This is a genomic window from Candidatus Allofournierella excrementigallinarum (genome assembly GCF_944388085.1).
Taxonomy (GTDB): Bacteria; Bacillota; Clostridia; order Oscillospirales; family Ruminococcaceae; genus Allofournierella_A; species Allofournierella_A excrementigallinarum.
On the sequence record NZ_CALXHK010000012.1, the window covers coordinates 1 to 52,276 of the forward strand.

The 52,276-nt window shown below is 59.1% G+C and carries 45 protein-coding genes and 1 pseudogene; 3 read left to right on the plus strand and 43 right to left on the minus strand.

The features are described from left to right. Window positions 1–165 precede the first annotated feature (165 nt). Both ACH2AT_RS03590 and ACH2AT_RS03595 read left to right on the plus strand, forming a co-directional pair. Window positions 166–360 (plus strand): hypothetical protein, encoded by a 195-nt coding sequence (locus tag ACH2AT_RS03590; RefSeq protein ID WP_394963707.1) that lies wholly within the window; start codon window positions 166–168, stop codon window positions 358–360. Window positions 361–422: 62 nt separating this feature from the next. Continuing rightward, a complete protein-coding gene (locus ACH2AT_RS03595) occupies window positions 423–1,112 on the plus strand; it encodes a sigma-70 family RNA polymerase sigma factor (RefSeq protein ID WP_394963708.1) in 690 nt (229 codons plus the stop codon). A gap of 53 nt (window positions 1,113–1,165) precedes the next feature. Here ACH2AT_RS03595 and ACH2AT_RS03600 read toward each other — a convergent pair. From ACH2AT_RS03600 to ACH2AT_RS03680, 17 genes and pseudogenes are all read right to left on the minus strand, one after another. Then, window positions 1,166–2,125 (minus strand): annotated as a pseudogene (locus ACH2AT_RS03600) (D-2-hydroxyacid dehydrogenase). Window positions 2,126–2,235: 110 nt separating this feature from the next. After that, the gene (locus ACH2AT_RS03605) at window positions 2,236–3,627 is read right to left on the minus strand and encodes a hypothetical protein (protein ID WP_394963710.1); all 1,392 of its coding nucleotides are present in this window, start codon (window positions 3,625–3,627) and stop codon (window positions 2,236–2,238) included. Further along, window positions 3,614–4,174 (minus strand): sigma-70 family RNA polymerase sigma factor, encoded by a 561-nt coding sequence (locus tag ACH2AT_RS03610; protein WP_394963712.1) that lies wholly within the window; start codon window positions 4,172–4,174, stop codon window positions 3,614–3,616. Before ACH2AT_RS03610 ends, ACH2AT_RS03605 begins: the two co-directional genes overlap by 14 nt. A gap of 99 nt (window positions 4,175–4,273) precedes the next feature. After that, entirely contained in the window at window positions 4,274–6,553 is a 2,280-nt protein-coding gene (locus tag ACH2AT_RS03615; protein ID WP_394963714.1) for an AAA family ATPase, read from the minus strand. A gap of 58 nt (window positions 6,554–6,611) precedes the next feature. Continuing rightward, a complete protein-coding gene (locus ACH2AT_RS03620) occupies window positions 6,612–7,289 on the minus strand; it encodes a hypothetical protein (protein WP_394963716.1) in 678 nt (225 codons plus the stop codon). 39 nt (window positions 7,290–7,328) lie between these two features. Continuing rightward, a complete protein-coding gene (locus ACH2AT_RS03625) occupies window positions 7,329–8,525 on the minus strand; it encodes a DUF5711 family protein (protein ID WP_394963718.1) in 1,197 nt (398 codons plus the stop codon). A gap of 25 nt (window positions 8,526–8,550) precedes the next feature. Continuing rightward, a complete protein-coding gene (truA, locus tag ACH2AT_RS03630) occupies window positions 8,551–9,312 on the minus strand; it encodes a tRNA pseudouridine(38-40) synthase TruA (protein WP_394963720.1) in 762 nt (253 codons plus the stop codon). 1 nt (window position 9,313) lies between these two features. Further along, the gene (locus tag ACH2AT_RS03635) at window positions 9,314–10,132 is read right to left on the minus strand and encodes an energy-coupling factor transporter transmembrane component T family protein (protein WP_394963722.1); all 819 of its coding nucleotides are present in this window, start codon (window positions 10,130–10,132) and stop codon (window positions 9,314–9,316) included. After that, complete coding sequence (locus ACH2AT_RS03640) at window positions 10,126–11,007, minus strand: energy-coupling factor transporter ATPase (RefSeq protein WP_394963723.1); 882 nt, start codon at window positions 11,005–11,007, stop codon at window positions 10,126–10,128. Before ACH2AT_RS03640 ends, ACH2AT_RS03635 begins: the two co-directional genes overlap by 7 nt. 51 nt (window positions 11,008–11,058) lie before the next feature. Beyond that, a complete protein-coding gene (locus ACH2AT_RS03645; RefSeq protein ID WP_394963725.1) occupies window positions 11,059–11,892 on the minus strand; it encodes an energy-coupling factor transporter ATPase in 834 nt (277 codons plus the stop codon). A 2-nt stretch (window positions 11,893–11,894) separates the two neighbouring features. Further along, window positions 11,895–12,848, minus strand: coding sequence for a class I SAM-dependent methyltransferase (locus ACH2AT_RS03650; protein WP_394963727.1), 954 nt, complete (start codon window positions 12,846–12,848; stop codon window positions 11,895–11,897). 97 nt (window positions 12,849–12,945) lie between these two features. Continuing rightward, window positions 12,946–13,989, minus strand: a complete 1,044-nt coding sequence (ruvB, locus tag ACH2AT_RS03655; RefSeq protein ID WP_394963729.1) for a Holliday junction branch migration DNA helicase RuvB — start codon at window positions 13,987–13,989, stop codon at window positions 12,946–12,948. A 3-nt stretch (window positions 13,990–13,992) separates the two neighbouring features. Then, window positions 13,993–14,595: a Holliday junction branch migration protein RuvA gene (gene ruvA, locus ACH2AT_RS03660; protein ID WP_394963730.1), complete on the minus strand. Its 603-nt coding sequence runs from the start codon at window positions 14,593–14,595 to the stop codon at window positions 13,993–13,995. 18 nt (window positions 14,596–14,613) lie between these two features. Next, window positions 14,614–15,111, minus strand: coding sequence for a crossover junction endodeoxyribonuclease RuvC (gene ruvC, locus ACH2AT_RS03665; RefSeq protein WP_394963731.1), 498 nt, complete (start codon window positions 15,109–15,111; stop codon window positions 14,614–14,616). A 167-nt stretch (window positions 15,112–15,278) separates the two neighbouring features. Beyond that, window positions 15,279–16,559, minus strand: a complete 1,281-nt coding sequence (locus tag ACH2AT_RS03670) for an Ig-like domain-containing protein (protein ID WP_394963733.1) — start codon at window positions 16,557–16,559, stop codon at window positions 15,279–15,281. A gap of 205 nt (window positions 16,560–16,764) precedes the next feature. Beyond that, window positions 16,765–17,964: a mandelate racemase/muconate lactonizing enzyme family protein gene (locus ACH2AT_RS03675; protein ID WP_394962216.1), complete on the minus strand. Its 1,200-nt coding sequence runs from the start codon at window positions 17,962–17,964 to the stop codon at window positions 16,765–16,767. A gap of 16 nt (window positions 17,965–17,980) precedes the next feature. Further along, window positions 17,981–19,309 carry a GntP family permease gene (locus tag ACH2AT_RS03680; protein WP_394963735.1) on the minus strand — a complete coding sequence of 443 codons (1,329 nt, stop codon included), beginning with the start codon at window positions 19,307–19,309 and terminating at the stop codon, window positions 17,981–17,983. 302 nt (window positions 19,310–19,611) lie between these two features. Between ACH2AT_RS03680 and ACH2AT_RS03685 the strand changes: the two genes are divergently transcribed. Then, a complete protein-coding gene (locus ACH2AT_RS03685) occupies window positions 19,612–20,340 on the plus strand; it encodes a FadR/GntR family transcriptional regulator (protein WP_394963737.1) in 729 nt (242 codons plus the stop codon). Window positions 20,341–21,058: 718 nt separating this feature from the next. Here the strand turns inward: ACH2AT_RS03685 and ACH2AT_RS03690 are convergent. The 26 genes from ACH2AT_RS03690 to ACH2AT_RS03815 form a co-directional block, all read right to left on the minus strand. Further along, entirely contained in the window at window positions 21,059–21,442 is a 384-nt protein-coding gene (locus ACH2AT_RS03690; protein WP_394963739.1) for a hypothetical protein, read from the minus strand. A 171-nt stretch (window positions 21,443–21,613) separates the two neighbouring features. Then, a complete protein-coding gene (locus ACH2AT_RS03695; protein ID WP_394963741.1) occupies window positions 21,614–22,699 on the minus strand; it encodes a hypothetical protein in 1,086 nt (361 codons plus the stop codon). Window positions 22,700–22,915: 216 nt separating this feature from the next. Beyond that, entirely contained in the window at window positions 22,916–23,608 is a 693-nt protein-coding gene (locus ACH2AT_RS03700; protein WP_394963743.1) for a helix-turn-helix domain-containing protein, read from the minus strand. 39 nt (window positions 23,609–23,647) lie between these two features. Next, a complete protein-coding gene (locus ACH2AT_RS03705) occupies window positions 23,648–25,450 on the minus strand; it encodes a type IV secretory system conjugative DNA transfer family protein (RefSeq protein WP_394963745.1) in 1,803 nt (600 codons plus the stop codon). Between the two features lie 55 nt (window positions 25,451–25,505). Then, on the minus strand, window positions 25,506–27,392 hold the full coding sequence (locus ACH2AT_RS03710; RefSeq protein ID WP_394963747.1) for a hypothetical protein: 1,887 nt from the start codon (window positions 27,390–27,392) through the stop codon (window positions 25,506–25,508). A 254-nt stretch (window positions 27,393–27,646) separates the two neighbouring features. Further along, window positions 27,647–28,108, minus strand: a complete 462-nt coding sequence (locus ACH2AT_RS03715; protein WP_394963749.1) for a hypothetical protein — start codon at window positions 28,106–28,108, stop codon at window positions 27,647–27,649. Window positions 28,109–28,168: 60 nt separating this feature from the next. Further along, window positions 28,169–29,341: a hypothetical protein gene (locus ACH2AT_RS03720; protein WP_394963751.1), complete on the minus strand. Its 1,173-nt coding sequence runs from the start codon at window positions 29,339–29,341 to the stop codon at window positions 28,169–28,171. Window position 29,342: 1 nt separating this feature from the next. Continuing rightward, window positions 29,343–29,741, minus strand: a complete 399-nt coding sequence (locus tag ACH2AT_RS03725; protein WP_394963753.1) for a hypothetical protein — start codon at window positions 29,739–29,741, stop codon at window positions 29,343–29,345. 323 nt (window positions 29,742–30,064) lie between these two features. Beyond that, window positions 30,065–31,246: a M23 family metallopeptidase gene (locus tag ACH2AT_RS03730; RefSeq protein ID WP_394963755.1), complete on the minus strand. Its 1,182-nt coding sequence runs from the start codon at window positions 31,244–31,246 to the stop codon at window positions 30,065–30,067. Continuing rightward, window positions 31,243–33,573, minus strand: a complete 2,331-nt coding sequence (locus ACH2AT_RS03735; RefSeq protein WP_394963757.1) for a VirB4 family type IV secretion system protein — start codon at window positions 33,571–33,573, stop codon at window positions 31,243–31,245. Before ACH2AT_RS03735 ends, ACH2AT_RS03730 begins: the two co-directional genes overlap by 4 nt. Then, window positions 33,570–33,926 carry a hypothetical protein gene (locus ACH2AT_RS03740; protein WP_394963759.1) on the minus strand — a complete coding sequence of 119 codons (357 nt, stop codon included), beginning with the start codon at window positions 33,924–33,926 and terminating at the stop codon, window positions 33,570–33,572. Before ACH2AT_RS03740 ends, ACH2AT_RS03735 begins: the two co-directional genes overlap by 4 nt. Further along, entirely contained in the window at window positions 33,923–34,735 is an 813-nt protein-coding gene (locus ACH2AT_RS03745) for a conjugal transfer protein TrbL family protein (RefSeq protein WP_394963761.1), read from the minus strand. Before ACH2AT_RS03745 ends, ACH2AT_RS03740 begins: the two co-directional genes overlap by 4 nt. Continuing rightward, window positions 34,732–35,004, minus strand: coding sequence for a hypothetical protein (locus tag ACH2AT_RS03750; RefSeq protein WP_394963762.1), 273 nt, complete (start codon window positions 35,002–35,004; stop codon window positions 34,732–34,734). The genes ACH2AT_RS03745 and ACH2AT_RS03750 overlap by 4 nt, the downstream gene beginning before the upstream one ends. A 17-nt stretch (window positions 35,005–35,021) precedes the next feature. After that, on the minus strand, window positions 35,022–36,017 hold the full coding sequence (locus ACH2AT_RS03755) for a DUF3991 domain-containing protein (RefSeq protein WP_394963764.1): 996 nt from the start codon (window positions 36,015–36,017) through the stop codon (window positions 35,022–35,024). Next, complete coding sequence (locus tag ACH2AT_RS03760) at window positions 35,986–44,517, minus strand: MBG domain-containing protein (RefSeq protein ID WP_394963766.1); 8,532 nt, start codon at window positions 44,515–44,517, stop codon at window positions 35,986–35,988. Before ACH2AT_RS03760 ends, ACH2AT_RS03755 begins: the two co-directional genes overlap by 32 nt. Before the next feature lie 257 nt (window positions 44,518–44,774). Then, a complete protein-coding gene (locus ACH2AT_RS03765) occupies window positions 44,775–45,833 on the minus strand; it encodes an Ig-like domain-containing protein (protein WP_394963768.1) in 1,059 nt (352 codons plus the stop codon). A gap of 188 nt (window positions 45,834–46,021) precedes the next feature. Then, window positions 46,022–47,017: a CtkA family protein gene (locus ACH2AT_RS03770; RefSeq protein WP_330057812.1), complete on the minus strand. Its 996-nt coding sequence runs from the start codon at window positions 47,015–47,017 to the stop codon at window positions 46,022–46,024. Continuing rightward, window positions 47,017–47,241, minus strand: a complete 225-nt coding sequence (locus ACH2AT_RS03775; protein ID WP_330057810.1) for a hypothetical protein — start codon at window positions 47,239–47,241, stop codon at window positions 47,017–47,019. The genes ACH2AT_RS03770 and ACH2AT_RS03775 overlap by 1 nt, the downstream gene beginning before the upstream one ends. A gap of 224 nt (window positions 47,242–47,465) precedes the next feature. Further along, entirely contained in the window at window positions 47,466–48,047 is a 582-nt protein-coding gene (locus ACH2AT_RS03780) for a hypothetical protein (protein ID WP_394963771.1), read from the minus strand. 24 nt (window positions 48,048–48,071) lie between these two features. Next, window positions 48,072–48,803, minus strand: a complete 732-nt coding sequence (locus tag ACH2AT_RS03785; protein WP_394963773.1) for a Fic family protein — start codon at window positions 48,801–48,803, stop codon at window positions 48,072–48,074. A 49-nt stretch (window positions 48,804–48,852) separates the two neighbouring features. Beyond that, window positions 48,853–49,083 carry a hypothetical protein gene (locus ACH2AT_RS03790; RefSeq protein WP_394963775.1) on the minus strand — a complete coding sequence of 77 codons (231 nt, stop codon included), beginning with the start codon at window positions 49,081–49,083 and terminating at the stop codon, window positions 48,853–48,855. 1 nt (window position 49,084) lies between these two features. Next, on the minus strand, window positions 49,085–50,290 hold the full coding sequence (locus tag ACH2AT_RS03795; RefSeq protein ID WP_394963777.1) for a DUF3846 domain-containing protein: 1,206 nt from the start codon (window positions 50,288–50,290) through the stop codon (window positions 49,085–49,087). 139 nt (window positions 50,291–50,429) lie between these two features. Further along, window positions 50,430–50,678 (minus strand): hypothetical protein, encoded by a 249-nt coding sequence (locus ACH2AT_RS03800; protein WP_394963779.1) that lies wholly within the window; start codon window positions 50,676–50,678, stop codon window positions 50,430–50,432. A gap of 83 nt (window positions 50,679–50,761) precedes the next feature. Next, window positions 50,762–51,136 (minus strand): DUF3848 domain-containing protein, encoded by a 375-nt coding sequence (locus ACH2AT_RS03805; RefSeq protein ID WP_394963781.1) that lies wholly within the window; start codon window positions 51,134–51,136, stop codon window positions 50,762–50,764. Between the two features lie 13 nt (window positions 51,137–51,149). Continuing rightward, entirely contained in the window at window positions 51,150–51,857 is a 708-nt protein-coding gene (locus tag ACH2AT_RS03810; RefSeq protein ID WP_394963783.1) for a class B sortase, read from the minus strand. Next, window positions 51,854–52,147: a septation protein SpoVG family protein gene (locus ACH2AT_RS03815; RefSeq protein ID WP_394963785.1), complete on the minus strand. Its 294-nt coding sequence runs from the start codon at window positions 52,145–52,147 to the stop codon at window positions 51,854–51,856. The genes ACH2AT_RS03810 and ACH2AT_RS03815 overlap by 4 nt, the downstream gene beginning before the upstream one ends. Between the last annotated feature and the right edge of the window lie 129 nt (window positions 52,148–52,276).

Sequence of the window (52,276 nt, forward strand, 5' to 3'; positions counted from 1 at the left end):
CTTGACACAACCGCTGGTTCCGTCTGGATTGTGCTTTCCCTTTCTTCTCTTGATTACATCTACTTAGCCATAAGCTGGAAGAGAGCGTGTGAGCGCGCCTTTGGCGCGCAAAACCCCCGCGGGGCGGCTTTGCGGCAGAATGACGCCAGCCAAAAGGAGGGCGATTTGGATGCGCAAGAATTTTGGAGCAAAACCCTGGACCTATCCCCAGCTGGTGTTCATCCTGGCCAGCTGGACGAGGCCGGCCGCATCGACCCGGCCAAGCTGCGGCCCATCGCCTTTGACCCCGTCCACAACCTCTACCGCGCGCTGGGCGAGGCCGCGGGCCGCGCCTTCCACGACGGGCTGCAGCTGAAATAAGCCCCGCCCCGGCATACCGGGCCGCCCTCCCGCCATACCTTTATGGCAGGGAGGGTTGTTTTATGTTTGGGGTATTTTTCAGTTTTATCGCTTCGCACATTTTGTATCTGGCGCTGCATCTGGAAACGGGCAGCTTTCCCCGCCCGCTGACGCCGCGGCAGGAGGTGGAGGCCTTCGCCGCCTTCAAGGCGGGGGACATGGCCGCCCGGGACCGCATCATCCGCCATAACCTGCGGCTGGTGGCCCATGTGGTGAAGAAATATTATTCCCTGCCCGGCGACGCCGAGGACCTCATCAGCATCGGCACCATCGGGCTCATCAAGGCGGTGAACAGCTTTGACAACACAAAGCAGGCCCGCTTTTCCACCTATGCCTCCCGCTGCATCGACAACGAGGTGCGCATGAGCTTCCGCAAGCAGAAGAAGGCCCCCGCCACCGTGAGCATGAACGAGCCCATCGAGGCGGGCAAGGACGGCAGCGCCCTGACGGTGATCGACGTGGTGCCGGACGATTTTCTTCTGGACGAGGACTGCGAGCGCCGGGACGAGACCGCCCGCCTGCGGCAGCTGGTGGACGGCCTTTCGGGGCGGCAGCGGCAGGTGGTGCTGCTGCGCTACGGCCTCTCGGGCCAGCCGCCCATGACTCAGCAGGAGGTGGCCAGCCTTTTGGGCATCAGCCGCAGCTACATCAGCCGCATCGAAAAGGCGGCGGTGCTCTCGCTGCGCCAGTCGCTGCTGGCGCAGGAGGAATAAAACAGGCAAACGCCCCCGCCGTTTCCCGGCTGGGGGCGCCCTTTTTCAAAGTTTCACAGGTTGACGGCGTTGATGGTTTTGCCCGCCAGAAAACTGCGCAGGTTTTCCACCGCCGCGTCCATCAGGCGCTGGCGGGCGGCCTTTGCCCCCCAGGCCATGTGGGGGGTGAGGATGCAGTTCGGCGCGCCCAGCAGGGGGTTGCCGGCCCGGATGGGCTCGGCGCTCACCACATCCAGCGCGGCCCCCGCCACCCGCCCACTTTTCAGGGCGGCGGCCAGGTCGGCCTCGTTCACCAGCGGGCCCCGGGCGGTGTTCAGCAGCAGCACCCCCGGCTTCATGGCGGCGATGGCCTTTTGGTCGATCATGTCGGCGTTTTGGGCGGTGAGGGGGCAGTGGAGGCTGACCACATCCGCCGCGGCAAAAAGTTCCTCCAGCGGCACCGCCGCCCCGCCGTCCTCCAGCGGGCCGGGGGCCAGGTGCGGCCCACAGGCCAGCACCTTCATGCCGAAGGCCCGGGCGATGCGCGCCGCCGCCCGGCCGATGCGTCCATAGCCCACCACGCCGAAAACAAGGCCCGCCAGCTCCCGCTGGGGGGTGTTCCAATAGCAGAAATCCGTCTTTTGGCATCACTCGCCGCCGTGCACGCCCCGGCTGTGGTCCCCCACCCGGTGGCACAGCTCCAGCAGCAGGGCAAAGGTGAACTGGGCCACCGCTTCGGTGCCGTAGTCCGGCACGTTGCACACCGGGATGCCTCTTGCCGCCGCGGCGGCGGTGTCCACCACGTTGTAGCCGGTGGCCAGCACCCCGATGTAGCGCAGGCCGCCGCAAGCCTCCAGCGTGGCGGCGGTGATGGGGGTCTTGTTCACCAGCACCGCCCCGGCCCCCGCCATGCGGGGCAGGATGAGCTCGGGCGGCGTGCGGTCATAATGCTCAAACTCCCCCAGGGCCTCAAAGCCCTGCCAGCCCAGATCCCCCGGGTCGAGGGCATGGCCGTCCAGCGCCACGATCTTCATGCTGCATCCTTCCCTTCCGCTGTGTTTTTTCCATTGTACCACAGCGGGGCGGATAAAAAAAGCGGAACGGCCCGGCCTCAAGTTTGGGCCGGGCCGTTTGGGCCAGAAAATCAGGGCAGCGGCAGTTCCTCGCCGTTGAGGATGACCTTGGCCACCTTTTCCAGGTCGACGACCTGGTCGAAGATGCTGCGGTAGACGACGGTGCCGTCGCCGCTGCTGACGCTGGCGCTGCTGGTGGGCACCTCGGTGCCGTCGGCCAGAATGACCCGCAGGTCGGCGGCTTCGCTCTCGGCGGTCATCTCGCCGGTGCCGAAGGCGGTGACGGAGATGGGCGACAGCTGCACTTCGTGAAGCGTCCAGGGCTTCATGTCCCTGCCGCAGGGGATGACCAGCGATTCGCTGGCATCCTCCAGCCGGAAGGTGGTGGCCCAGCTGCCGTCGATGAGCCAGTCGTAGGTCATGGTCTCCATCCGGACGGACAGCTCGCTCAGATCGGCGCCCTGAGGCGGGATGAGCACATATTCCACCAGGTCGTTGTAGCTCTGGAACGGGCCCATCTTGTGTTCTTCGCCCAGTTCCAGTTCCAGTTCGGTGCAGGGCACCCGCTCGCCCCCGGCGTTCCACAGCGAGAAGGAGATGCGGTTGGCCCGGCCCATGCCGCCCAGGTTGTTCACCTGGATGTGCAGCTGGCCGTCCACCACGCCGGCGGCGTTCACGGCGGCCCAATCCACGCCGGGCAGGGCCAGCGGCTCGTCCCAGCCGGTGAGCACGGGGATCTTGCCCTCGTCCAGCAGCTTGGTGTAGCACTCCATGGCGGGGCCGGTGGCGCCCCAGGCGTTGATCTGCTGGTCGTACTGCACCGGGATGTGGCCGGTGAGGCTGCGGACCTCCTCCATGGTGTAGCCCAGGTCCACCGGGTCGTTGAAGGAGCGCCCGGAGGTGATGCTGGTGGCGCCCACGGTGATCTTTTTGCCCGCCAGCTGCTGGCCGGCGTTGGCGGTGAGCCGCAGGATGGCGGTTCCGGTGGCTTCGTCGTAGTCCACCGTTTCCACATTGGTGAACATGGTGCCGGTGACCTGCGGGGTGTAAAGCTCGGCGTCCGGGCCGATGCGGCCCCGGCCGGTGGTGTCCTGCAGGGCGATGTAGACTGCGGCCACCTGGCCGTCGCTCATGGCGGCCAGCACCTCCATGCGGATGCCCGCGTCTTCGCTGACCTGGTTGACGGGCTGGAGCATCTGCACCGTCTCCTCGCCCAGCACGGCCAGCTTCTGCTGCAGTTCCGGCGCGGCGGCCAGCACGCCGCCGCCCAGGCACAGAGCGAGGGCAAAGGCCGCCGCCAGCGCCAGCGCGCGCCTGGCCGGGCGCAGGCGGCGCGCCGGAGGCGCCACGGCCACGGTGGGCCGGCACTGGGCCAGGATAGCCTGCTTTTGAGCAGCGTCTATCCGGACGCTGCTCAAGCCGCTGTCGACAGCGGCCCGGACGGTTTCGTCACAGATCTTCATTTGGCCCTCCCTCCAATCGTTTTTTCAGCGTCTCGCGGGCGCGGCGCAGCCGGATGCTCACCGTGGACTGGGGCGCGCCCAGCACGGCGGCGATCTCGCCCACCTTGAGCTGCTGGTAATAGTGCAGCAGAATGACCTCTTTGTATTTCGGCTTCAGGGCCATGATCTCCTGGAACAGGCGGCCCTGGCCGTCCTTCGGCTCCTCAAAGCCGGGCAGCTCGGGATACTGCTCCACCAGATTGACCTTTCGCTTCCAGGCGCTGCGCAGATAGTCCTTGCAGACGTTCACCGTGATGCGCATGACCCAGGCCTTTTCCGCCGCGGGGTTGTCGATGGGCCGCCAGGCGCGGTAGATCTTGATGAACGCATCCTGCACGGCGTCCTGGGCCAGGTGCGCGTCGCCCAGATACATGCAGCACATGCGCAGCATGCCGGTGCCGTACACATCCACCAGCCGCTCCATCTCGGCGCTTTCACACACCGGCTGCTCCACCATGCCCTCACGCTCCTCCGCGGCGGCCCGCCGCGAGAGGCTTTCACCTCTCAAACGGACCGGCCCCCTGAAAATATTTCAACTTTGCGCCGCTCTTGTCAGTTTTTCGTAAACTTTTGGTTACAATTTGGAGACAACTCCGTTACGCCGCTTTCAAACCAGCTCCAGCCGGCCTTCCACCGCGTCCAGCGTGACGGCGCCGGCGAGCGTGCCCGCCACGAACCGCTCGGCCAGGGGGTCCTCCACCCGCTTGCGGATGGTGCGCCGGATGTCCCGCGCGCCGAACTTGGAGCCCGCCTCCTTCACCAGCGCTTTGCAGGCCGCGGGGGTGTAGGTGAAGGCGACGCCCTTTTCCGCAAGGGGCTGGACATACTCGTCCAGCGCCAGGGCGGCGATGCGCTCGAGGCTCTCCTCCGAGAGGGGCTTGAAGGCGATGACCTCGTCCACGCGGCCCAGAAACTCCGGCCGCAGAAATTCGCCCAGGGCCTTCATCGCCTTGTTTGCGCTGATCTGCTCCGGCGTTTTGGCAAAGCCGGTCTCGCCGGTCTTTTCGGTGCTGCCGGCGTTGCTGGTCATGCAGATGACGGTGTTCTCAAAGTTCACGGTGCGGCCCTGGCTGTCGGTGATGCGGCCCTCGTCCAGGATCTGGAGCAGGATGTTCATCACGTCCGGGTGGGCCTTTTCGATCTCGTCGAACAGCACCACGCTGTAGGGCCGGCGGCGCACCTGCTCGGTGAGCTGGCCCGCCTCGTCGTGGCCCACATAGCCCGGAGGGGCGCCGATGAGCCGGCTGACGGTGTGTTTTTCCATATATTCGCTCATGTCGATGCGGATGAGCGGGTCGGGGGTGTCGAACAGCTGGTTTGCCAGCTGGCGCACCAGTTCGGTCTTGCCCACGCCGGTGGGGCCCACAAAGATGAAGCTGGCGGGCCGCCGCCTGCCGGAAAGGCCGGCCCGGGCGCGCTTCATGGCGCGGGCCACCGCCTCCACGGCCTCGTCCTGGCCGATGATGCGCTTTTTCAGCTCGCTTTCCAGATTGAGGAGCTTTGCGAACTCGCTCTGCTCCACCTTCATGGCGGGGATGCCGGTCCACAGCTCCACCACCTTGGCCACGTCCTGCATCTCCACCTTGATGCCGCCCGCCTTCATCTGAAGCTCGGGCAGCTTTTCCCGCAGCTGGGCCATCTCGGTCTTGAGCTGGGCCAGGCGCTCGTAGTCCGGGCCGTTCTCCGCCTGCTCCTGGGCCAGTTCTTCCGCCTCCAGCGCGGCCAGCGCCTTCTGGGTCTCGGCCAGTTCGCTGATCTCGGGGTGGCGCAGGTTGCAGCAGGCGCAGGCCTCGTCCAAAAGGTCGATGGCCTTGTCCGGCAAAAAGCGGTCTGTGATGTAGCGCTCGGAGAGGTTCACCGCCGCCGAGACGATCTGGGGGGTGACCTCCACGCCGTGGTGGGCCTCGTAATACTTCTTGATGCCGTTCAGCACGTTGATGGCGTCGGCGATGCTGGGCTCGCCCACCTTCACGGGCTGGAAGCGGCGCTCCAGCGCCTGGTCCTTCTCGATGAACTTGCGGTACTCGGTGAAGGTGGTGGCGCCGATGACCTGAATTTCCCCGCGGGACAACGCGGGCTTCAGGATGTTGCCCGCGTTCATCGCCCCCTCGCTGTCGCCCGCGCCGGTGATGCTGTGGATCTCGTCGATGAACAAAATGACATTGCCCAGCCGTTTGACCTCGTCGATGAGGCCCTTGACCCGCTGCTCGAACTGGCCGCGGAACTGGGTGCCGGCCACCAGGGCGGTGAGGTCCAGCCGGTAGAGCTTTTTGCCCTTGAGGCAGGCGGGCACCTGGCCCCGAGCGATGCGCTGGGCAATGCCCTCGGCGATGGCGGTCTTGCCCACGCCGGCCTCGCCGATGAGGCAGGGGTTGTTCTTCTGGCGGCGGGCCAGGATCTGGATGGTGCGGTAAATTTCCTGGTCGCGGCCCACGATCTCGTCCAGCTTGCCGGCGGCGGCCCGGGCGGTGAGGTTCTCGCAGTATTTATCCAGGAATTTCAGCTTGCCGGGGCCCTTTTCCTTCTCCTTTTTCTTGTCGCCCCTGGCGCCGAAGCCAAAGGGGAAGGTGGCGGAGCCGCCGGGGGTAAAGTCCTCGTCGGAGTCGCCGTCCTTGCCGCCGTCGCCCTCTTCCTCGCCCATGGGGGCAAAGGGGAACATGCCGGCCATGCCGTTCTCCCCCGCTTCCTCCATGAAGCTGTTCATGCGCTCCTCCATGGCCTCCAGGTCCTCGTCGCGCATGCCGAACTGTTTCATCAGATCGTCCACCGGCTTGATGCCCAGCGCCCGGGCGCAGGTCAGGCAGTAGCCCTCCTGCTTGGGCTGGCCGTTCTCCATGCGCTGGATGAACACCACGGCGGTGCGTTTTTTGCATTTGACACAAAGCATAGGTCTCTCTCCCTCTCTGCCTTTTTCCAAGGCCTCGAGTCACGGGGCCGGCGGCCCCTTAATAAAACGGATTGAAGCGCCCGAACAGGCTGTAGGCGATGCTGCCGGCCAGCGCCTGGTCGTTGAGAAATTCGATGGAGCCGCCGGTGATGACGATGACCGCCCACACGGCGCACAGCACCAGATACAGGTCCACCACGCCGGCTGCAAGGCCCATCAGGAACCCGAACATGCGGTTCACCGAGCCCATCACCGGGATGCGGTTCACGTTGGTGAGCACCGCCACCAGCAGCCCCACCAGCAGCCTGCACAAAGCGAAGGCCACGAAGAACAGCACGATGGCGATGATGGGGGTGAGCAGCGGGGCGATGACCTCGTCCACCAGCTTGGCCGCCAGATCGGGCGCGCCGCTGTCCAAAAGGCCGGCGGCGGAGGCGGTGAGGCCCTCCTTGATGCTCTCGGGCAAAAAGCCCGCGTACTTTTCGATGGTGGACTGGATGTTCACCGTGCCCTCGGCGGTGAGGGTGTTCTGGATGCTGGTCACGAAGCCGTTCTGGAAAAACCTTTCGAACAGCAGCGGCGAGGCCTGGTGGCTGAGCACCAGCGCCCCGATGAGGCTGGCCAGGTTGCCCACGAACTGCACCAGGCCGGCGGCAAAGCCGTGGCGGGCATAGGCGAAGGCCACCGCCAGCAGCAAAGCCAGCATCACAAGGTCGAACACGATGGCCGCGTTCATCCGATCACTCCTTTGCGTTTGGATCATTGCCGGGGCGTGTCAGGCGGTCTGCCCGTCGTCCGGCTGGGTGAGCAGGTCGGCCTGCCCGCCGGTGACCACCACCAGCTGCTTTGCGTCCAGCACAGCCAGGGGCCGCGTTTCGGTGGGCGCTTCCCACAGGGCCTCTCCGGCCAGGCTGTAGGCGGCAACGCTCTCCTGCCTTAAAACGTATGCGGCGGTGCGGGTGCACACCACTCCTTCGGCGGGGGCGGGCACGCTTGCCTCGCCCAGCACCTGCATCTGGGGGTCCAGCACCACCAGCCGGGCGGGGGAATCGCTGGCTTCGGGGCTGAACAGCAACGCGCAGTTCTGGCCCGACACCGAGGCCGCGCCCAGGCTCTCGCCCTCGAAGCTGTACACCGCCGTCTGCTCGCCGGTGGCCGCGTCGTAAACGGCGGCCATGCGGTCATAGACGGCCAGCAGCCGGTCGTTTGAAAGCCAGTGCAGCTGCAGCGGCTGGCCGGAGGCGGTGGCCGAAGCGGTGACCTCGTCGCTGCGGATGTCGAGGAAATAGAGGTTGGTCTGCAGGCTGCCCCCCTGGGCCACCAGGCAGGCAACGGCAAGGCGCTTATTGTCCTTTGCAAAGGCCACCCGCACCGGGGCGCCCTCGGCGTCGGTGAGGTTCCAGCCGTAGCGGAACTCCATGGAAGCGTCCCACACGGTGAGCTCGGCGGCAAAGCGGTCGGACTGGGTCACCACCGCCACGCTGCCGCCGGTGCTCATCTCGGCCAGCAGGATGGGCTGCTCAAAGGCGCGCCTATAGAGGGTTTCGGTGCGGCCCTCCACCCGCAGCTCGTAGCCGGAGCGGCCGTAAAGGCAAAAGCGGGTGTTGCCCGCGCTGATGACCGGGCGGGCGTAGCCGTGCTGGATGGTGCGCAGCTCGGCGCCCCCGCCGGACCAGACGCCCACGTCCTGCTCGCCCAGCAGCACGAAGCCGCCGGAAAGGGGCTCGGCCTGCCAGACTTCGGGGATGCCGGTCCTGACCGGCCAGCCCGCGGCGGGCGACAGGGCGATGCGCACCGAGTCGAAGGTCTCCCGGGCGGCCAGGGCCGCCTGGCTGTAGGCCCCGGTGAAATAGAGGGCCGCCAGCCCCGCCGCCGCCAGCGCCAGCACAAGGCGGCGCAGCCGCCGCAGCGCCCGCCGCCGGCGCACCTCCTGCAAACGGGTCACGTTGGACCCGGCGCGTCCTTCGCTCACGGCGGCGCCTCCTTTCAGGGGAAAGTCAGAGGCCCAGGGCCTCGGGGGGATAGTCCACCTGTTTCAAAAACAGCCCCTTCGCCGGCAGGGTGGGCCCGGCAAGGGCGCGGTCGCGCCCGGCAAGGATGGCGGGCACGGCGTCGGGGGCAAGGGCGCCTCGACCGGCCTCCACCAGGGTGCCCGCCAGGATGCGCACCATGTTGTAAAGGTAGCCGTCGGCGGTGACGGTGACGGTGACGAGGGGCCCCTGCCGCTGCACTTTGCAGGCGGTGATGGTGCGCACGGTGTCGCCCTTTGCCGCCACCGCGCTGCCCGCCGAGCAGAGGCTCAGAAAGTCGTGGGTGCCCACGAACTTTTCCGCCGCCGCGTCCATGGCCGAAACGTCCAGCGGGGCGCTGACGCGGTGGTGGTAGGCCGCCTCGAAGGGGCTTTCCACCGGGCTGTTCCAGATGCGGTAAACGTAGGTCTTCTGGTGGGCGGAATAGCGGGCGTGAAAGCCTTCCGGCACCTGCCGGGCCCCGTTCACCCGCACCGTGGCAGGCAGGTGGCGGTTGAGGGCCAGGGGCAGCTTTTCCAGCGGGATGGCCGTTTCGGCCCAAAAGTTCAGCGCGTAGTGCTCGGCGTGCACCCCCGCGTCGGTGCGCCCGCAGCCCTTCACGTCCGGCCGGGCGCCAAAGAGGGCCTCCAGGGCGTTCTGGAGGGTCTCGCAGACGGAAACGCCGTTCTTCTGCACCTGGAAGCCGCAGAAGTTCGTGCCGTCGAAGCTCAAATCCAGCAGGATGTTCATCTCACAAGACCCCCGGCATCAAAAAGCGGGTGGCCCAAAGCGCCGCGAAGGCCAGGGTGCACACCGCCAGCGCCTGCCAGTCCAGCGCGCCGAAGCGGAGGACTTTGAGCCGGGTGCGGCCCTCGCCGCCCCGGTAGCAGCGGCACTCCATGGCCATGGCCAGCTCGTCCGCCCGGCGGAAGGCCGAGATGAACAGCGGGATGAGGATGGGCACCATCGCCTTCACCCGGTCGGAGAGGGAGCCGCTGTCCAGCATGGCGCCCCGGGCCTTCTGGGCGTTCATGATCTTGTCGGTCTCCTCGATGAGGGTGGGGATGAACCGCAGGGCGATGGTCATCATCATGGCCAGTTCGTGCACCGGCATGTGCAGCTTTGCAAAGGGGCGCAGCAGCCGCTCGATGGCGTCGGTGAGGACGATGGGGCTGGTGGTGTAGGTGAGCAGGCTGGTGCCCGCGATGAGGGCCACGATGCGCACCGCCATGAAGATGGCGTAGGCCACGCCCTCCTTATAAATGCGGAAGACCCAGAAGGAGACCAGCGGTTCCCCTTCGCCCCCCATGAAAAAGAGGTTGAGCACCGCCGTGAACACCACGATGGGCATGATGGGCTTGAGGCTTTTCAGGATGAGCTTCAGGGGGATGCGGGCCATGAGATACAACCCCGCCAGCAGCAGGATGCTCAGCGCCAGGCCCAGGAAGTTGGTGACCGTGAACAGGATGACGATGTAGGCGATGACCAGCAGGATTTTCAGCCGGGGGTCGCAGCGGTGCACCGGGGAGTTGCCGGGGAAGTGCTGGCCGATGGTGATGTCTTTCAGCACGGCGCCTCACCTCCCCCGTTCTTTTTCGCCAGTGCGGCCTGGATGGTCTTGACCGCGTAGGGCACGGTGTACACGTCCTGGGGCAGGTCCAGCCCCAGGGCCCGCAGCCGCAGGAACACCTTGGTCACCTGGGGCACCGAGAGGCCCAGCTCCAGCAGCTCGTCCGCCCGGGCAAAGACCTTCTCCACCGTGTCGTACATGGCGATGCGGCGCTGGTCCATCACCAGCACCTTGTCGGCGTATTTGGCGATGTCCTCCATGGAGTGGCTCACCAGGATGACGGTGGTGCCGGTCTCCTTGTGGAAGCGCTTGACCTGGGAGAGGATCGTCTCCCGCCCTTCCGGGTCCAGGCCCGCGGCGGGCTCGTCCAGCACCAGGATCTTCGGCTCCATGGCCATCACGCCGGCGATGGCCACCCGGCGCTTCTGCCCGCCGGAAAGCTCAAAGGGGCTGCGCTGGAGATATTCGTCCTTAAGGCCCACGAACCGGGCGGCGCTCTTCACCCGTCGGTCGATCTCGGCCTCGTCCAGGCCCATGTTTTTGGGGCCGAAGGCAATGTCTTTATACACCGTCTCCTCGAACAGCTGGTACTCGGGATACTGGAACACCAGCCCCACCATGAAGCGGAACTTGCGGATGTCCGCCGGTTTTGCCCAGATGTCCTGCCCGTCCACCAGCACCTGGCCCTCGGTGGGCTTCAAAATGCCGTTGAAATGGGTGATGAGGGTGCTCTTGCCCGACCCCGTGGAGCCGATGATGCCCACGAAGCCGCCCTCTTCCACGGCAAAGTCCACCTTTTCCAGCGCCACGGTGGCGTCGGGCATGCCGGCGTTGTAGATGTGGGTCAAGCCCTTTATTTCAATGATGGCTGCCATAGGCCGCCTTTCCCTCCCTCTTGCGGGGCCTTCGCCCCGAAACCGCCGCGTTCACTTTAAAAGTTCATAGAGCGCGGCGGCGCATTCTTCCTCGTTGATGATGTCGGTGGCGATGTCCACCCCGGCCTCGGCCAGCCGGCAGCACAGTTCGGTGACCTGGGGCACGTCCAGCCGCAGGCTGTGCAGCCGGTCCACCTGGCTGAACACCTGGCGGGGGGCGCCCTCCATCACCACCCTGCCCTCGCTCATCACCACCACCCGGTCCGCCTGGGCGGCCTCGTCCATGTAGTGGGTGATGGACACCACGGTGATGCCAAAGTCACGGTTGAGGTGACGGATGGTCTCCATCACCTTTTCCCGGCCCCGGGGGTCCAGCATGGCGGTGGATTCATCCAGCACCAGGCAGTCGGGCCGCATGGCGATGACGCCGGCAATGGCCACCCGCTGCTTCTGGCCGCCCGACAGCTTGTGGGGCGCTTTTTCCCGGTGCTTGTAGATGCCCGCCATCTTCATGGCGTCGTCGATGCGCGCGCGGATCTCGGCGGGGGGCACGCCCAGGTTCTCCAGGGCGAAGGCCACGTCCTCCTCCACCACGGTGGCGACGATCTGGTTGTCCGGGTTCTGGAACACCATGCCCACCTTCTGGCGGATGTCGTAAAGATGTTCCTCGTCGGCGGTGTTCATGCCCTCCACCAGAACGGTGCCGGCCTCGGGCAGCAGGATGGCGTTGAAGTGCTTTGCCAGGGTGCTTTTGCCGCAGCCGTTGGCCCCCAGCACCGCCACGAACTCGCCCTTGTCCACCGACAAAGAGGCTCCGTCCACGGCCCAGGGGCTTTCCGGCGTGTAGCGGAAGCGGATGCCCTCGGCGTTTATCATGTGTTCCATGTTCATTCCTCCCCCGTCTGCGCTTCCTGCGCCAAGGGTTTGAGAACGATGGGCGCGTTCATCGAGCTCTTTTTCTCCCCCGCCTGCACGCCGTCTGCCAGCCAGAAGGCGGTGGCGCCGCAGGGCACCACGCCGCCGGTGCTCGACACCGGCAGGCCGATCTCGTCACAGGCTGTCGTGCCGCCCTTTTCCGGGCACAGAAGGGTCTTTAAGATGTACTCCATCACCGCCGGCGACAGGCCGGTGGTGTAGCTGTTCACCGCCATGAACAGGGGCTCGCCGCTGAGCACCCGGGCGCACTGGGCGATGAGGTCATAAATGCAGTTTTCCAGCTTCCACACCTCGCCCCCGGGGCCCCGGCCGTAGCTGGGCGGGTCCATGATGATGGCGTCATAGCGGCTGCCGCGGCGGGCCTCCCGGGCCACGAACTTGGTGCAGTCGTCCACGATCCAGCGGATGGGCCGGTCTGCCAGGCGGCTTTCGGCGGCGTTCTCCCGCGCCCAGGCCACGATGCCCTTGGAGGCGTCCACGTGGCAGACGCTGGCCCCCGCGGCGGCGCAGGCCAGGGTGGCCCCGCCGGTGTAGCCGAAGAGGTTCAGCACCCGGATGGGCCGGCCGGCGGCGGCGATGGCCTTTTGGTAGAAAGCCCAGTTCACCGCCTGCTCGGGGAACACGCCGGTGTGCTTGAAGCCGGTGGGGCTGACCACCAGCCGCAGGCCCTGCCAGCCGATCTGCCATTTTTCGGGCAGGCGGCGGCGGTATTCCCACCGGCCGCCGCCCTTGTCGCTGCGGTGATAGACCGCGTCCGCTTTGGCCCACAGGGGGCTGGTGCGCTCATTTCTCCACACCACCTGCGGGTCCGGGCGGACCAGCAGCGCGTCGCCCCACCGCTCCAGCCGGCTGCCGCCGGTGGCGTCGATGAGTTCATAATCCTGCCAGGCTCTGGCGGCTCGCATAGGCGCTTCTCCTTTTCCTCTGCCATGGCCCCGGGGCCATGGATTCTATATTGTACCCTGAAATTGTGAATATTTCTTGTTGGTTTGCGCGGCGCGGTCAGAACATGCTCTGCTGGCCGCTGTCCTCCGCAAAGGCGGGGGCGCGCAGCCCCAGATGCTCGTAGGCCAGCCGGGTGACGCACCGGCCCCGGGGGGTGCGGGTGAGGAAGCCCATCTGCATGAGATAAGGCTCGCACACGTCCTCCAGCGTCACCGCCTCTTCGCCCAGGGCGGCGGCCAGGGTGTCCAGGCCCACCGGCCCGCCGCCGTACAGTTCGATGATGGCCCGCAAGAGGCTGCGGTCCAGCTCGTCCAGGCCCAGGGCGTCGATGTCCATGCGCTTTAAGGCCAGCCGGGCGGCGTCGCCGTCCACCGTGCCGTCCCCCAGCACCACCGCGAAGTCCCGCACCCGCTTGAGCAGGCGGTTGGCCACGCGGGGGGTGCCCCGGCTGCACTTTGCCAGTTCGAGAGCCCCCTCCTCGGTGCAGGGCTGGCCCAGGATGCCGGCGCTGCGCCGGATGATGCGGGCCAGCTCGTCGGGGCTGTAAAGCTCCAGCTTCAGCAGCACGCCGAAGCGGTCGCGCAGCGGGCCGGTGAGCTGGCCGGCCCGGGTGGTGGCGCCGATGAGGGTGAACCGGGGCAGGTTGATGCGGATGGACTGGGCGCTGGGGCCCTTGCCGATCATGATGTCCAGGGCATAGTCTTCCAGCGCGGGGTAGAGCACCTCCTCCACCTGGCGGGAGAGGCGGTGGATCTCGTCGATGAAAAGCACGTCCCCTTCCTGGAGGTTGGTGAGCAGGGCGGCCAGGTCGCCGGGCTTTTCGATGGCCGGGCCGCTGGTGATGCGGATCTGCACCCCCATCTCCTGGGCCACGATGCCCGCCAGGGTGGTCTTGCCCAGGCCCGGGGGGCCGTAGAGCAGGATGTGGTCCATGGGCTCGCCCCGGCGCTTGGCGGCTTCCAGATAGACGCGCAGGTTCTCCTTGACCTTCTCCTGGCCCACATACTCTTCCAGCGTGCGGGGGCGGAGGTTCAGCTCCTCGCTTTCGCCCCGGTTCACCTCGGGGCTGACCAGCCGGTCGTTTCGGTCGAAATCTTCCACGGTTTACCTCCTTGCCATGCCGCGCAGCGCCAGTTTGATAAGTTCTTCCACCGGCAGGGCGTCGTCCAGCTTGGCCAGCGCCGCCGCCGCTTCGCCGGCGGTGTAGCCCAGGCTGGTGAGGGCCGCCGCCGCCTGGGCAAGGTTGCTGCCCGCCGCGGGGGCCGCGGGGCCCAGGTCGGAGAGGGAAAGCCCCTCCGCCAGGCCCCTGCCCACCTTGTCTTTCAGTTCCAGCGTGATGCGCTGGGCCAGCTTCGGGCCCACGCCGCTGGCGGCGGTGAAGGCCTTGTGGTCCCCCGCCGAGGCGGCCAGCGCGATGCGCTGGGGGCTGAGCACGCTCAGGATGGCCAGCCCCACCTTGGGGCCCACGCCGCTCACGGCGGTGAGCATCTTGAAGCAGGCCTGCTGTTCTTCGTCGGCAAAGCCGAACAGGGAGACGTCGTTCTCGGTGACGTTCATGCAGGTGTAGAGCACGGCCTCCTGGCCCACGGCGGGCAGCGCCCCCGCCACGCTGGCGGGCACCTGCACCTGATAGCCCACCCCGGCGCAGCGGATGACCACCTGGTCCAGGCTTTTTTTCAAAATCGTTCCGGAAAGGCAATAGATCACGGCGAAACGCCTCCTTTGTCAGCGCAAGGGCATGTTCTGCAGCCGGCTGCGGCTGCAATGGCAGTGGGCGATGGCCATGGCCAGCGCGTCGGCGGTGTCGTCGGGCCGGGGGACCTTTTCCAGGCGCAGCAGCACCCTTGTCATCTCCTGCACCTGCTTTTTCACCGCCTTGCCGTAGCCGGTGACCGCCTGCTTGACCTGCATGGGCGTGTATTCGAACACCGGCACGGCGCACTGGGCGGCGGCCAGCAGGATGACCCCCCTCGCCTCGGCCACGCCGATGACGGTGGTCTGGTTGTGCTGGTAGAACAGCTGCTCGATGCTCAGCGCCTCGGGGGCATAGTCCCGCATCACCCGCGCGACCCCCTCGTGCACCGCCGAAAGGCGCTGCTCGAAGGGCATGTCCGCCGGGGTGGTCACCGCCCCGAAGCCCACCGGCGTGAACCGGTTGCCGATGTATTCCACGACCCCCCAGCCCACGATGGCGTAGCCGGGGTCGATGCCCAAAACACGCATAAGCTCTTCCCTCTTTGGCCCTGCGGCCACACTTCCCCACAATATCCGGTATAGTATACCACAAAACCAAGCCAAGAGCAAACGCCGGCCGCGAAAAGAAGGCCCGGCGGCCCTTGCGCAGGATGCGCAGGGGCCGCCGGGCCGGTGTGTTCACTTTTTTCCAGCGTTCATTCAAACACCGCAACCCAGTAGTGGCAGCCGTCGCCATCGTACATGTGGGCGATGGCGCCCCGGGTGTAGCTGGTGCTGATCATGTTCTGGTAGTGCCCGGAGCTGGCCTGCCAGGCGGCAATGACCGTGGCCGCGTCGGCGTAGCCCACGGCGATGTTCTCGCCGGTGGTCTGGGCGCCGTTGTGGCTGAAGTCCACCGCGATGTCCTCGCAGCGGCTCTGGGCGATGGAAGCCAGGCTGTCGTCCCAGGCAAGGGCCGCCGCGCCCACCGCCGCCCGCAGCTGGTTCTGCAGGTCAAAGGCGGTGGTGTCCACATCCACATAGAACCAGCCGTGGGTGCCCCAGCCCTCGGGGGCGTCCTCGGTGGGGGCGGCGACGCTGCCGCCGCCGGAAGAGCCGCTGCCGCCCGCCGGAGCAGAGGAGCCGGAGGAACCGGAGGAGCCGCTGCCCGAGGATCTGGCGGCCTCCTTGCAGGTGAGGGTCACGCTGCCCGCCACTTCGTAGGCCGTTTCGGCGGTGATGGTCGCCTCGCCGGCGCTCACCGCGGTCACGGTGCCGGCCTCGTCCACAGTGGCCACGCCCTCGTCGCTGGAGGACCAGGTCAGGGTGGCGGCGTCCACCGCCGCGCCGGTCTCGTCGGCGGCGGTGACGGTGGTAGTGCCGCCCACGGTCACTTCGGTCTTATCCGCCGTGAGGGTCAGCTCCTTGGGGCCGCTCCACACGGTGATCATCGCCTTGGCGCGGGCGCCGTCCGGCGCCAAGATCAGCAGGCTGGTGTGCCCCTCCTTCACCGGGGTCACATTGCCGGCCTCGTCCACGGTGGCGATGGCTTCATCGCCGGTCTTGTAGGTCAGCTGGCCCGCCAGCTCAGCGGGCTCCACGGCCACCACGGCCTGGGCCGCGCCGTCCGTCAGATGAAGGCGCATCTCCTCCACCGTCAGGCTCTCGGTGGCGACGTTCACCACCACCGTCTGGGTGGCGCTCATTTCGCCCACCGCCGCGGTGACGGTGGTCTCGCCCGCCGCCACGCCGGTGACCACGCCGCTCTCGTCCACGGTGGCCACCGCCTCGTCGGCGCTGGTGTAGGCCACCGCCGGGCCTTCGGCGGGCGCTTCGCCGTCCCAGGTATAAACGGGTTCCAGGGCGGCGGTGCCGCCCACCGTCAGCTTCAGTTCTTCCTGCGGCAGGCTGACGCCCGTCAGCTTCGCGCCGCAGGCGGTCAGGGCCAGCATCAGCGCCGCCGCCAGCCCCCAAGCGATCCGTTTGCTTTTTTTCATGCTGCTTCCTCCTGTTTTTCGCACATTCGCGCAAAAAGGCCGGGGATGGCATACGCACGATGCCATCCACGGCTCAACAGCTGCCCCGCGCCCGGGGGCGCGGGATCATTTGTGCTTATATTATATCATTTTCCAGCGGCTGCCGCAAGTTCTGCGGGAAAAACCCGGCCCGCCGAAACGGCGGGCCGGGCGCGGAACAAAGCAATCATTTGACGGTGACGATGTCGGCGTTGGCAAGGCACTCGTCGGTGAGCTCCTGGCCGATGCCGGGGCGCTCAGGCACCTCAAAGTAGCCGTCCTTGGCCACATAGTCGTATTTGCACAGCCGGATGTTGTCTTCGATGAGGGCGGAGGCATGCAGCTCGTGGATAACGAAGTTGGGGATGACCGCCTCCAGCTGCAGGGCCGCGGCAGCAGAGATGGGGCCGCCGCAGCAGTGCACCTGCACGCCGATGTCGTAGACATGGGCCATGTCGCAGATCTTCTTGCCTTCGGTCAGGCCGCCGGTGTTGCACAGGTCGGGCTGGATGATGCCGATGGAATGGTCCTCGAAGAACTGACGGTAGCCCCAGCGGGTATAGACGCGCTCGCCGGTGGCAACGGGGATCTCGATCTTGCTGCTGATCTCCCGGAACAGGTTGGGATTCAGCGGCTGGGTGGGCTCCTCGTAGTAGAAGCAGTTGAGCTTCTGCAGTTCGCGGCCCAGCTGCACCGAAGTGGTGGCGTCGGTCAGTGCGTGCAGCTCAATGATGATGTCCACATCCGGGCCCACCTCGCGCATAGCGGCCACACGGTCCACCGCCAGCTGCAGCTGGTCGCGCTGCAGGATGCCGCGGCTGCTGCGGCCCATCCACACGCCGTTGGCGTCGAAGCCTACCGGGTCCACTTTGATGCAGTCAAAGCCGTCGGCCATGGCCTTGCGCATCGCCTCGGCGTATTCCTCCGGCTTGGCCAGCGAGTGGCTCACCTTGCCCCAATCGAACTGCAGCTGGCTGGCATAGGCGCGCAGCTTGCTGTTTGTCTTGCCGCCCAGCAGCTTATAAACCGGGGCGTTCAGCGCCTTGCCCTTGATGTCCCACAGGGCGATATCGATGCCGGAGATGCCGGCCATGATGACGCCGCCGTTGCCCATGCCCCAGAAGGTCAGCCGGTGCAGGCGGTTCCAGATGTCCTCGTTGTTCATCGGGTCCAGGCCGATGATGCACTTGGCAAAGTCCACGCCCATGCCGAAGCCCGCGCTCTGAGCGTTGCCGTAGGCCACGCCGATCTCGCCGTAGCCGCTGATGCCTTCATCGGTGTTGATGCGCACGAATACGGGATGCCAGGGCACGTTGCCCACGGCCACCTCCGCCGCAACGGACGGGGTCTTGAACGCCTTGATGATGTCTACGCTTGTGATCTTCATGGAAAATTCCCTCCTTTTATGCAAACACGGTCAGGTTCAGAATGCAGATGGCGACCATGGCGGTGACGCCCATCATCACCGAGGTCAGGGTGATCAGGCGGTAGCTCTGATTGAGCTTGAGGTTGCCCAGCTTGGTGACGCACCAGAAGTAGGAAGAATTGGTGTGGCAGAAAGACAGGGACCCGGCGGCGGTGGCCAGGGTGGCGATGACGGGATGCAGCCCCAGCGCGGGGAGCATGGGGGCCAGGATGCCGCCCACGGTGGTCAGCGCCACGGTGGCGGAACCCTGCGCCAGGTTGATGAGCGCGGCCATCAGGTAAGGAACGAAGACCGCGGGCAGGCCCACCTGCAGCACCAGGCCGGTGAGGATGGAGCCGATGTCGGTGGCCTGCAGAACCGCGGCAAAGCCGCCGGCAGCAGCGGTGATGCACATGATCTCCGCAGCGCCTTCCAGGGATTTTGCCACCCAGCCGCTGGTGACGGTCTCGTTCAGTTTGGTGGGCAGCAAGAAGCAGATCAGGGTGCCGATCAGCAGCGCCACCCAGGGCGTGCCGATGAAGTCCAGCACCCGCTGGGCGATGTTGCCCTCGGCGTCGCCGAAGAAGGATTTCAGAATGATGATGAGGATGGGCAGCGCCACGGGGACGAAGGACATAAAGGTGGACGGGGCGTGCTCCACCACCTTTTCAAACTCCTGCTCCTGCTTGGCGTCCAGCTCGCTGACCGGCGCCACGTCGGGGAAGGCGCCCTTTACAAAGCGGGAGTTTGCCCAGATGGAGCAGACGATCACCACCGGAATGGAAACGATCAGGCCATAGAGCATAACTTCGCCGATCTCTGCGCCGTACAGGCCCGCCGCCGCAACAGGGCCGGGCGTGGGCGGCACAAAGGAGTGGGTGCACAGAAGGCCCGCCATCAGCGCCACCACCAGAGAGGCATAGGAGATCTTGCCCCGGCGGGAAAGGCCCTTGATGATGGGGTTCAGAATGACAAAGCCGGAATCACAGAACACGGGGATGGAGACGAACGCACCGGTGGCCGCGGTGGCGTAGGTGGCGCGCTTGATGCCGATCAGCTTGAGGATGGCGTCCGCGATCTTCTGCGCGCCGCCGGTGTATTCCAGGAAGGAGCCCACCACAACGCCGCAGGCGATGACCACACCGATGCTGGTCATCGTGTTGCCGAAACCTCCTACGATCAGCCCCGGCAGCTCGGTGGCGGGGATCCCGGCGCACAGGCCGAAGAATACCGCCATCAGCAGCAGCGTCAGAAAGGCGTGGATCTTGAGCTTTGAGATCATAACGATCAGCAGCACGATCGTTATGACGAACCAGAACAATAGCATGACGAAACCTCCTTTTTGCACGATTTCACGGGTAATTGAGCGAATGGCCGACCAGTTCATCAGGTTACTTGTTCGCCTGATTTATGCTCATATTATCCAACGAACGAAAAGATTCGTCAATATGTTTTTGACATTTCAGCCAATTTTCGTCCAATGGCAATACACAAGCCGAAAAAGTTTGTGCAATATGAACGGTATTTGTTATAATAAAAACAGGGCGCAGCCCCGGCCCTGCGGCGGTTTACGCCGCACCGGGTCAAAACATCGCCGTGCGAAGCGCGGCGGATGGAGGATGGAACCGGATGCCGCAGATCAAAAAAGTGGAAAAAGTGACCGCCGGCGAGCAGGTGTATGAAAACCTGCGGGAAAACATTGTTGCCGGGCACTGGAAGGCGGGGGAAAAGCTGCCACCGGAGACGGAATTGGCCTCGCTGTATGGAGTGAACCGGTTGACGGTGCGCATGGCGCTGCAGCGCCTGAACGCCCTCGGCCTGGTGGAGACCCGGGTGGGCGACGGTACCTATGTGAAAGAGTTTGAATTTTCCGACTTCATCAACGCTGTGCAGGACCTTTACAGCGAGCCTCGGCTGATGGAGAACATCTGTGAATTCCGCAAGCTCATCGAGGTGGAGTGCGCCCGGCTGGCCATCCATCGGGCGACGCCGGAGGAATTTGAAGAACTGGACCGCATATGCACCGCCTATGAGGCGCTGAAGATCCGAACCACCCATCCGGTGGACGAGGAAAAGCTGCGAGAGATGACCCGCCACGACATCGCCTTCCACGAGCAAATCTGGCTGATGAGCCACAATACGCTGTACAGCTACTGCTTCGCCATGGCCAAACGCACGCTGGAGGAATATGTTTTCCTGACCCTCAAACGGCGCGTCACCGGCTGGGCAGAGAAGGGCGTGACCGTGATGGAGGGCGACTTCCGTCACCGGGCCATCCTGGAGGCCATGCGCCGCCAGGACTTTGCCGAGTGCAAAGTCCTCTATGACGATATGATCGACTTCAACGTGGAGCTGTAAGTTCCGCCAAAGCAGCAAAAACCGGCGTTTTTCGTGGGCTTTCGAGCCTTTTGGAAAACGCCGGCATTCTTTCGCCGTGCCGCTTATCCGCAGCAAAAAGCCGGGGATGATTTTCATCCCCGGCTTTTATGGTGGGCGGTGAGGAACTCGAATCCCCGACCCTCTGCACGTCAAGCAGATAGTCATTATAGTCTCCGAATTACCCGTATCTCAAATGAAATTCAGCTTGCATCCACTTTTTTTCAAAGTGCGCAACAAAAAAGAACGCTCCCGTCACCCATTGAGGATGTCCGGCGGCGTTCTTGTGTTGACTTTTTCTCTAAATCCTGTATAATGGATTTAGAAAAGCTCTCACAAGTCAGTCGCTGGGCCCTAACCAACGAGTGGCGCATGGTCGTTTCCGGCGGGTAACCGTGAAACGACCTGTGGGGGTTTTCTTTTGTCTTAATTTATTATACCATGGATTGCCACATTTTGCAATAGCGGTTTTCGGTTGCGCTGCCCCGAAAAGTAACGACCATAGATCTCACTTCTTCGCAACGAGAAAGGGGTGAGATTTATGGACATCGACAAGTTGCTGGCATTGTTTGCCGCGGCAATCAGCCTGATCCAGCTTGTTCGGCTGGCCTAAATCAAAAAAAGCAGGTACGACCGACGGTCGTACCTGCTTTTTGGCCTGGTTATGCGGTTTTTGGGGTGCGACCGCCGGTCGTACCTATCACGGTTCCACCACTGGCTGGTGCTGCACGGGGAACGGCGCTTTGGTGATCACCGCCACCTGCTCTGCCCATTCCACAAGCGCGTTCACCGCGCCGCGGGTGACTTCGGTGTTTTCCTCAACAGCACAGAGCCGGTCCTTCACCTCGACCAGCTCGTGTTCAACGCGCCCCAGCCGGGCGTCCATATTGTCCAGCCGGGCGTCCATATTGTCCAGCCGGGTATCCATATTGTCCAGCCGGGTATCCATATTGTCCAGCCGGGCATCCATATTGTCCAGCCGGGCGTCAATTTTATCCATCCGGGCCATCATACGCCCTTCGCTGGCAGTGACAGCGGAAGTGATCAGCCCGGAAATCGCCTGTAGATCTTCGTTGGTCAGCATTGTGCATTCCTCCTGTCGGTTTATTTAGTATAGCACGCCAGGATGCAAATTACCATTGTTGGTTTTAACAAAGTTGCAGCCTTCTGTTTTGCAGGCGTTTCTGTCGTCGGTCGTACCTCGCTTTTGGCTTTGTTATGCGGTTTTTCAGGTACGACCGTCGGTCGTACCCTGTCATGGTTCCAGGCTGTGTGCCTGCTCTTGCAACATCTGCGGAATGAGCGTCTGCCGGTAGCCCGCCATCACAAACTGCTGCACATACGGCACATCGACCTTCATCTCTGTTCGGCGGCAGCACTCTTCGATCAGTTCCGGCGTTATCATCGGCAACGGGCGGTGCGCTGCATATTCACTGAGGGCATGTTCTGTACGCTCCAGGTCGTTCAGTTCCCTGCCAAGCAGATCCGGCATTCTTTGCTGCGGTTTATAGCCATCGTAAAGCAGAGATATGTTGTTGTCGAAATTCGGCGCAAGTGATAGTATTTCCCCGGTGTCGACGTCCCGCAGCACACCGTAGTTCTCCGTGTGGCGGTCGGCATTGAGGCAAAATGCGTCCATCATCAGCAGTTGCAGATAATCGTCAGCCATTACAGGAGATATTTCCTTGAAGATACGGTAATTCAGTCCGTAATCTTCCTCTTCTCCAACAAGAGAGAAAGCCGGCTCGAAATTCGCCTTGCCGGCAGTGAAGTCAAGTGTGCGAATGAAAGGCCCCGCTTTTTCGTAGCGGGCAGTGGGAAAACCAAGCGCCTTGCACAGTTCATAAACAAACAGCTCTGAAAACATCTCGTTCTCATTGCATTGCTTATACATCCACCAGCAGCCGTCTTCCAAGCGCCAGCATTTTTCAAAGCTGCCAATGTTGGTCAGTTCCGGGGTGCGGCTGGGCGGGCGGCTAAATGCAGAGAGATCTCCTTGCAGCGCGAGAGTGTCAAAATAATTTTCCCGAAACCGCACTTTATCCCAAGTTAAATCGCTGCCCGCCGGCCGTACCCAGTAGGTATCCGTGATCGTGGCCGCCTGCATGGCCAGTGCCGTTGAGGCGTCGTCTTTCTCCGAGAGCCTCAACACTTTTTTCAGCAGCCGCGAGTGCGTTCTGTGACGATCAATCGCTCTGTGAGCCAGCCATTCCTCCAGATTCCCCGTCCGACGCAGATACAGTGGCATCAGCTCCTCCCGAAGTGGATACAGCTGCCGCCCCTCGATCCTTGCAATCTCCACGTCACGGCTCATCAGTGTTGCCCGCATCGTTTGTTCCATGGACATTCGCCTCCTTTCCTGTTGAGGTGCGACCGTCGGTCGCACCTTAATTTTGGCTTTATTGCACGCTTTTCAGACACGGCCAAAAGTGAGAGTTGCCCATGCGATACACATTATCCGTGCTTTTAGTATATCACAGTTGTCCTTACCCGTACAAACAAAAAACGGGCCGACAAAAAGGTATAGCTATCCCCTACCTCTCTTTTAGCCTTATGTTTATCTTCTTTTTGTAGCGTAGTGGGTGGGTATGGGTATGTTATTCAAAAAATGAACCACTGCCCTCTTGACACGATGCAAAACGGATGTTAAGCTAAAAGTGTTAGATGGGCTATCTAACTGTTTTGTGCGGGCGTCTGGTTTTTGCTCAACCAGGCGCTCTTCTTTTGTGTCCTGGATCAAATACAAATTGTGCTTGCCCGCCCATTTGGCCATTTTTTTCAGCAAACCAGAGGCTTGCAGGCAGCGGATCGCCCGCAGCAGTGTGTTTTTGCACAGACCCAGCAAAGACGACAATTGAAAAAGCGAAGGAAACGCTTTGCGGTTCCGCCCGCGAAAGCGCAGCATCGCCGCATAGACGCTAAAACTGCTCGCCGGCAGTTGCAGGACCTGCTCCGACAGGTTGAGGGCGAACCAACGCCCGCCCACGGGCAGAGCGATCGTATACTTGTTTGCGGCGTATGTACCGTCCTCTTTGTAGACGTGTTCACGGCGCACCAACCCCATCGATTCCAAATGTTTGATTGCAGCGCAGACTGTGCCGGCTGCCACATCACACTTCCGAGCGATCACACAGGTGCGCATTGTGGTTTTGTTCTCATGGTCGGCCGCGCTCATAAGCACACACAGCACTTTTAGTGCATTGGGCGGCAGCTGCATTTCCAGCAGCGCATTCGGCAATTTCAAAAACATATTCATTCTCCTAAGTCCTAAAGTTAGACCCGCTGCCGGTCAAGCCGGCAGCGGGTCCTCGTTTTCTTCGATGTCAAACATGCCTGGTGTCAAATCATACGACAGCGCACCTGCACGGGCGGAAAGCAGGTCGGCGTCCGCCACCTGCACCTCACGATATTCCAGGTCGGGCCGCTGCGGCTCCGGCGCGTCTTCCAGATACGTCCAGTAACCAGGCGGCGTCACCTTCAACGGGTAGGCCGTGCCCCGGATCACAATAAATTCGCCCACCGGCATGGCGATCAAATCGCTGGGCGACATCAGTGGCCGGCCGACAAGCGACTTCGTGCTGCTCGTCTTGCCCTGCTGGATGCTGCTGGAGCCTGTCAGGATCGTTTCATTGCCCAGGATCTTGCTGATGGTCTCGGCAGTGGAGAGCGCCGCAGGCGCAACAAAAGAAGTAATGATCGTTTGATTCGTCCCTCGGATGATCTCGCTTTTTGTCTTGCTGTAATGCTTTTGCAGCTGGGCAAAGTCCTGGAGCGCGATCATAAGCCGGCCGCCGCGGCTTCGCATGGCGGCGCTGAGGGCGTCATAATCCGGGATGGGTGGCTGTTGGCCAAACTCGTCCAGAAGCAGCAGCACCTTTCGCGGCAAAACACCGCCATATTCTGTTTCCGCGATTTCGATCAAATCGTTCATCAGGTTCCGCACGATCAGGCTGCTGATGAAGTGCCTGGTCGTATTCTCATCCGGGCTGATGAGAAAAAGAGCGGAAGGCTGTGAGATGAACGTCTTGGCGTCAAAATCGCTGTCGTGGGCAATCAGGACCTGTTCCAACTCGGCATCGATGAATTTGACCAGCTTGCCAAGCGCGGAAGAAAACACGTTCATGGACGTGCGCATATCGGCGCTTGTCGCCGGACCAGTGTAATATCGGATCCGTGGATCGTTGATTTTCTCCAGCAGCGCCTCCATCTTGGTTTTTTGCGGCTGGCCAAATCCGCCGGAGCCTTGTATCTGTCCATTCATTTCCAAAATGAGATTGAAAACGCTGATGATATGGCGCTGCGGCGCAGGAGCATATTCACTGACCAGCAGTATGACGCCAGTAATCAGGCCACGGGCAGTCTCGTTAAAATAATCGCTGCTTTCCGATTTTACTTCTGCGCTGTCGCTGTCAATCAGCAGGCTTGCCGCCACCTTTGCATATCGCTCAGCACGGCCATACGCTCGGGCCTTTGACAGCTTATCGGTTGCTGCCCGGTACTCGTCGATAGCGGCATTCACATTGGCGATGAAGTTGTACCGGCTTGATTTGCTTATGTTGCGCAAATCGAGAGCCGGCGTCCGATAACCCGCTGCTTGCAGCTGCGCTGCGTTCCGGCGGTACAGTTCCCCTTTGCAGTCCAGTATCACCATGCTGGCCCCGTGGCCGCCTGTATTCTTATTGACAGCCAGATTGTAACGAACCGTCGGTATTATTATGCGGGTCGTTTTGCCGCTGCCCGGTGGCGCTACAAGCATTACGTTATGCTCGCTTGTATCCACACGCCAATGCCCGGCAGAGAAATCGATCACAAAACCTGGTTCTGTTTCTCGTCCTGACGGTACAGAAAGAAAAATACTGTTTTTTTCTGTATCGTTCATCCACCGGCTCTTACCGTGCTGCCCATGGCCGGCCGCAACATCCTTTACGTCGATTGGTTTTTGATAGATCCAAGACCAAATCAAAAATGCGACGCCAGCAACCAGCAAAGCTGCTCCCAATGCTGCAACGCGATACTGAGGCGGCACTGCAATCACCGCAGCTATTCCGACTGCGACAACAAAGAGAAAAAGCAGGTTTTTTCGTCTTCTCAATCATCATCACTACCTTTCAGATTTTTGAACAGCCGAGGCTGCATCCCCACCCCCTTTACAGATCTTTCAGAAAATTTGATTGGATCTGCTCCATTCTTGCTGGTTCAGGCCGAACAGTCCTCTGCTGTTCTGTTGCATAAGCTCGCTGTTCATCAATACGCTCTACCGCATGGCGAAACTGCTGCCCCATCCTGGTCAGGCTTTTTCCCAGGTCGAAGTCCTTACACATGGTCGCCCGGCTGAGATAATCTACCAGGTATTTCTGGTCCTGCTGAGAAACAGAAAAGCCGTAATGCTTTAGCAGCATCACGGCCATTCCCTGGGCTTCAAATTCTTTTACCTCTTTGGGCAGTTCGGGTGCAGAGGTACAGTGCAGCAGCGCATGCGAATACTCATGTAATATTGTCGATGCGGCGACCGTGTCTTTTGCCAGGTTGTTTATGTGGATGGAATTTTCGACTTTATCATAATACCCATCAAGAGATATGGAGATGAGCGGTTCCTTTGTCACGCTTATTCCTTCCAGGACCGCTACACGTTCCACCGCCTTATACAGAAGATCGTGGTCCACAGATGCGGTTCCCTTATCGTATACCTTGGGGTAGTCTTCAACCGGGCAGTTCGTTTGGGCTATGTCGTAGACGGGATACGGCACGAATGTCGTTCGCCGCACCACTTCCAGCTCATTGGCGGCGATTTGATACTGTTCCTGTGCAGTTGCAGCAGACAACGGCACAAATTTCCCCTCACGGTTGATATACTCTTTTTCGATGGGACGAAAGATCTGCAATCCTCGCCGCTGTTGTTCCGGCAAAATCTTATAGCCCTTCTCCTGCCAACCAGCTTTGCTTGCCACAAAGGTTGCATATCTATTTTGCAGATAGATCAGCATCCTGTTACGCTGGGAAAACGTATAGAATCGGGAGGAAAAATCAAGATACTCTTGCAGCATCTCAGGATCCTCCCGGAACTTCTCATACATGTCCACGATACCCTGGTCAAAATCCGGCATTGGCTCCACCGGCTGGTCGGCATGTATCACCTTGGGCGGATGATCTTTGCCATATTCCTCTTTTGTTTGTACGAGCTCTCGCAGTTCACTATCGGACAGATGAACAGGCTGTCTGATCCATGGCCATGCAGCGGACATTGTTACTTCCGTGCTGAGATCCGCAGTCAAACTTTTAAGGTTTTTGATTTTCCGCAGTAACACACTTGCTGCGGAGGGCGTATCGCCCACATCAATGGGTATTGCCTTGATATTCTGTGCATCGTCTACTTCGATTACCAGAAAGCGACGGCCCACATCGTCGATTTTCACCGCAGAGTAAATCAGGTCTCCAACGCTGATACTTCTCATATACGTCTTCCCCTCCTTCGATTTTCTGCCAATTCTACCAAAATAATAGCCCGAGCCGACGAGCTTGGCCGCCAGGTGGGAGAATGGTATCCCTCTGGCCGCCAGCATTGCTCTGGCGCGGGTTCGATTGGCATAAACAATATCCTCTGGCCGCAACCGTTCGATCCAATCGACGAGCTGCTCCAGAGGATAGATTGACAGGATAAAATTTGCTTGCTGAATTCGAGAACTGATTACTGCCTTTCCGTGGGGATCCACAATAACAGCCACCGGATTGTTCTGCACATACTTATCGACCAAAAAAGCATAGGCTCCATGGTGGCCTGCAAACGCGAGGGTCGGATCGTTCAAATCTTCTGGCAGGGCAGCAATGACTTCCACCGGGACCCCATGCCGTGATGGGTGCTGAGGGTCTGGCTCGCTGGTAATGTTCCGCAGATGTTTCATTGTGATGAGCAGCGGCCACTTTTCAAACCCCAGCTGTTCCATCAGCTCTGTTGCAGAGCAGACAAGGAAGGCATCCTCTTTCTGCTGAGCGGGTCGTTGCAGTGCCTGGATGATTCTGTTCTTCAAATCATCCATCGTTCTTCATCTCCATCAGACAGTGAGCACACAGTATGACGTCTTTATAGGATCTCAATTCTTCTGTTCCTCCGCAAGCCATGCAATGGCGCTTTGACACCTTTAGCACAATTTCGTTTGCTCGGGCATCAACGTATGCCAAAAGGGTATCCTGCGTCTGGATCCCCAGGGCCTTTCTTGCCCGAACAGGGACTACCATCCGGCCAACATGGTCGATACCGACATCCCCGGCATAAACTCTATTTCCCACTGTATCACTCCTCCCACTCATCACCGGGAGCATTGTAATACACTCCCTCGCAGTCAGTGAGGGCCATACTGGGCATAAAAGCGGCATGGATAGGATTTTCATAGGTATTGCCCCACATCTCCTCCCATGCGTCTACGTCCTGATCGCTCAGGTACAGATACGTTTCCCAGCTCATGCAAACGAAAAAATGCGGATTGCCTGCATAGCCAGCAATCACTTCATCATCAATGGAGTAGACCCGCAAGTTTTCGCGTTCATCGTTTTCCTCCGCTTCTTGCAAAAGGCGAAGCTGCTGTTTTTCTTTTTCCGGCAATTCTGCAATTTCGTGGACCTTGGTGCCGTTTGCTACCGCAGAAAACGGCACAAACTCCGCCGGCGCACCACTCATCCAGGCAAAGTTATCTGCCGTGTCATTCAACACGATGGTGTGGGGTCGGATAAAGTATCTCATGCTCCAGTTTTCCATGTTCACATCTCCTTTGGCTTTGTGACGCGGTTTTTCAGGGGCGACCGTCGGTCGTACCTGTCACCGCCCAATATCCTGCTCCTTGCCGCGTTCTTCAATCGTTCTTTTGTGAATGTGCTTTCTCTTGAATTTTGCGTGCCCAATTTGTTTCGGCAATAGTCCCCAGCTTCTCAACATATCATCGCGTGTGGTCGATGCTATTAAGTATAGCATATTTCGCGTTGCGGCAGTAGCGGACTTCGCCCGATAAGCATCTCTCTCCTCGGCTCGTTGTTTCTTTTTGTTGTGTTCACTCGTCTCCCCGGCACCCATCTTTCTCTCGTGTTGCATATCGCCCATGGCTTCGGCTGCTTGTATGATTAGATTATGCCGGCGCGTATCACCACCTTTGGGAGGGTGATAAAACGCTTTTTCCCACTCTGCCATTTTCTTTGCCAGCGTCTCTTTTTTACCTACATACTCATATTGCACGAGTTTCGCTTGTGTCTGCTCATATATGGTAAAAAGTCGATTGATCTGTCGGTCCTGCGCAACGATTTCTCGCAGCAAATCATCTACCCGGAGCTTTGTTTCCGGCGGCAAGTATCCGTATTGATGTTTTCCAGGTATCTTAGCTAATTCTGCTGCCAGTGCTGAAAGAGCTATTTGCATTTTGTCAGATACCGGGTGGCTGCTGCGGCCAATCTCCAGCAGGATTTTTCCCAGCTCCTGGTTCATGTTTTTTCTTTGCTCGTTTTTCTCCACTTTGAGATGCTGTGTGTCTTCACGATAGATTTCATTTGTGATGGCACTTTTGACGGTCTCGCGGCAGCGGCAAAATGCTTCTCCCAGTGTCTGGCCTTTCCGCTGCACGATAAACCCATCCGATGCAGTCTCCCCATGGAGCACCACATGGATATGTGGATGGTGCGCCACATCGTGAAAGCTGGCACAGATATGGAGGCGGTCGGGCGGGATGTTGTAGGCTTTCGCCCAAAGAGCCTTTTGTGCCTCCATCAAGTCTTGAAAATAGCCTCGATCAACTTGCAGCCGTTGCTGGTCGTCACGATCAAGGCTATAAACGAACCACCACTTGGGAGCGTCCGCAAATTGTTCAGCGGCTTCTCTGGCTTGATGTAATGAGACTTCGTGTTTTCCATCAAAAAGCGGCCCTTGCTTATCCAGGTATTCCAGATGTCGTTGACAGTGTGCAAGGCTCTTGAAGAATGCCGATTTGTAGAACACTCGCAGCATCTCAGATCACCTCTCGAAGATCTAAAAGCCGATTGTTGCCCTTCAAGAATTCCACAGCCTGCACACGGTACTGCTCTAAGGCATCGCCGGAAAGATCAAGGCTGTCTGCTAAGACTTTATTGATGATAAACAGCTGTATCGCCATGCTGCTCAACAGCTGATTGGACCGATTATCAAGCCGGCGTTCCAGAAGAGACACCGTGCTTTTCATTGCTTCCAAAATGTCGCTGGACAGCATTGTAGCATTATTCTCCAAGTAGTGGCGGTCAGCATAGTACCGCAACGCCTCATTGACGATTTGTGTGACGGTGCAGTTTTCCTGGTCCGCAATCGTTTCGATACTACTGTACGCGGAGGCGTCTACATCCCACGTTTTTTTGACTGTTTTTCTGTTTGCCATTTGGTTTTCCTCCTTTCGTTCTCCCCCCATGGGGGTAAGAGCAGGATAAAGGGATATGGGCCGAGGCCCATATCCAATCACAGCGGACCCGCAGTGCGGGCCGCTTTCCAGCGCATTTACAATATGGGATTTGATATGGGTTAAAACGTCCGAAATGCTCAAAAAGCTGGGTCGCATCAGCTAAAAATCCCGCAAACCAGCTTTCTGTGCCGGTTTGCGGGTTTCCCGTCAATATGGGCATTTGCTGGGTGCAAATATGGGAACACTCCTACAAAGCCCGTACACAAAAGAAAAACACACCCAGCCCATGGCCCAGCTCTGTGTCATCCAAAGTACGGCATCGGATCAACCGCATGGCCGTTGACATTGACCTGAAAGTGCAGGTGATTTCCGGTCGAATTGCCGGTGGAGCCAACGTAACCAATCAGCTGCCCCGCCTCCACTTGGACCCCATCCGTTATCCCCTCGGCCCGGGCGAGCATGTGTCCATAGACATTGGTCGTTTGGCCATCCACAGACACTTTGACGCAGATGCCATAACTCCAATGTGCATTGGTAGACACAACGCCAGGTGCTGCTGCATAGATCGGGGTTCCCGCCGGAGCGGGAATGTCAATGCCGGAGTGGCTCTCCTGTTCCCCGTCCATTTCGCGTGATCCAAAGGGAGATGAGATCCGTGTATGGCCTGGGACCGGCCACATGTAGGCTTCTCCATTCCAAACAATATCTCCTTCAATTTCGGATACCATCCAGTCCTGCCACTCAGCGCCAGCGACCTCTTTCACCAGCTCGGTAGGTATGTCAAGGTATTGCCCCCAGGGTTTTAGCACTCCGGCAGGATCGATTGGCTCGCCGCTTGCATCCAACACCTCCAGATGTACATTCGTTTCGCTTTCCCGATAAGGTGTACATTCTCCGCTTAACCCAACCTTCCCCAAAGGCTGCCCGAGGATAACATCCTGGCCAACACTGACCAGCACATTTTCCAAGTGAAGATAGCGAGTGGTGTTCTTGGCGTCGGCGTGCTCAATCTCCACCACATTCCCCTCTTCATCGTCATGATAGACGCGCTTGACGACCCCACCGGCACAAGCGACCACATAGCTGCCTTCCCGCACTTCAAAATCAACGCCCCAATGGGGGCTTTCAATTTCCTCACGCCGGATCTCCGTTTCGGTGTAGGTTTCCGTCACGACCTCTCCGTCCTCGTCGAGCACGGGATTTCCCTCTTCATCCAGCACCGGCCTCGTCTTTTCGACTTCGACCTCATACTCATGGATAATCACGCGATCCGGGTCATACGGCTCCGTGATCCGGGTGCTGTTGATCAGAGGGTAATACAAGTCTCCGTTCAGCGAAAGCCCCATAAGCACGGCAAACAACGATCCAAAACAGACCACAAAGAGCACGACCAAACCGAGAAGCAAAAGCAGCACTCCGCCGATCACTTTGCGCCCGGTCTTACTGCTGGCCAGCTTTAATGCGACCTGGACTGCCGGCGTCACTTTCCGCCTCCTGTTCCAAACAGCTCATCCTCATACGGCATTTTCTCGATGTGCACATAGTACCTGTCACGGCCCGCTTTTACCAGGCAGTACCCCTGGTGGGGCAGAGCGATTGCCGCCGCCTCACCCGCCGTGAGCGCCAGTTTTTCTTGTACCAGCGCCATATCGATTTTGCCGGGATGAAAGAGAAATTTGTAGGTCGAGTTATTGAGGAGCGCTGTGGTGTAGGGTGCGATGTCCGGCCGTAGACAGTCCAGCAACTGCTGGGTGGCCACACCGATCATTGCATTGTATTTCCGGGCGCGCTTAACAAAAGAGGAAATGTACTTCACCATAATCATGTTCTCAAAGAAAAGGTAAAGCTCGTCCAGGTTGAGGGCAATTGCTCGCTCCCGGCGCAGCACCTGCGTCCAGATCCAGGTCGTCAGGTTAAACAGGACGGCCTGGGTGCGGTCTTTGCTGCCCTCCAGCAGTTCCATCGCCTCAAAACAGATCATGTTCGCATTCTGGATATTTGTGTGTCCATTGAAAAGCAGGCTCAACGGACCATCATAGCACTCTCTTAAACGCAGCAGCAGCCGGCCCACAGTTTCCTTATCCATAATCTTACTGGCGGTTGTGTCATACTGATCGATATACTCATACAGATCCGAAAAAGTAGGATAGTCCGCTGCACTGAGTTTTGTGAAATCGGTGTTTTTCCCAATCCCGTGTGCGTTGTACATTTCCTGCGTCAAAATCATCAGCGCCTGTACATCCAAATCGCTGATACCGGGGAACAAAACCCGGAAGAAATCTTTTAGCCAAGAGATATGTTGGAAAAACATAGCCTGATTTTTCATTTCGTTCACCAGGATGTCTTCTTCATCTTCCCCCTCATCGTCCCGGTAGAGCCATCGCACTTCGAGGGGATTGATCAATGCGCGGTTATCCACACACTTATAAATCGTGCCGCCCAGAGCACGAAAGAGCTGTCCATATTCGTTTTCAGGGTCGAGCGTCAAGCAGGTAACACCAAACACAGAAAGGAATTCGATTATCTTCTTCATCAGGGTGGATTTCCCTTGGCCGCTGTCACCGATGATCGAAAAATTGGAATTTGTCAGGTAGGCGTTGCGCTGGCGAAGGTCAAGAAAGAAGGGGCCGCCGGTTTTGGTTTCTCCAAGCAACATGCCCCGCTCATCAAGGCGGCTGGAATAACTGAACGGATACAGTGCCGCGGCCGAAAGACTGGGCAAGTTGTTTGCCTCCGTCTGAAACCGATCGCTCCCCAAAGGATTGACCGACAGAAAAGCGTCTTTCTGTTCCCGCTGGAGCCGGTCAATGGTCACGCCGGTAGGCAGTTTCTCCTGCAAATCATCCAGCCGCAGCTTCATGTCTTGTTCAGATGCCGCGTAAAGTTCAATGTAGATTGAAGTGTAGTAGACCTGACGCCGTTCGGTGGAGATACTTTTATAGAATTCCACCAACGTGCGGCTCTCATCTGTCGCCTCAATTTGTTCTGTAAACTTCCCTGACCCAAAGCCCACTTTTTTGTTGTTGAGTTGGGCATCCACCATGCGCTTCACTTCGCTGGATAGCATAGGAGTGAGCCGCATCATAAAAGATGTGCCCCGCATGGTAGCCGCCCGCATCAGCGCACAGGGAGGGATCTCCGTGGGAAGATTGCGCACCATTACCGTTTTGCGGTACTGTTCATTGATTACCGCGCAGTTTACATGAAAATCGATGCGGTGAGGCAAAAGCCGGCGTTCCAGCTCCTTAGTCATTATCCGCGGATCTTTTTTGACACGCTTGGCCACCTTTTTATTTTGCAGGATAAGTTGCTCCAATGTGTTGATTTCCGCCGAAAGGAATTCTCTGACAAAGTAATTACGCAGCAGGGTCGCAATCTCTTCCCTTTCCGCCGGCTGCACCGTATACCCTTTACCCACCAGCGCATTGTAAATTGTGTCGTCTTGCTGCTTTGTCATTGGTATGATGAAGTAAAACGCCCGCAGTACAGAAGTGCCGCGATCATCACTGTCGTCGATCTGTGCGATCACTTCGGACGTGATAGCATCAAAGCGAGGATCCAGCGACGCATAGTAGCTACGAATATGCTTGAGATTCTCCACTTTGTCGGTGGCAAACATCGCAAAAGGACACTCCATCAAATCAAAGAGCGCCGCGAGGTTTTCAATCTCCTCGGATATTTCCTGCGCTGACATAATGTCAGTATTCGGCGGGAAGTATCGGTAAAAATAAAAGTTTTTCCCGCCACTCTCCACATATCCATCGTGCAGGGAAAAATCGATCAAGGCAGAAATTGGTTGTGCTTTCTTCATTTTTTCCTGGTTCCTTTCTTCTTTTGCACAGGGACATGCTGTGTAAATTGCTGCGGACAGAAATGATACCGCAGCATAATCATCAAAATATCTTTGATGCTCTTGTCGTCAATGAAACGCGCCACAAACACTGCAAAAGCCAGCGGCAAAAAAATAGCGTAGATGATCTGTCCCCAAAAAACCTGACTGAAAAAAAGGCCGAGCATAATGGCCAGCTCTGGCACAGTCAGACCAACCAAAAGAAATCGGCTTTGAAGTTTTGGCGGTGCGATATAAGAAACTGTTTTTTTGGCCATGGATAACCCCCATAAAATTAGCCGGACGGCCACCTGACCGTCCGGCTGTTTTCTCACATTGCGCTTCTCACGAGTGACACGAAGCTCTGACCTGCCTGGGCTGTGCGTGAAACCATACCACCAAATCCAGAGGACGCCCCGAATTTTTGTAGCAGTTTCGCCACACTGAACATCGTGATCCAGGCCACGGCCATTGTAATCACATCCCCGCTCAGAGCCGCTGCCAGACCAATAACGAACAGCAGATGCCTGAACAAAAAAGTAAGTAATATTGCCACGGTCTGTCGGATCCATTCTCCCATTGCAGTATCTTTGCCGCGCATGATGTCGGGGACATAAAGGAACACTGTTGCTGCTTGAATGAATATTCCGCCCACAGCAAAAAGGGTGTATACAAAAAAGGCCACGGTAGCAATCAACACAATGATGGAGATCACTGCCGTGTCGAGCAAAACCCCATTGGCTTGCGCGCGAAAGGTATCATAGTCTATGCTCATCTGCCCGGTTGCCGTAACGGAAAGTTGCATTGCAATGATTGCCAAATCGGGTGCCATCAGCACAAATGCGATTGTCTTAATAAAATTTGTAAAGATCGTGGTAAACTCCACACCCTGTCCCGGGCGGTAGCCACCGAGCTCTTCACCAATATCCAAAAGCATAACAACAAATGCAGCGCCCAGAACGAGCCATGAAATACCTTTGGTAAAAGTCAACGTCTGAGATACAAATGCGCTGTCAAAAAACGCGATGCCAAGCTGTTCCAGCCAGGAGATCACAGTCATAATCAAATTCAGCAGCATACTTCTGAATCGATCTGCTATGCTTCCAAACATCGTGTCAATGGCCAAGCCCATCAGTGCGCTCATGCGGATGCCCCCACCAAGAATCCCCACCAAGCATTTTTGGTCAGCAGAATAGCAATGATGATGATACAGATGATTGCGGGCTTCAACCGTTCAACCAGGTCGTCGCCCTGCCCTCTGTGATGATCTGCCGCCGCTTTCACAATCAATACCACCGTGATGATTGCCAGGATCAAAACTGCCACGGGGATGATGAAATTGTCCAGGCCAGAATTAAGCCAGGTCACAACCGTACCTTTCATTGCTCCAAAAAAACTATCTGCATTCGACATAGAAAAAACCTCTTTTCTTAAATTTGCGGCTCATGCCGCAGTTCCTGTATATGTTCCACTGCCCGCTGGCGCGCCTGGCGCATAGCCAGCAGGTCTTCGTTGAAGTCCTTGCCGGTAGGCAGCTTGTCGATCACGCGGCCGGAAAAGCCGTTTTTGGCAAGCATTTCCCTGCATTTTTGCCGGCTCACAAGGCCGGCTTCATCATTGTCCTGGCATAAAAAAATCACCTGCAACTGCGGGTGCTGCTGCAGGTGATATTCCAGAGCGTTTGCTGCCGTTCCCCCAAGGGCAAGGTAGGCATACTCTTTGTGATCCCGGCCGCAAAGTTCCAGCATCGTCGCGGCGCTCATGGCGTCGATCGGTGCCTCAAAGACCATGAGCCTTGTGGGTTTTTCACCCACAAGGCCCATGGAAAAACCAATTGCTTTCTGGCTGCCCCTTGCTTCGCCTCGAAAACTTACGTCCGACAGTGTACCGCGATAGGTGCAGTACTTGGCTTCCCGGTCATAGTCATAGCCGACGAACACCGCATTGCCGCGGCTGTCCTGATATAAGGTCTTGTCTCGGAATTGCTGGGCAATGAGCGTGGATGAAATGCCTCTGGTCTTGTTCAGGTACGCAAAGACCCTTGCCGGATTTCCAGCTGCCCGCTCGGGCAGCTCCAATTCTTTGGGAGCCGCCCGAGGCTGATACGCTGCCTGGCGCTTTTCTCTCTTTTCCCTCCAGTACTCTCCAGATTGGTGCCCCAGCACCCGGCGCAGGTCCGCGATTGCCTCAGCCTGAGAAATGCCTTTTATCGCCATCGCAAAATCAATCACACTTCCCTTTGCGCCCTGGCTGTTCCAGAGGAACCTTTGCCGGCCAGGATGCTTGGGATCCAGGTTGATGTTGATGCTGTCATGCTCTTCCAGCGTCCATCGGTCTGCGCTGACCTGCCGGACGTGGTAGCCCAGCATCTCAGCGTATTCGGTGATCGTGATATTATCCTTGATAGACTGGGTTATGTTCGCCATTGTCCTCCTCTCCCTTTCTCTTTCGCCGTAACAAAAGAAGAAAAACGATAACTGCCAGAGCCAGCAGCAAAACGCCGACCGACGCCACCGCCAGAACTGTCGCCATGGAAATCGGGGCATAATCTGCAACGATCAAAGCCCCCGACCCGCTGGCGGCGGTGTAAACCGCCGTCGCGCTGTACAGGGGGACCTGTGTTTCTGCGGCGTAGGTGCTGACCCACCGGGCAGCATACATCTCCCCATAGAGCACCCCATGCCGCACAGCCCGGCCATCTTCATCCAGCACCCAGCCACTTGTCCACTCGGATCCTGTCAACCGATAGTTTTCGGCCGGCAGTTCGACATGCTCCAGCACCAGGGCATCCAATCCCTGCCACTGAGGCGCAGCCGTGTCATAGGCGATATACGTATCATCCAACTGGAAGATCTCATAGCTCTCGTCGCCGTAGTAACGGATCGGGAACTCCACCGCGCGCCATGCAAACGGCTCCGTCTGCTCAGTGCTCACCAACTGCCCCTGCACAGTCTGCGTGAGGCCGGTGTCGGGGTCGGTGAAAGTGATGTCCTTTGCTTCGGGCGCAGAGGGCGCATCGATCAGATAGCCATGATCCAGGGTTCCTTCAGCAGTGAGCGTGCCCGGCGTGGGGGCATAATCCACCGAGGCAAGCTGCATTTCAAGCTCGACGCCATCTCTGGTCACGGTAATGCTTTCCGGCACTGCCTGTTCTGTCAGATCATCGTAGGCTCTTTCTTCTGTTGCCGTTTCTTCGCTGAGATCTACCTCCTTTGTCGATTTGCGCAGATACAGCTGCCCATCCTCAAGCACCAGCAGCGGGGCAGCATCATCAGCGGCCGCGTCCCAGGTCTTGACCAGGGAGCCGTCTCCGTCGCCAGTCTGGGGATACTCTTTGTCGATTTCGCCAGTGCCGAAGCTGGCGTCGCCGCCCGGCTTGTCCACCTCGATCACACCCACCAGGGGCGGCTCGGCAATGTCCCAAACGGTGAGCGTACCAGGCAACCAGGTAATATCGTAGTTGCGGCTGGTCAGCCCGCTGGCGGTGATGGGGTACTCACCCGGCTCGCTCTCCAGATCGGCGGGGCACTCAATTTCAAGCTCGCCTTCCAGGTCCTCCGGCCCATCGTCGAACTTAAACCCTGTGTAGGTGACTGTGAATGGAGGATTTGCCGTATAAGCAGGGCGGCCTTTGTCGTCGGCCTTGATGGTCAGCGGCGCGGGCACGATCACCAGATAATTGGGGATGTAGGTGATGTCGTAATTTTCACTTTGCAGGGTCCCCTGCATGATGATATAGCTTCCGACCTCTTCGCCGGGCACGCGCTCCAGCTCGCCCCAGATGTCTCCGGGGTTCACCAGGTCTTCCGGCAGCGTGTAGGTCAGCTCCGGGTCCTCATCGCCATAGACTTTCCACTGCGGGTCAGCGGCGACCCCGCCAGCCGGATCCACCGGCACAACGGCCTCGTTGCTGGGCACGTCTTTATCCGGGTCGAGGGGCTTATCCGGGTCAATGCCGCTATCCGGGTCAGCCGGGTCGGGCGGGTTTGTGCCGGGGATTGTGCCCACCACAACATTACGCAGGTTGCGCCCGGCGTCGGCGTCCAGTACCAGGTAGCTGAAGGTCAACGTCACGCTGCTGCCCGCCGGCAGGCTGCCGATGGTGCAGACGCCGTTTGCCACAGTGTATCCCGTGCCCGGCACGGCCTCCAATTCACCGGCGAAATTCTGCGGCTTATCCCGCACGGCCACATTGGTCAGGTCTTCGGTACCGTCGTTGGTCACAACCACGGTATAGGTGATGGTGTCGCCCGGTTTTGCAAAAGCCAGATCCGGGGTCTTGGTCAGCTTGATGCTGCGGCCGTCTTCCGGCTGCGGCGTCGGCTCCGGCTCCTTGTCCGGGTCAACCGGCACCTCCACCGGCTCGCTGGGAACTTCCTTGTCCGGGTCGATGGGTTTCTCCGGGTCAAGCCCCTGGCCGGGGTTGCTGGGGTCTTCCGGGTTTGCGCCGGGCACCTTTGCCACGGCAATGTTCGTCAGGGTCTTGCCGGCATCGGCATCCATCGCGGTGTAGGTGTAGGTGATGGCCACGCTCTTGCCCACCGGCAGGCGGCCGATGGTAAACGTGCCATTCCCGTCGTAGGTGTAACCCTGGCCGGCAGCAGCGCTGATCTCCCCCGCTCCATCGTGGTTGTCCTCGACGGGAAGGTTTGTCAGTTCCACGGTGCCGGTATTGGTCACCACAATGGTGTAGGTTGCCGTTTCACCCACGGCCAGCACATCCTTGTCCACCCGCTTTTCCACGGCGGCGCTCGCCACCGGGTCCACCACCACCGGCTCCTCGGGTTCTTCACCGGGGTCCGGGGTAATGATGATAGGCCGCTTTGTGATTTCCAGCGTGCCGGGCCGGTAATAGATCGTGTAATTGTACGCGCCGTTTTCATTTTCCGGGCTTGTCAGCCCGCTCACGGTGACCTCGTAGCTGCCCACCGGCGATTTATCATCAGCGCCGCACGCAAAAACCGGCTCGCCTTCCAGGTCTGCGGGCGTGTCGCCGGCAGCCAGGCCGTCGTAGACCGGCTCAAAGGCCGGCAGCGGGTCGCCATAGACCTTGGTGTACTCGCCGGCGCTGATGATGAGCGGGCGGGGGCCGATGGTCAGAATACCCGGCTGATACCAGACAATGTAGTTGCTCAGCACGGGATAGTTGGCCTCCGTCAGGCCTTCATAACCGACCTCATAGACGCCGGCGTCGCTGCTGGCGTCCACTTGGGGAAGCACAAAGCGGCTCTTGGCCGGGTCGATGGTCAGGGTGTCATTGGCCACCAGGGCAGAAATGCCCAGGTCGAACTCGTCGCCGCCCTCCGCTGCGGAATATTCTTCCGCCGTCTTCGGGTCGAGCGCCGGGTCTTCCCCGTAAACAGAAGAGAAATTGCCCACAAACGCGCTGATGGGCCGCCGGTAGATCGCTCCGCTGTATTCCTCGCTGGCGATGTAGTAGTTGGCCTGGGGGTCGTTCACAAGCCGGATGGCCTCGGTGCGGGTGATGGGGTTCTCGGCCAGCTTGGCATAGCGGTCCTCCTGCACCGTGCCGTCCGCATTCAGGGTCTCGCCGGCGTTCGCGGTGGAATACACGCCCGCGTAACGGGCCTTATCCACCGTCACCTTATCGCCCGGCACGATGTTGCTGATTTTGATGTTGCTGATGGTAGCTTCGGTGGTGCCGTCGTAGGTCTTGATGTTGGCGGGGTTGGCCGGGTCATCCAGGTATTTGCCCTGCAAATACAATGGCCGGGGGGTGATTTTGATGGTTGCGCTCACATTGCCCTGGGCATCCACGCCGGACAGATCATACTTTTCCAGCACCGCCGCGCTGAAGGACGCGGTGGCGGTGTAGGTGCCCTGGTCGATGCACTCCTCCACGGGCTGGCCGTCCTTGGAGTAAACCAGCACGCTGCCGGCCATGATCTCCGCCTTTTGCGCCTCGCTGCCTGCTGTCACGGTCAGCACGGCCTTGCTGGGCTGGCCGTCGTACACCTTTTCCGGGTCGGGCGTCAGGGTCACGGCAGCGTCGATTTTTGCGTTGTTTGCATAAATTTCGCTGTAGCGGATCGCGGATTTGTCCGTTCGCTCGAAATTGTTTGCGAGGGCATAGGCTACATAGACCGTAGGCTGCATCGTTTCCGTGATACCCACAAGGTCGCTGTCTTTTTCATGGTTGCCAGTCAGTGCATAGTGCACCGCCTCATAGCTTCTTAATTGAAGAGTGGCTGTACCCGTTACACTGGAAATATCATAGACCTTTAATCCGCCAGTGGTCGCATGTGTCCGCCCAGGGGTAGGGGCTACAATGTTCAGCGTCCCCGTGCCATGGGAGAGCAAGATGCTGTTTGTAATACCATTGGACGACGGTGCCATGATCTCGGCGTTGATATAGAGCTTGGAATAAGTCGTTGCGTCGAACGTTTTTGTGAGCGTGAGATTGAAGCCTCGACAATGATAATAGTTTGTTCCGTCCCAAGTTGGTCCTTTCTGATCCGAGGACGATGTGAGCGTCGCCGTGATCTTGTCTGCGGTCGCCGCCAAGCCTTTGTAGGACACAGTATCATTGTAACTGTTTTCACCGCCGCCCCAGGAGCTCGGGCTGCCGTTGCCCCAGTTGCCGCGCGGGCCGTATTTCTCTCCGGCCCCGACCCATCCATTGGTCGTGCCGTCGAAAAGCATCAGGCAGAATTTTTCTGCTTCATCCTTCTCTGCGATGTACCAGCTGATGTCGTCCACATTGGCATCCTTGGGATCAAACGTAACAAAAGAGAGATACTCCCTGAAAAACGCCTGCCAATCTTCCTGCGGGATAAGATCGCCACTGGCCGATTTGAAAATCACATAGTCGTTTGCATCATAGCTGACCTCGATCCCATAGGGGTTGCCGCCGCGCACCACAATGTCGTTCATCGTGTTGTGCCCCGGCTCAAAGTAGGTCAGGATCGCGGTGCGCAGGCCGTTGGGGGCAATGACCTCCAGCTCCGGGAAGGTCCAGGTGGCCTGGCCGTTTCCATACACCGCCTTGCCCTGGTTCGGCAGGATGTCCAGCGTGTAGCTCACGGTAAGGTCCGCGTCCGGGCTGTTGGCTTTGCCCGTGTACAGGGATTTCCCGCTGCCGTATTCATTTTCCGCAGCGCAGCGGAAGAAGAAGTGGGTGTTGCCCACATCCATGCTGGTATCCGCGCCATCCACCAGCAGGGTGCTGGTGATCTTGCGCCATTCGCCTTCCGGGTCAGGCGTTCCATCCTCGGTGCAGGGCACCGGCTGGCTGGTTTCGACCGCGAACTGCAATTCCGGGTGCAGGCGCTTCAGCGTGGCGTATTCCAGGGTCGTTTCCCACACGCCGCTCTGGGCGTTGTAGCGGCAGCTGCCAAAGGGCGTCTCGGTCACAGTGTTGTTGCCGCTGCGGTAATACCAGGTAAGGGCAGGGGTGCTGCGCTCGTCCAGTTCGGGCAGATACAGGATCTCGCTGGTATAGGAAGCCTGGTTGTTTCCGTTGTTTTTCTCTTTGTAATCGTCCGGGTACTCTTTGCCAAACAGGTCCGGCCACGTCGATGCGGGCACGGCATAGTCCAGCTTCGTGCCGTCGGCAGCCTGCGGCGAGACATAGACCGTCTGGCCCCCGGTCATGGTCAGCGACAGCTCGGGCTTGCGCACGGTGGCCGCCGCGCTGCCGGATGTCATTTCCTTCACACGGTTGCCCTCGTAGCGGATGCGCACTTCCACGCCGTCCAGGGAGAGAGGCAGGTTTTCAAGCGTGAGACGGGTCTGGGTGCCGGTGGTCATTGCGTCGCCGGTGTCCACCTGGCCCAGATACTCCACGCTGTACTCGACGCCGCTTCCCTCCAGGTCTTTCCAGCCGCTACCATCGTTGTACTGCCAGACGATCTTATCTTCCGGGTAAGCCTCGCTGGTCAGGATGGTAGCGGTAAAATCGCCGCTCTGGCCCACCCAGCGGGTGACCGGCTGGGGCGGCAGCGCGGTGTACTCCAGCGGGTAGATGGCCGTGGTCTCGGCGCTCAGCCAGAAATCCTGGCTGCGGCCCTCGGGCGTCACCATGCCGGATCCGTCCGGGATGGTGACCGCCAGGGTGCCCAGTTCGGTCAGCTCGCGGCCCGCCGCGTCGTACACATGGGCTTCCATCACGCCGGTGACCGGCAAATTACTGATAACGTACTTGCCGTCGCGGTTGGTGGTGCAACTGTAAGTGATGCCGTCGGTGCCGTCGATCTCCACCCGATAGCCCTGCCAGCTGTCGGCATCGCCCAGCAGTGCCGACAGATAGCCCACTACACGAGCCACACCGGTGGTTTTGGTATCGCCATCATACACTTCGTCGATGCCTTGGGTCTTATCCTCCCCCAGGTTCCAGCCGTCGCCTGTGGAGGCAAATACCCGTCGGTTTTCCTCCGGCAGATCCGAACTGAAAGTGATGTTGTGGCCGTCGGCGTCAAAGTGGCCGTTGAAGCCCTCGATGGGCTGCCAGTCCGCCGGCAGCTTGATGTCATTGACCAGCATGTAGCAGCCGTCCAGCGGGTAGGTGAACCACAGATCGGGGTTCGCCAGGTTTGCCAGTTCCTGGGCGCTGCGGATCTTCCGCACGATCTCGATGTTATCGTTGCCGCCCTGCTGGCTCTGACACACCTGGCACTGCTGGCGCTGAGAAATGTAAAACAGGGTATTCGCCAGGATGTAGCACTCATCGATCTTTACGATGTCCTTGTTGCCCCTGGTGTGCCCGATCTGGCTCATGGCCAGGTTGCCGTTGGTGGTCAGATAGAAATTGTTGGTGCCCACCAGGCCGTCCGCCTTGGCATCCTCGATCAGACGGCCCGCGCCCATGCTGGTGAGGCCGTTGCTGGCATAATCGATCCAGATGGTGCCGTAGGCGATCTGCTGGTTCGTGTGGGTGGGGGTGCCCACCACTTGGTCGCCTACAGTGTAGGGCACTCCATCATAGCCTGCCGAATAGGGGTAATTGGTGGGCGTCCGGGCAGCGAAGCTGGTCAGCGGGTCGCCCTCGCCGCTCTTGCGGATCTCCAGCAGGCTTGTGCCGCTGTTGTCGCCGTACAGGGTGGATTTATCCCGGTAGTCGCCGCCGCACAAAATCATGCTGGCGGCACTGTAGGGGTCGGCCGCGCTGTAGTGCTCGTTGCGGCCCATCAGCCAGGCCATGTTGTAATGGCCGTTTTCCAGCGTGTTCAGCTTGTAGTAGGGCGTGACGGTGCTGTTGGGGTCGGGCACATAGTCCGGGTCGGCGGCAACGCCGCCGTAGCCATAGATCATGTCGTGACCGATCAAAAAGCCGTAGCCCTGGTCGATGTAGTCCGCCAGCGCCCAGGCCGCCGCGCCGGACAGGTCCGGCTCATCGTTTGTGGCCGCGCCGATGATGACCGCATCGTAGATGTAGTCGCCCTCAGCGTTGGTCAACATAGCCTTGCTGTTTGCATTGAAAATTGTGATGGGGATTGTATCGATGGTGATATGGCCACCGTTGGGTGTTTCCCCGTTGGGTATTGCCGTCCGCAGATAAGTGGCATAAAAACTGGCTCCTGTATCCGGCACCCAGGCATTCAACACCTTGATGGCGTTCTTGTACAGGAAAGACTGGCCGCTCTGGTAGCTGGGGTCGGTGTAAGCGGGGATTTCAATGGCCGTGCCCTGCCCGCTCTGGCCCTGGTACCGCACATACACGGTGCGCCCATACCAGGCGGACAAGACTTCCATCTTTCCGTCGGTAAGGCCCGTGGGAGAATACTTGCTTCCATCCGCCCGCGCACCGCCGCTGAGTTTGGTCCACCAGGCGTTGTTCGCCGCCTCGCCGCCCTGGGCGGCGTAAGTTTCGGCAGTGATGTACTCCATGTCGCTGGCGACGCCGGTGAGCCACTGGCCGTCCTCGCTCAGCGCCACGGCGGGCGCGGCCTTCGGGGCCGGGGCGGCGAACAGCTGCACCTGGCCGCCCTGCGCGGGCAGCTGCACATACATGCTGTCCGAGATCAGTTCAACGGTCTCCGGCTCCTCATCCGGCTCCTGTTTCTCATTGGTGGGCAGCGCTTCTTCCGCCGCCTGCGCTTCTTCTTTCTGTTCCGGCGCAGCGGTGGCCTCCGGGGTTTCGGTGGGCGCGGGGGTCTCCTCCGGCGCGGCCTCCTGCGGCTCCACCGTCACAACACAGCGGTAGCTGGCGTATTCGTCCTCCTCCGTTACGGTGTGTTCATAGGTGCTGGCGGTCTCGCCGGCGATTGGTTCCCACTCGCCCACATCCGGCGCTGTTTCATCTTCCTCCGGCTCCAGCACATAGTTATGGGTGCCATTTTCAATATGGATCTCCGGCTGAGCACTGCTCCGGCTCATCAGGCCGGGCGTTTGGGCCAGCTTTTCCAGCTCGGCGTAGTAGATCTCGATGCCGGGCCACACCGCGTCCGGGTTCTGGGCCAGCACTTCGGCCTCGGTCATGCCTTCGATGGGGAAATAGTAGTCGGTGCTCTCCCCCTCGCCATAAGGATACAGGGCCTCCGGCTCCTCCACCGGCGGGGTGTAGAGGCGCTGCCACTGGTAGCGCACGCCCTTCTCGCTGTTGGTCTCCACCGAAAAGGTCACGGTGTCGCCAACCTCGGCTTCCACCACGCCGGTCATCTCCACGATTTCGATATTTGCCGGCTCCTCGGCAGGGGCCGGCGTTTCAGTGGGAGCCGGTTCCTCGGTGGGTTCCGGCGTCTCCTCCGGCTCCGGGCTGGCGCTCGGCTCCGGCGCGGCGCTGGCCTCCGGGGTTTCGGTGGGCGCAGGGCTGGCGCTGGCCTCCGGCTCCGGGCTGGCGTTCGGCTCCTGGGTGGGTTCCGGCTCCTCGGTGGGTGCCGGCTCTTCGGTGGGTTCCGGCTCCTCAGTGGGTACCGGCTCCTCGGTGGGTACCGGCTCCTCAGTGGGTGCCGGCTCCTCGGTGGGCATGCTGATAGATGTCCCATTGCTCGTCGCCAAGGCTGTGGGAGCCAAAATCGTTGTCAGCAACATCGCTGCCAACAGTCCGGCTAACAGCCTCCTTGCTCGTTTCATGTTTGTTCCTCCTTTTTTGTTTTGGATATAAAAAGCCCGCTGGAAGCGGGCGGAAAAGGGTATAAAAAAGCGAGGTGCGACCGACGGTCGTACCTCGTTTTTGGCTCAGTTATGCGATTTTCAAACACAGCCGATGGACGTGTCCGCTCATCTTACGACCAAAAGTCTGTAAGGTCGTTCCCCGCATCCGGGTCCAGGTCCACGGTGGGGCTGTCATGCACGTGGCCGCCGGACGGGTTCTCCGGTTGGGGCTGCGGCGCGGGTTCCGGCTGGGGCTGGGGCTGGGGCGCGGGTTCCGGCTGGGCCGGCTGGGAGGGCTGCGCGGCAGCGCCGCCCTGGCCGCCGGCGGGGGCCGCCGCGCTGCCGGTGTTATTGGCGGGGGCCTTGGCCGCCGCCTTGCCGGTCAGCGTAACGCTGCCGGCCACCTCCCAGGCGGTCTCGGCGGTGATGGTCGCTTCGCCCACGCCCACCATCTTCACCGTGCCGGTCTCGTCCACGGTGGCAACGGTCTCGTCGCTGGACGACCAGGTGAGGGTGGCGGCGTCCACCGCCGCGCCGGTCTCATCGGCGGCGGTGACGGCCACGGTGCCGCCCTTAGTCACCTGGGTCTTTTCGGCGGTGAGGGTCAGTTCCTTCGGGCCGCTCCACACCGTCACCATCGCCTTGGCGCGGGTGCCGTCCGGCGCGAGCACCAGCAGGCTGGTGTGGCCCTCCTTCACCGGGGTCACATTGCCGGCCTCGTCCACGGTGGCAATGGCCTCATCGCCGGTCTTGAAGGTCAGCTGGCCCGCCAGTTCCGCAGGCTCCACGGCCACCACGGCCTGGGCCGCACCGTCCGCCAGGTGCAGGCTCATCTCCTCCACCGTCAGGCTCTCGGTGGCAATGTTCACCACCACCGCCCGGGTGGCGCTCATCTCGCCCACCGTGGCGGTGATGGTGGTCTCGCCCACCGCCACGCCGGTCACGGTGCCGCTTCCGTCCACGGTGGCCACCGCCTCATCGGCGCTTTCATACGTTACCGCTGGCCCTTCGGAGGGCGCTTCGCCTTCGTAGCTGAAGATCGGCGTCAGCGTGTCGCTGCCGCCCACCACCAGCTCCATCGGCTCATCGCCCTCCAGGGCGAAGCTGGTCAGCTTCGCCCCGCCGCAGGCGCAAAGGGCCAGCGCAAGGGCTGCCGCAACAGAAAGAAAAATCAGCGTTCTCTTTTTCATGGTATTCTCCTCCTTGGATTTCAAGTCCATCTTATCACATTTCTTGTACGATAAAAAGGTTTATAAAAGAAAAGCCCGCCGACACGGGCCGAAAAGGGTATAAAAAACGAGGTGCGACCGCCGGTCGCACCTCGTTTTTGGCTTGGTTATGCGGTTTTTCGGGTGCGACCGACGGTCGTACCTGTCGGTCACCGATCCATACCGAATGGAGATAGACCACTCCACCGCTCTTGCTGCGCTTCCAGCGCAATGACCTGCTCCAGTGTGGGGAGCAAGAGCTTTTCCAGCCGCAATTCCATATCCTGCATATACACCGCCTTGCGCACCGAAGAGCACACTGGGATCTTCTCCGCCGATTCCGGGATTCGCTCCATGAACGTGCGGATTTGGGGCATGCACTGTTGCACAAGAGGAACGTTGCGCTTGACCGCAGCACGAAAATCGGGATTTTGCAAGCTCACTTTCAGCAGGTTTCGGAATGTAATGTTTTTGCCGCCACTCGAATAGATCGTTGTGCCATTCAAAGCACTTGCCTCTGCGGTTTGACGGCTCTGGAGCCGTTTTTTTAAGGTTTCCTCCGTCGCTTTGTTGGAAAAAGCCGCACCGTTATCATACACTGGCGCCAATCGATAACCCTCCGCCGTCCGCAAGAAGCCCCAGTTGCCGTTGTTTCGGTCATTGTTATTGATGAAGCCGTCGATGATTGCACAATCCCAAAACCGTTCTGTCACCCCAGGCACACGATTTACCGTCGGATTGTATTGCAGGTGTATCAGGATTTCTGGTAGCTCCACAAAATGCTCACTTCCTGTGGACGGGAGGTCTTCTTCCAGAATTCTCTCCAACTGTTGGTCGTAGACGTTCTTGAAACCGCGAAACTCAACCAGTTGTCCGGGAGTATCGCAAAAGTCCTTGCAGGCAACAACAAGTTTTCCGTTGCGCAGACCTAAAGCCGTGTCGTGCACCGGATACCCCAAAATTGCATAAACATGGCTGCCAATGTATTCTGAGAGCGGAGCTGTTGAATAGGATACCAAATCACCCTCCAGCCCCGCTGTGCTTTTGGGGTATTTTACAAGCCAACGTTCCCCTTGGATCAAGATGCCCTCTTTTTGTCCGGCCATACCATAGTAGGTGCTGTTCCTGTCGCTCAGAGGGCACTCGTCCAATCGTAAAATCTCCATCACATCACCTCAATATATTTTGCACTGATCAAATCCCACTGTTTTTGTGTCATCTCACCGCGTCTTACGGCTTCCTTGATACCCACGTCCAATGCATCAGCACATCCTTCGTAGGCATAATCGCCGGCTTCGTCCAACGCCTCCAGCTCTCGCACAAGCTCCTGTACAAATTTAGGCAGAGGGAAGGAAATTTCGATGTCGTCCCTAATCCAATGATGTTTCACACCGCCCACCTCCAACAAGGCTTCCTGTTTGCCAACACATCCCAGAAACCCATTATTGTTTATTGTACCATTTCATGCCATAAAGAGCAAACCGGCTTCGCACACCTCTGTTTCGAACCTGTGACCGCTGAAACAGGACGCCAAAAACGAGGTACGACCGTCGGTCGCACCTCGTTTTTGGCTTGGTTATGCGGTTTTTCGGGTGCGACCGACGGTCGTACCTGTTACGGTTCCAGCCCAAGCTGATATGGGTAAAGCTGCTGGTGTAGCTCTTGCAGCCATCTTGGCGCGTGATTACCAACAGGATACAGCTGCCCGTTTCTATATTCTGCAACGAGAATAAATCCGTTGTCGTTGTCGAAAAACTTTGCTTCATCGCAGTATGGCAAAATCTTTCCAACGTCCTGGAAACGATGCGCAAACCGGCCACGCACATCCTTTTCCGGGATATTGTGTCCACCATGGGCGACACGATTTTCTATGCGGGACAGGCTCTCTTCCAACGTATCCAGTCCGACATAGTATAAGCGGATATAATATCCAGCCTCTTTCGCCCGACTGCACAGCCGTTTGGGATAACCGCCAGACAAGGTAGTTTCCTGTGTGAAGTTGACGCCCTCATCCAATGCTGCCTCAATTTGCGACACAGCCAGTTTTCCGCCTTCGTATTCATCCCCATTGCAAAGCACAGTACACCGATCAGGGTCAACGACAATTCCCAGGTCCGTCCGTTCCGTGCGAAGCATACCTGTGAGGCTTGATTTTCCTGTGCCATTCACGCCCCCGATGATCGTATAGACTTTCATTTGCGTCCTCCCCTTCTCTTGTTGTTACGGCTCCAAAGGCGGCTGCTGGAAGTATGCGATCAGCTGCCGGTAATTATCCTGTGCCGACAAGCAGGCGTCCACCAGATACCCTGGCTCCTGGGGATATTCCCGCAGGCCGCGATAGTAGAACAGCTTGTGGTCGCTGTCGATCACAAAAGGCACCAGCCCATGAGCCAGGCACTCCTTGAACATGATCAAACGGCCGACCCGGCCATTGCCGTCCTGGAAGGGGTGGATCTTCTCAAAATGATAGTGAAAGTCAATCACGTCCCGCTCCTTCACAGAAGTTTTAGTCTGATATGCCCGCAGCAGCTCCTGCATTTGGGCAGACACTTCCTTTGGAGCCGCAGTATACACCGTTTCCCCGATCATATTGGGCAGGGCCTTGTAGTCACCGACCCGAAACCGGGGGTCGCGCTCATCTGACGTCCCCCTTTTCAGCAAGCGGTGCAGTTCCTTGACGATCGCTTCGGATAGGGGCTGCCCGGCGACTTCCAGCATATAGTCGAACGCCTGGAAATGGTTGATCGTTTCAATTACATCGTCCGTGCGGATGGGGGTGTCCCCATCGGGCAGAAACGTGTTTGTTTCATAGATGAAGCGCGTCTGCTCGTGGGTGAGCCTGCTGCCTTCAATGCGATTGGAGTTGTATGCGAACAGGATCTGTGTCTGGTGATACAGCCCTCCCTTGCGGTGGGCGTTTTTTTCTTCCAAAAGCTGTGCCAACAGGTTCATACACACGCGCCCCCCTTTTAGATTATTGTATCCCATGCCTGGTGGGCGGTCAAGGAAAAACAAACCCTATTATTGTCAGCAAAATTGTCAGCAAAAATGTGATAAAAGCCGCGCTGGCGATTATCCCTATCACCGTTTGGGTAAATACGCCTCTTCTTTCTCCACAATCGCTCAGGTAAGAAAGAAAGCACACAAAAAGCCATAGCCCAAATACACCTGCGAAAAGCATCAAAATTATAATGCTTAGTGCCATAAGCACTTCATTTGCAACTATACTCATTTTACGGCTCCTCCATAGGCTCGGTCGGTACGCAGTCCATTACAGCGTATAATTCTTTGTTCTCGTTGAAGAGGAACTGCTGCGGGTTATGAAACATTCGGCCGAAGCGCGCCAGCTGCTCGTCGGTGAGGCCGGTCAGCTGGTCGTCTGAAAATCCGCACACAAAGAAAGTACCGGCGATCGGCTGGCCCATTTCCGGCACATACCGATTCAGCGGCAAGCCCTCCAGCAGCCCCTCGTCGTTGCACACGAGCGCGACCCGCTCCTCCCACGGATATACCACTTCGATCATGCCCTCTACGATGTCCTGCATGGACTTGAGCGACCCGTCTATTTTGACCCTCTCGGCATATTCCCCAGGCCGGACAATCAGTACCTGCATTTCCTTTTTTTGTTCTGCTTCAGCCACCTTATCCAGATACTCGTCAAGAGCATCGCCTGTGTAAGTATACACACTCTCCATCTCGCCCAATTCCACCAAAAGCTCATTGCGAGCATCGAGTAGGGTATATTTTACATTATCCAGCCGCCCTCCGTCCACCGCTTTATCATCCAAGTCATAAATGGTGTAGTCGTAGCCGCCATCACAAGCCTGAATATAGATTGTTTTTCCACTTTCAAGCAGTCTATAAGCGGCCCGCTTTTGGAGTTGTTCCTCCGCACATTTGCGAGCACAGAACAACGTCGCTTCGGCATCTTTCAGGCTGTCGTGTGCATGGTATTGATAGTTATAATGGGCCGCACAGGCAGTCAACTTCTGCCATTTCCAGTCCTGGTGTTTTGTGTCCCATTCGCCGTGGATTTCTGCGTAGTCCATCATCACATCAGCCAGCTTCACTTCTTCCGGGGGACAAACACCAAAGTGTGCCAGAAAGGGCAAATCAAATCCCTCCTGGTTGTATCCGACGATTACTTCTGCCTTAGCCAGGAGCAAGTTGATATACTCTGTCTCTTCGGCAAAAATCGGACTATCGGCCACATCGTCCGGCGAGATCCCATTCACAGCCTGGGCCTCCGGCCAAGCCGTGTTGTGCTCCGGCTTAAAACTATCGTAGAACAGCGTTTCCCCCGTTCCATCAATGATCGCCAAAGACAGCACCTCGTCCGCTGGTGCATAAAATCCTGTTGTCTCGATGTCCAAAACCATTACTTTTTCGGGTTCTTTTTCAAGATACCCCATCAATTCTGCACAAGTAATTCGCTCCATTGTTTTCCCCTTTTTTACAGAGGCACGACCAGCGGTCATGCCTGGTTTTTGGCTTTGTTATGCGGTTTTTGGGGTACGACCGACGGTCGTATCTGCGCTCACGGCTCCAGCCCGGGCACACAGGCGTCAAGCCTCACTTTTAGTCATAGTTGCCAGAGCGGGGAACCAGTGCTCCACATTCGGCACATGATAAATAGTCGGAATCGTATGGGATGAGGTGATCCCAGCAGCTGTGGGCGTCGGCCTTTTCTATCTCAAGAAACAACCAGTCCTGGTAATCTTCGGTAGCTCGGATTGCTTCACGGATTTCTGCTGGCTGCTGGTCAAGCCATTCCGATCCATTTCCTGCATCGCATGCCTTTTTCCATTCTTGAAGTTTCTTTTTCAAATTCCATGCTCCTCTCTTTTCCCATTAAGCGCACCGAGGGGCAACATACCATCGTGCCTGTTTTGGGCTTCGTTATGCGGTTTTTACGGGAGACCATTGATCGCACCATTCCAAAATTCCAGCTGTGCGGCAGCCTTCTTGACTCTCTCGTACTGATGTGCCGCATCGTTCGCAAAAACCTCAATGCAGTCCGTCAACTCGATTTCATAGTCAATGTCGCGGCTAAAGAACTCATCGCAGATACCCGTCAAGGGTGTTTTCGTTGCAAAGAGTGCGGTTATTTGTCCTTTGCTCAATTCCACCTTTCCCATCAGCGACAGTGCTGCTTCGCGGACCGTATACTCATACGCATGCTCCAGGATTTCTTCTGGCGGCAGGCTTACAAGCCACTTTCGATAACCGCCTTGTTCCGCCGACATTTTTGCGAACAGCACCTGCATCATTTCCGCCTGTTCCACCGCCTATTCCTCCTCACTCCGGCAAAACGAGTTCGGCAACAATCAACAGTCGCTCTTCGTTTTTATCTGTACAGGTGGAGAGGGTGAGCAACTTTTGACCACCCACTGCCTCCAAGGCCCGATTTTCAATCACATTGCGCTCATTGGCAAGGCGCACCAGTTCCTGCTGCTGCGCCCAGCCGGGTGATGCCAGGATACACACTCCGTCCTGCTCCGCACTGGCGACGCCCGCGCTTTTGATTTCAAACGTGTATTGCCGCTCCGCAACAGAAAGAAAAATCTGTGTGTTCGCAGCCGCAAATTCAGCGTCCAGGAAAGCATTGAGCTGACCGAAACCAAGGTTGGGATCCTGACCAGGAGCTGTGAAGGTGTGCCCGTAGATGATCGTGTTTGTGCTCAGAGCATCGCCAGACAGGTTGCATTCATAATCGGCAAAAAAGCAACCGTCGTGGCTTGGCTCGCCCAATTCGTTTCGGCGCAGGTAATATTCATTGTCCTCCGCCTGCTGTACCGGGCCATCGATATTGGTACCCGGCACGGTCAGCCATGCAACGGTATCCGGGTTTTCTGCCTGGGCTTCTGCCAAACGCGGATCTGCGGGTGCTTGCAGCTGCTCCGCTGCCTCATTCGATACACTGACAGGTTCTTCTGGTTGCACAGCTACATCAGCACAGCCAACAAGCAGAAGAAAAGCGAGGGCTATGATCACGATCCGTTTCATTGTCTCTTGCCGCCTTTCTTATCCGCGCTCAGTACATAATGCCCGAGCAGCGAAGTTTTGATTTTATTTTCGAGTTCCGGGTCTTCCACTACGATCAGGTGAAGATACCGCTCTCCCCTTTTGATCGACGGCAGAGATACAAACAGCCCTTCTTTACCCTCGATCACTTTTGCCTCCCGGATGGTCAACAGCTTTTTGCCATTACTATGTGTCAGCTGCACATCGGCAGTGGCCCGCAGCGTTCCCGCTGCGGGTCCGGCCAGTTTAAAGTTTTTGATGGTAACTCTCATCGCTGTTGCGCCTCCCACAGAGCCAACGCCTCCAAAATGCGTTGCTCCACTTCTATTACAATAAATTTGGACAGGAAAGCCGTGCAGCCAGTCCGGCTTTCCTTCCATCTCGTGCCTAAGCTACAATGA

Bases quoted from the DNA above. Each gene is read 5' to 3' on its own strand.
- ACH2AT_RS03645 (WP_394963725.1), bottom strand. From the start codon at position 11,892: ATGGAACACATGATAAACGCCGAGGGCATCCGCTTCCGCTACACGCCG.
- ACH2AT_RS03810 (WP_394963783.1), bottom strand. From the start codon at position 51,857: ATGAAACGGATCGTGATCATAGCCCTCGCTTTTCTTCTGCTTGTTGGC.
- ACH2AT_RS03595 (WP_394963708.1), top strand. From the start codon at position 423: ATGTTTGGGGTATTTTTCAGTTTTATCGCTTCGCACATTTTGTATCTG.
- truA (WP_394963720.1), bottom strand. From the start codon at position 9,312: ATGAACATCCTGCTGGATTTGAGCTTCGACGGCACGAACTTCTGCGGC.
- ACH2AT_RS03605 (WP_394963710.1), bottom strand. From the start codon at position 3,627: ATGAAGATCTGTGACGAAACCGTCCGGGCCGCTGTCGACAGCGGCTTG.
- ACH2AT_RS03785 (WP_394963773.1), bottom strand. From the start codon at position 48,803: ATGAACCTGTTGGCACAGCTTTTGGAAGAAAAAAACGCCCACCGCAAG.
- ACH2AT_RS03780 (WP_394963771.1), bottom strand. From the start codon at position 48,047: ATGAAAGTCTATACGATCATCGGGGGCGTGAATGGCACAGGAAAATCA.
- ACH2AT_RS03765 (WP_394963768.1), bottom strand. From the start codon at position 45,833: ATGAAAAAGAGAACGCTGATTTTTCTTTCTGTTGCGGCAGCCCTTGCG.
- ACH2AT_RS03700 (WP_394963743.1), bottom strand. From the start codon at position 23,608: ATGTTTTTGAAATTGCCGAATGCGCTGCTGGAAATGCAGCTGCCGCCC.
- ACH2AT_RS03790 (WP_394963775.1), bottom strand. From the start codon at position 49,083: ATGAGTATAGTTGCAAATGAAGTGCTTATGGCACTAAGCATTATAATT.
- ruvC (WP_394963731.1), bottom strand. From the start codon at position 15,111: ATGCGTGTTTTGGGCATCGACCCCGGCTACGCCATCGTGGGCTGGGGG.
- ACH2AT_RS03685 (WP_394963737.1), top strand. From the start codon at position 19,612: ATGCCGCAGATCAAAAAAGTGGAAAAAGTGACCGCCGGCGAGCAGGTG.
- ACH2AT_RS03680 (WP_394963735.1), bottom strand. From the start codon at position 19,309: ATGCTATTGTTCTGGTTCGTCATAACGATCGTGCTGCTGATCGTTATG.
- ACH2AT_RS03795 (WP_394963777.1), bottom strand. From the start codon at position 50,290: ATGGAGCGAATTACTTGTGCAGAATTGATGGGGTATCTTGAAAAAGAA.
- ACH2AT_RS03640 (WP_394963723.1), bottom strand. From the start codon at position 11,007: ATGGCAGCCATCATTGAAATAAAGGGCTTGACCCACATCTACAACGCC.
- ACH2AT_RS03675 (WP_394962216.1), bottom strand. From the start codon at position 17,964: ATGAAGATCACAAGCGTAGACATCATCAAGGCGTTCAAGACCCCGTCC.
- ACH2AT_RS03735 (WP_394963757.1), bottom strand. From the start codon at position 33,573: ATGAAGAAAGCACAACCAATTTCTGCCTTGATCGATTTTTCCCTGCAC.
- ACH2AT_RS03670 (WP_394963733.1), bottom strand. From the start codon at position 16,559: ATGAAAAAAAGCAAACGGATCGCTTGGGGGCTGGCGGCGGCGCTGATG.
- ACH2AT_RS03720 (WP_394963751.1), bottom strand. From the start codon at position 29,341: ATGCTGCGAGTGTTCTACAAATCGGCATTCTTCAAGAGCCTTGCACAC.
- ACH2AT_RS03695 (WP_394963741.1), bottom strand. From the start codon at position 22,699: ATGGAACAAACGATGCGGGCAACACTGATGAGCCGTGACGTGGAGATT.
- ACH2AT_RS03750 (WP_394963762.1), bottom strand. From the start codon at position 35,004: ATGTCGAATGCAGATAGTTTTTTTGGAGCAATGAAAGGTACGGTTGTG.
- ACH2AT_RS03745 (WP_394963761.1), bottom strand. From the start codon at position 34,735: ATGAGCGCACTGATGGGCTTGGCCATTGACACGATGTTTGGAAGCATA.
- ACH2AT_RS03755 (WP_394963764.1), bottom strand. From the start codon at position 36,017: ATGGCGAACATAACCCAGTCTATCAAGGATAATATCACGATCACCGAA.
- ACH2AT_RS03615 (WP_394963714.1), bottom strand. From the start codon at position 6,553: ATGCTTTGTGTCAAATGCAAAAAACGCACCGCCGTGGTGTTCATCCAG.
- ACH2AT_RS03725 (WP_394963753.1), bottom strand. From the start codon at position 29,741: ATGGCAAACAGAAAAACAGTCAAAAAAACGTGGGATGTAGACGCCTCC.
- ACH2AT_RS03770 (WP_330057812.1), bottom strand. From the start codon at position 47,017: ATGGAGATTTTACGATTGGACGAGTGCCCTCTGAGCGACAGGAACAGC.
- ACH2AT_RS03760 (WP_394963766.1), bottom strand. From the start codon at position 44,517: ATGCCCACCGAGGAGCCGGCACCCACTGAGGAGCCGGTACCCACCGAG.
- ACH2AT_RS03620 (WP_394963716.1), bottom strand. From the start codon at position 7,289: ATGAACGCGGCCATCGTGTTCGACCTTGTGATGCTGGCTTTGCTGCTG.
- ACH2AT_RS03815 (WP_394963785.1), bottom strand. From the start codon at position 52,147: ATGAGAGTTACCATCAAAAACTTTAAACTGGCCGGACCCGCAGCGGGA.
- ACH2AT_RS03650 (WP_394963727.1), bottom strand. From the start codon at position 12,848: ATGCGAGCCGCCAGAGCCTGGCAGGATTATGAACTCATCGACGCCACC.
- ACH2AT_RS03690 (WP_394963739.1), bottom strand. From the start codon at position 21,442: ATGCTGACCAACGAAGATCTACAGGCGATTTCCGGGCTGATCACTTCC.
- ACH2AT_RS03715 (WP_394963749.1), bottom strand. From the start codon at position 28,108: ATGGAAAACTGGAGCATGAGATACTTTATCCGACCCCACACCATCGTG.
- ACH2AT_RS03710 (WP_394963747.1), bottom strand. From the start codon at position 27,392: ATGGATGATTTGAAGAACAGAATCATCCAGGCACTGCAACGACCCGCT.